This window comes from Dactylosporangium thailandense, from assembly GCF_059739745.1.
Genome location: NZ_AP029195.1, coordinates 1,079,577 through 1,137,247, shown reverse-complemented (window position 1 = coordinate 1,137,247; position 57,671 = coordinate 1,079,577). Strand labels below are relative to the sequence as shown.

Below are 57,671 nucleotides of genomic sequence, written 5' to 3'. Positions count from 1 at the left end.
TGCAACTGCTGCCAGACCCCGGCACGGTTCCACTCCTCCAGACGCCGCCAGCAGGTCATTCCGGAGCCGAAGCCAAGCTCTTGGGGCAGGAACTCCCACTGGATCCCGGTGTGCAGCACGAACAAGATCCCGGACAACACCTGCCGATCCGGGATCCGGTTCCGACCGGGACGCCGCGGATCGCGTGGGACATGTCTGGGCAGCAACGGCTCGATCCGCTGCCACAACCCATCAGGCACGATCCACGGCGGCTGTTCACCACGCCGCACAGCCCAGCATGATAGACGATCGTCCACAAAGGACACCAGCGGGTCATCCACCATCTTTGTTAGGAACTCTTAGACTCCGCCGCGGCGTGATGGCCCAGATCTCCTGCCATCCAGGCAAGCAGCGTGCAAAGGTAGCCGGCCCACGTGTAGAGCCCGCGGGTTTGGTCAGGATGCTGGTGGCCGGTTTGCAGCAGCCGGGAGACACGATCGGCAAGCAGGCCAGTCCGGGCGTCGATCGGCACCGGCGACTGCGTCGGGTAGTCGATGGCAATCCTGCGCGTAGTGGCGGCAACGTCGTCGATGGTCATCGGGCCGACGTTCGACGATTCGGCCCATGCCCCGAACTCAGCGGTCCGTTCCGCTACGGCGATGATCAACTCCGTTTCGTCCATCCTCCGCGAGCGCGGGGGCGCCATGGAGTCGTCGGCGGGGCTCCTGGTTGGGAAGCGGCTCGCGGCCGTGTGACGCCGCCGGCACCACCCGGGTACCCCAGGTGGGCGCGCGACGCCCACGGCACGGCACGCCCCAGACAGTTAGGTGTACCGCGGCCTCTCGGTGCTGCGCGTGGACGATGTGAGGCCACCGCGGGTGAAGGCGCAGACGCGCCGATGGTCGATTGCCGTGATACACAACGCCAGCAGGTACGTCGCATAGGTGCTGCGGTCAGGATCGTCCTGGGCGGGGATGTGACGGTCGGCGATATCAAGGTAGGGCTGGGCTTCGACGGCTCGGCCGCAGGCCAGCAGCATGCCACTCGCCTGCAGCGCGAGCAGCGCCGACAGGCGCCCGGCCGTGCCGAAGCGGGTCATCCACTCCTGCCAGATCTGCTCGGCGTCCCGGTGCGCGTCGGCGCACTGGCCCCTGCCGTGCCGCTGACAGGCCAGGTCGAGCCGCGCCCAGAAGGATGCGGACACGGCGCCGTGCTCGAGGTGGAGCGCAATCAGTTGTTGTCGCACCTCATCCGCCTCACGACTGCGCCCACGGCCCGCCAGGACCGACGCGAGCAGGTTGGTCACGTCGAGGGTGACCGGATGGTAGCGGCCGTGCAGGGTGCGGGCCGCCTGGACGGCGTACCGTGCCCAGGCAACCTCGTCGGGCCTCCCGGTGGGGGCATCCGGGTGGGGCCCGGCCACCCGGGCGTAGAGCGCCGCGACGTCGAGCAGCAGATGATCCGGCATGGTGGTGGCCGGATCGTGTCCCCGCAACATGCGGGCCAGCAGCTGCGTCGCTTGGCGAACGTTGCCGCGTTCCGCGTGTTCGCGGGCGTCTGCGAGGACGCCGTCCCACAGCGTGGGGTCGACTGTCGTCATCGGGAATCTCCAGGGGTGTGGCGTGGTGGTGCCGGGGTGAGCTCGGCGACGGCGGTGAGCAGGTGGGGGCCGGGAAATGGCGGTTCGTCATCCCGGTCGGGTCGCCATTGGTCGGCTGAGACGAAGCCGGGCTCGACGAGGGTCAGGGCTGGCAGGCGCGGATCGCGCAGCAGGGCGGCGACGTGGGCGGGGTGGCGTAGGTACAGCGGGGTGGGGGTGGCGGCCAGCAGGCCGGCGGCCCGGCGTTGCGCGGCGCCGCCGGCGCGATTCGGGTCTGTCGTGAGGTGGGAGACCGCGAGGTGGCTGCCGTAGGACAGGGCCTCGGCGAGGCGGCGCACGGCGGGACCAGGTCCGGGCCGGTGCGGCAGGTGGTGCAGCACGCCGAGCAGCAGCACCCCGACCGGCCGGCCGAAGTCGAGCAGGTCGTTGACGACCGGGTCGTTGAGGAACGTCGCCGGGTGCTGCAGATCGCCGGCGACCGCGGCCGCCCACGGGAACTCCTCGAGGATGGTGCTGTTGACCGAGGTGGCAATCGGGTCGCTGTCAACGGACACGACCCGGGCCGGCCAGCCGCCGTGTTCCCGGTGGCTCATGGCGGTGGCGATGATCTCGTGGGTCGCGCCGTGCCGGGCGATCCCGGCGCCGACGTGGAGGAACTGTCGGACGCCGGCGTCGAGGAGATGCCGCACGATCCGGCCCAGGACGGCGCGCCCGGCCAGCATGTGTTCGCGGAACGGTGGCCACGCCTGCTCGAGGTCTGTGGCGAGTTGCCGGTCCACGGCCCGGTTGTGGAACCCGCCGTAGAGCCAGTTGGCGATCCCGGCCATGGTCGGCGGCACGGTGAGGTCGTCGTGGACCCAGGTCCCGGGCTGTACCGCACGGCGGTTCCCGGAAGCCGCAACGGGGTGGCCCATGACGGCTCCTGTTCCAACGGCCTGCGCCGACGTGCCCCCGTCATCTGGGCCGTCGGCCTGGTAGGGCAGTGTCATCGCTGCCCTCCCGGTGTCACGACGAGGGTGTGGCCGGGGCGCGGCTGGAGCCGCGGCGTGGCGAGGTCACGATGCATGACAGGGCTCCGGACGGTGGCGGGGTCCGGGCGCGCCGGCGTCGTCGGTCAGGCAGTGCAGCGCCTCGTCGAGGTCGGTGATGATGCTGGTGACGGTCCCCGCGTGCAGTGTGGTGGCGTGCGCGGCGGTTTCGGCCAGGGTTCGGGTGGCGGTCAGGAGGCGGTGCCAGCCGACGGCCCACCGCTGGACGGCAATGCCGCCCCGGTCTCCAGTGACACGTTGCGCGCGAGGTGCCTGGTCGGCGCCGTAGCTGGTGAGCAGGGTGGTCCAGTCGGGGCGTGGTGTGAGGCCGGTGTGGATCGCGGCGAGGTCGAGCACGAGCGGTCCGCGGTGTGCTCGTGACCAGCCGAGGACGGCCCAGCCTGCGGTGCCGCGGTGCAGCCGCGTGGGGTGCAGCTGCCCGTGGCAGAGCCCGCTCGGCAGGTGGCCGGCGCGCGGGGCGTGATGGTGCGCCGGTTCGACCAGGCGATCCAGCCGGTAGCGGATCTGCTGCGCGGCGGGCCGGTTGTTGCCCGGGAGGCGGCCGAGCAGCCGCAACCCGCGAGCCGGAAGGCCAGCAAGCGTCCAGGCGTCGAGGACCGGCACAGCCGGGGGCACGTCGAGGGCGTGGATCCATCCCGCGACCGCCGTCACCTCCTCCAGCGTCGCCGGTGGATACCGCGGGTGTGCCGGGCCGAGGTCGTAGATGAGGGCGGCGCGCCACGGGCCGAACCGGGTCGCCGCGATGCGCTGCGGCACGGGCAGACCGGCGCGCCGCAGCTCGTGGACGAGGGCGGCTTCGTCCACGTCGTCGATGTCAGTGTGCAGGGTCCGTTTGAGGATCAGACTGTCGCCGCCGGGGATCTGGTAGCGGCGGGTGACGCTGCGGCCGCCGGCCGGGCCGAGCGTCTGAGGTGCGACGGTGCGCAGGTGGGCGGCGTCGTCTCCGGCGAGTTGGTCGAGGATCGCATCGTCGAGCAAGTCGACGGCCAGTGTGGCGGTCATCGCGGGTCCCGTGACGCCGCGACGGCAGATGCTCGGCGGGTGCGGAACCGCCGCCGGAGCCGGGCGGTGGCCAGGCACCACAGGCTGGCGCGGAACGACGGCAGCTGCAGCGCGGTATGCCACTCGGGTTCCCCGACCTCTGCGAAGCCGTGCTCCGCGAGGCCTGCGGCGAAGCCGGGCAGGTGGGTGGCGCCCCAGACGAGCACCACGTCCTGCTCGGCGGCGAGGGCCTGCTGCAGCGCGTGGGCCGTGCGGCCGTTCACGACGACGGCGAACACCGGGTGGCGTCCGAGCCGGCGCAGCGTCTTGTCGGTGTAGGCGGTGGCGGAACGCAGCCCGATCGCCATCCGGGCCCGGTGCCGCTCCAGCCCGGTGGTATCGGTCTCGGGCCAGTCGACGGCCCGGCGCTGCCGCGCCGCGAACCGTGCCATCACCGGCACGCCGACCCGCCGCAGCATCTCCAGCCCGGGCAGGTCGTGCCGGTGCCAGTGGGGTGGGTAGCCGAGCGCGTCGACCTGACTGGCCCAGCCGAGCTCGCCGGCCCAGCGCCGTCCGAGCGCGGCCGCCCGGTCCATGTCGGCCAGCACAGCCAGCTCCTGCTCCGTGGCGCCGACGTGGTCGCCGTCGACCCGCCCCGACGCCTCGATGTGCACCACAGCCCCGGCCTCGCACAGGGCGTCGATACGCTCACGGAGCCCGGCGAAGTACGCGTCCCGGCCGAAGTGGAGTGTGCCGACCAGGGTGATCGCATGGCCGGTGCCCGGATGGGCGAACCGCCGGATCGGGGTCTGCAGCTCGTCGCCGTCGGCCAGGCGCAGGTGGATGGCCATGCAGGTGTACTCCTCGAAGATAGTGGTGGTCGGGCCGCCGCATCGCGGACGGCTGTGCCTGTGGCTCGCGCCGCCGGGTGCCCGGCGGCTGGGGCCGCGATCTCGGGTGATGCCGCCGGCTGCGACCGTGAGCGGATGGCGGCTGGGTGTATCAGCCGGCCAGACCAGAAACCCGTCGTCGGGGTCGCGGTCTCCCCCGCCTGCGCACCACGGCAAGGTCCGCAGGCGGGAGACCCGCGAGCTGGCGGCACCGTGTGGCGTCATCGGACGGGCTCGCTGTTCGCCGTGCCTGTGTGCCCGGCCCGCGGGGCGCGGCGGTGGCGCCGCGATGTGGGCCGGGGCTGGCGGTGGACGGGCCACCAGGGCAGGCCGCCGGGTAGGGTGCGCGGCGGTTCCGGCGTCCAGCCGCAGGTGCGCAGCAGCTGGACCAGCGCGGGGTCGAACGCCGCGGTGTGCGCGGCGACTGCTGCGGCGTCGAGCGTCTGCTGGTAGGCAGCGAGCAGGGCCACGACGCGTCGGGCGGACGCCAGCCCGGCGCCGGCGGCGGCGAGCAGCACGAGCAGATGGTCGGGCGCGCCGACGGGCACGGTGCTGTGCAGCGCGTCCTCGAGGATCGTCCAGCGGGCGGCGTAGCCGTCGTCGACGACCACCCGCCGGGTCGTCGCGACGCGAGGCAGCCGGGCCGGGGTGCTGCTCCAGACCAGCACACCGCCACGGTCGTCGAGGATCAGCGCCCCGCCACCAGCGGTCGCCGCCTGCACCACCAGCGACACGTCCCCGACCAGCGGCTGGACAGATTGGCCCGGAGCGAGCCAGGCCGTGACGAGCGGGTGCGCGGCGAGGGTGTCGGTCAGGCTCTCGGCCGCCATCCGAGCCCAGGTCGGCCCGTCCGGCACGCCCATGACCGCAGCCGGAACGGCGGCCATCATGCCGTACCGTCCTGGCCGCTGGTGCGCGGCGGGCGGCGCATCCACTGCAGTGCCAGGCGGGCCGCAGGCTGGTCCACCCGGTGCGGGTGGTATCCGGTCGCGGTCAGCAGGCGATGCCCGATGGCGTCGATGGCGAGCGCGTGCGCGGTGACGAGCGTCGCGTCGAGCTGCTGATGGTGGGCGTCAAGGAGCTGCCGGGCGACGCCCTGGCGGCGCCCGTCGGGGTCGGCGCCGACGGCGATCAGGTACGCCGGCGCGGTCGTGGCCTCGGGCACGACTGCGCTGGGGTAGAGCATCGTGGCCAGGGTGTCGAGTCCGGACGCGTCGGCGGTGGCAGCGCCCAGCTCGAGCAGTGCCGTGTCGATCACATCGTCCGCGGTGTACAGCCCGTCGGGCGCACGGTGCGGGCCGTTCTGGGGCAGGCCGGGCTGTTGCTGGTCGGCGGGCAGCCAGATGGCTGCCCCCGCACCAGCGGCGTGGACGTACACCGCCCCGTGCACGGACGCCCAGCCGGCCAGGTCGGTGAAGGATCGGCGCAGCGCCGTTGTGCGGGCGGCGCGGTCTCCGCCCAGCAGCACGCGCAGGCGCGTGTCGGCGAACGCGGTCGCGAGGACGTCGGCGACGGCGGTGATGTCGGTGGCGTCGGCTGCGGCGACGCGGCGGACGCACGCAGCAGCGGCGGGCACGCGCGGGTGTGGGCTGGTCATGGCAGGAGCTCCCGCCAGGTGCCGGCCCGGCGCGGCGGATGGTCCGCAGCACGGCCGCCGCGTCGAACGGTGCGAGCCAGTGCCCGCAACCGGTCGAGGGAACCAGCCAGGCGCATCGGCGGGCCTGCACTGCGGCAGAGCTCGACGTGGCGCTGATCCGGTGTCTTGCACCATTCGGCGGTGAGCCGCGCAGGCACGCGGCGGCCGGATGCGGCCGGAGTGCGGTAGGCGCGCCAGGCCTGCACGGTGCGGCGGCCCGCCGCGTGGTGCCGACCGCAGGCGTCGAGCATCGCGGCCAGTTGCAGCAGCATGGCGATGCTGTCGAGGTCGGCGCCGCCGTACTGTCGCCGCCACTGCCGCCACGTCCGGGTGAGCCCGGCGATGGCGGCCGGGCAGTGCCCGGCGGCATGCTGGGCGATCGCCAGATCCACACGGGCGGCAAGCACATTGGGGCTGGCGGGGCCGTCGCGGTCGGTGAGCTGCGCGACGATCTGCCGTCGCAGCGTGATCGCGGCGTCGTCGAGGCGGTACGCGACCAGGGCCCGGGCCAGGGTCCGGGCGGCGTGGACCGTGCGCTCATCGTGCTCGCCGAACACGTCGGTGCTGGCCCGGTGGGCGTAGCGGGCCCAGCGCAGACTCTGCCAGTGCCCGTGCTCGTGCGCGAAGAGCGTGTCGGCGTACAGCTGGGCTGCCGCGGCCAGGTCGGCCTGTGGTGGGGCGGTGTCCGGGGCGGTGCCGAGCAGCGCGGCCCGCAGGATGGCCAGGGCCGCCAGCCGGTGGCCCTGCGCCAGTTCGGCCTGGGCCAGGATGGTCAGCGATCGTGTCGCGCATGCCGGCATCCGCTCGACCGCACGACCCGGCGTCGCCGGCGGCTGACCGTCGATCATCGTCCGTCTCCGTCCTGCTGCTGCGCCGGCGTGTGCGGTGCGAGGCCGGCCAGCGCTGCGAGCCGCTCGCGGAGGTGCGGTTCGTCGCGTTCGGCCGCGGTCACGCTCAGCGCCGCCCGGCCGTGGTCGAGGACCACGATCCGGTCGGCGACCTGCGCGACGAGGTGCAGGTGCTGCTCGGCCAGCAGCACGCCCATCCCGGCCTCAGCGAGCGCACCGACGGTCGCCGTGAGCTCGGCGACGATGGCGGGGGCGAGGCCCTCGCTGGGTTCGTCGAGCAGCAGCAGCCGCGGGTTGGTCAGCAGCGCACGGGCCAGGGCGAGCATCTGTTGTTCGCCCCCGGACAGTTCCGCGGGCTGGTGCCGCAGCCGGTCCCGCAGCCGCGGGAACCGCGTGAGCACGTCCCCGACCGTCCACCGGGGCAGGGTCCCCGGCGGGCGGGCGACGGCGGCCGCGGCGCGCAGGTGGTCCTGGACGGTGAGGCCGGTGAACAGGCGGCGGGTCTGCGGCACGATGCCGATACTGAGGGCGGCGGCGCGGTGTGGGTCGGCGGGCACCGCCACCCCGTCGAGGAACACCGAGCGCGCGGTGACCGATGGGTGCAGCCCGGCGATCGCGGACAGCAGAGTCGACTTGCCGGCGCCGTTGCGGCCCAGGATCGCGACGGCCTCCCCCGCGTCGACGTGCAGGTCGATGCCGCGCAGCACGGGCGCGCCGTCGTATACGGCGTGCAGCCCGTTGACGTGCAGCAGCCGGGCCGGGGCGGCTGTCCGCCCGGGGCAGGCAGTGCGTGGAGGTGGTGGTGTCGTGCCGCCGGTCAGGTAGGCGCGTTGGACGGCCTCGTCCGCGCGGACCTGTGCAGGGGTGCCAGTGGTGAGATGCCGGCCTTGGTCGAGGGCGGTGACGGTGGCCGCGACGTGCCAGACGAGGTCGAGGCGGTGGTCGATGAGCAGCACGGTGACCTGCTCGGGCAGGGTGCTGATCAGGTCGGCGAGGCGGTCGACGTCGTGCGGGTCGAGTCCGGCGGAGGGTTCGTCGAGCAGCAGCAGCCGCGGGTTGGCGGCGAGGACGATCCCGATCTCCAGGAAGCGTTGCCGGCCGTAGGACAGCTCCCCGGCGGGGCGGTCGGCGTCGGCGAGGAGCCCGACCCGGTCCAGGGCTACGGCGATGCGGTCCCGCAGCAGCTGCCGCCGGCGCCGCCCGGCGGCCAGCCACGGCCGCGTCGGCGAGCTGCCCTGACCGAACGGGCGAGGCCAGCCGGGCAGGCCGCGCTTGCCAGCCGAGCCGGGCAGGATCGTCGGGGTCAGGGCAAGGGCGACGTTCTCGGCGGCGGTGAGCGGGCGCAGGACGGCGGGGTGCTGCCACGTCCGGCCGATCCCGAGCCGGGCGCGGGCGGTGACACCGGTGTGGGTGATGGTGCGGCCGTCCAGGACGATCCGCCCGCCGGTGGGCCGGACCGTGCCGGCGATGAGGTTGACCACGGTGGTCTTCCCCGCGCCGTTGGTGCCGATCAGCGCGTGCCGCGCCCCGGCCTCGACGGTGAGGGTGAGGTCGTGCAGGGCGGTCAGCGCGCCGTAGCGGCGGGTGAGGCCGTGCAGCTCCAGCGTGCTCACGCCTCCTCCCTGCGGGTACGGCCGCTGCGGCGGCGGGTGAGCCGGGCGACGACCGGGCGGGCGTAGGCGACGGCAAGGAACAGGCCGCCGAGCAGGGCGACGCCGTGCCCGTCGGTGAGGGCGGTCCCGGCCACGTCGCGGGTGGCGATCACCGCGACCGCGCCGAGGACGGCACCGCGCATCCGCCCCGCACCCAAGGCGGCGGCGAGCAACGCCATGGCGGCGGCGTCGAATCCGAAGTCGGCGGGGCTGACGTAACGGTGCGCGGCGTTCAGGACCGCCCCGGCCGCCCCGGCCACCGCGCCGGCGACGGTGTAGACGGCGGTGAGCTCGACGTCGACCGGGTGGCCGAGCGCGGCCATCCGCGGCTCGTGCACCGCGCAGCCGCGCAACGCCAGCCCGAGCCGGGACCGCAGCAGCCACCACACCGCGGCGCCGGCGACGGCGAACACTGCCAGGGCGTACCAGTACAGGAAGCCGTCGTTCGATACCCCAGCGCCATCCGATGCTCCGGGGACGTCGACCGGCAGGGTGATCGGCGGGACGGTCAGGCCCTGGTCGCCGCCGGTCAGCGAACTCCATTTGCTGGCGGTGATGACCGCGAGCTCGGCGACGGCGAAGGTGACCATCATGAACACCGGACCGCGGGTGCGCAGCGCGAGCGGCGCGGTGACAGCCGCCGCAGCTGCGGCGGCTGCGGTGGCGGCGAGAAGTTGCAGCGGGCCGGAGGTGACGCCGGCCTGGGCGAGCAGCGCGGCGGTGTAGGCGCCGACGGCCAGGTAGGCGGTCTGGCCGAAGGTGGGCAGCCCGGCCACGCCGGCGAGGAGCTGGGTGCTCAGCGCCAGCAGCGCCAGGATGATGGCGTTGGTGGCGAGGCTGACCATGTAGGCGTTGAACAGCAGCGGCAGCATGACGGCCAGAAGCCCGGCGGCTCCCGTCGCGGTGTGCCGGACCACCGCGGCGTGCGCCCGCGACGCGGGTCGTGGTGTGGTGTCCGTACGGGCGGGCGGCGCGGTCGTGGCGGTCATGCGGTGCTCACCGCCGTCCGGCGGCGCAGGACCAGCACGGCGAGCATCAGCACGCCGAGGGTGAACGGCGCGACGAGCGGTGCCACGGCGACGCCGAGGGCGTGGACCATCCCGACGAGCAGCGCCGCGCCGAGCGTGCCCGGGATCGACCCGGTCCCGCCGATCACCACGACCGTCAGGCACAGCACCAGGACCGTGCTGTCCACGCCCGGGGCGGGGCCGAGGAACGGCGCGCCGAGGACCCCGCCAGCCACGGCCAGAGCTCCGGCGGCCGCGAACGCGGCGACCGACACCCGGCGGGTGCTGATCCCGGTCGCGGCGGCCATACCGGGATCGGCGACGGTGGCCCGCAGCAGGATCCCGGCCGTCGTGCGGCGCAGCAGCACATGCAGGCCGGCGGCTACGAGCGCGGCGACGGCGATGAACGTCAGCTGGTACACCGGATACACCCGGTCCCCGACCGGGATGGTCCCGGCCAGGACGGTCGGGGTGGTGGCCGGCAGGGGGGCGCCGCCGGTCCAGGTGCTGTGCAGGTCGGCGAGCAGCAGCGCCACGCCGAGGGTGACGAGGACCTCGGCGAGATGCCCGAACCGGCGCACCGGCCGCAACGCCATGTGCAGGGCCGCACCGGCGCCGGCCCCGACCGCGAGGCCGGCGGCGAGCGTGAACGCGAGGGAGAACAGGCTGCCGGTGGACAGCAGGCAGGCCAGCGTCGCGCCGGCCAGGTAGAGGCTGCCGTGCGCCAGGTTGAGCACGCCCATGACGCCGTAGATCAGCGTCAGCCCGGCGGCCACGACGAACAGCAGCATCCCGTACGACAGCCCGTCCAGGATGTACACCAGCCACTCCCCCACAGCCTGTTCTCCTTCCGTTGCGGTATCGCTGCCCGGCGCTGCACGGCGCCGGGCAGCGGGGTTAGGCGGGGCGCTGCCCGACGGTGGTGAACATCAGGTACGCGTAGCCGGCCGTGGCCGGGTCCTGCATGCCGTCGCGGAGCGTCTGCAGCTGGGCGGCGGTCATCCCCGCGGCGAGGAGGGCGTCCTCACGCTGGCGGGAGTTGCTGGCGTGCAGCAGCAGGCCCGGTTCGCCGCCGCGGAACAGCCGGGTGTGCGCTACCGAGGTCACCGCGGTCAGGCCGGCCGCCTCCACGTCGAGGGGTGCGGTGCGGGCCCAGGCGGCGTCGACGCCGTGGGCTTCGGCGAACTCGGCGAGCCGGTCCTGAAACGTCTCGAACGCGGCCTGCACGGCGGGTATGGCGGCGATGAGCATCGGCCGCCAGGTGCAGTCCCAGTCCGACAGCACCAGCCACCCACCCGGCCGCAGCATCCCGGCCAGGCGCTTGATCAGGCCGGCGCGTTCCGGCAGGTGCATCAGAACGAGGCGGGCATGGATCAGGTCGAACGCCCCGGCGGGCAAATCCACGGTGCGGATGTCGCCGGTCACGACCTCGATGCACGGGTGGGTGGGGACGTGCTGCGGGGCGATGTCGACCGCGGTCACTCGCCCGGACGGCGCCACCCGCCCGGCGAGGAGGGTGGTGACGCTGCCCGCGCCGGGACCGATGTCCAGGACCCGCCAGCCGGGCTGGACACCGATGCCGTCGACGACGTCGGTGGTGTGCGGGTCGAGGATCTGGCTGAGGTAGTCGACCTGGGTGGTGCCCTGCGTGGAGGCGTTGTCGAACATGTACGTCGACCGGCCGCCCCGGTCCGTGTCGGTGAGTGTGTCGGGCCCGGGCCCGCTGCCGGTTGCGCTGCTGGTGGTCATCGAGGGTCTCCCCAGGGTCAGGTGGTGCCGAGGGTGGCGAGGGGCTGGACGTTGACGTTGGCGCGGCCGCGGCCGTCGTTGCGCACCACGCGCAGGTAGTACGTCTGCACCGGCGAGTGGTCCTTGCTCCACCGCCATGGGCCGCGCGGGCTGTCGATCTGGCCGAGCTTGCCGATCTGCTCGTTGATCTGCGCCGCGGTCGCGGTCGGGCCGGCGGCGGTGACGGCGGCGTCGATGACCGCGGCGGCGTCGTAGGCGGTGACGTTGAGCAGCCGCGGGCTGGTGCTGTATGCCTTGGTGAACGCGGTGGAGAACGCCCGGTTGGCCGGGTTGTCCAGGTCCGCGGCGTAGTTCAGCGACGTGTAGATCCCGTCGGCCGCTGGGCCTTCGGCGTCCAGGATCGACTCGTCGGTCAGGAACCCGGCCGCATACAACGGGACCTTCCCGCCGAGGACCTTGGCGTACTGCTGTACGAACGCCACGGCCGGAGCCCCGGCGTAGAACGTGAAGACGCCCTTGACCTTGGCCGGGTCGATCTTGTTCAGGAACGGCAGGAAGTCCGTGGTGGCCGGCCACGGCGTCCACGCCGGTTTCCCGCTCTCGTTCGCGATCACCCCGCCCGCGGCCTTGAACGCGTCGGCGAACCCTCCGACGTTGTCGTAGCCGCCGGTGTAGTCCGGGCCGAGCAGATACACCGGGCCGCCCGCGGTGCGCTGCACGTACTCGGCGATCGCCGCGCCGACCTCCCGCGACAGCCACGACGTGTGCCAGATGTAGGGCAGGTCCTCCGGTTTGACGGTGCTGGGCCGGCCGCCGGTGCCGACGAACGGGATCTTCGCCCGGGCCACCATGTCCTGGATGCTCAACGTGGTGTCGGCGGTCGCCCCGCCGACCAGGATCGTGGCCTTGTCTTGCTCGAGGAGTTTCTTCGCCGCGTTTGCGGCCGCTTGCCTGCCGTCGGCTTCGTCCTCGACCTTCAGCTGCACGCTCCGGCCGCCGAGCTTGCCGCCATGCGTGTCCAGATACAGCTGGAACCCGCGGACCAAATCCTCGCCGCTTGCCTTGTACGGGCCGGTCTTCGGGGTCAGGAACCCCACGACGAGGGGCCCGCCGGCCGCCGGGTTGTCGGAGCTGTGCACGGCGGCGCCGGAACACCCGGCCAGGGCCAGCGCGGCGACGGTGGTCACCGTGGCCAGGGATCGTCGGAGTCGGGGTCGGAACATGTCGGAGGGCTCCCTCAGGGTTGGGTCAGGACAGCCGCCGGGGTCCGGCGGGCGGACAGGGCGTGCTGCAGCAGCAGCGCGAGCACGTCACGCACGTCGTGACGGCGGCGCGCGTCCACGTGCAGCAGCGGGACGTCGTCGCGGATCTGCAGCGACTCCCGCAGTTCGGCGTCGGTGTAGATCCGGCCGTGGTCAAAGGCGTTGACCGCCACCACGTACGGCAGGCGGCGCTGCTCGAAGCAGTCGACGACGGTGAAGCAGTCGCCGATCCGGGCCGGGTCGGCGAGCACCACGCCGCCCGACGCCCCCGGCACGAGCTCGTCGCGCAGGAGCAGGAACCGTTGCAGGCCAGGCGTGCCGAACACGTACACGACCAAGCCGGCGGTCAGGGTCAACCGGCCGAAGTCCATCGCGGCCGTGGTCGTCGCCTTCACCCACACCGCCGCCGGATCAACGGTCCCTGTCGCCGACGGAGTCAGCGGCACCTCGGTTGTCAGCGGAGTGGTGTCAGCGATCGCGGCGACGAACGTGGTCTTGCCGACCCCGAACCCCCCAAGCGACCACGACCTTCACCGCGGCGGCACGCCGGGCTGTCATGCCGTGGCCCGGCTGGTCCAGGCCCGTGCTCATGCACGCGCCGCCGCGTGCGCCGGGGCCGGTCCCAGCGTGTCTTTCACCGCGTTCGCGAGCGAGTCGATCTCGAAGCCGATCTGTCCGAGATCGCTGGAGGCTGCGGCGACGACGGCGAGAATCCAATACGCGTTCACGGTGGCGACCACGAGGTAGCCGCCTTCTGTCTCGATGAGGTTGCGGGTCACCGCGCCGCTGCGCATCACCCGGGCTGCGCCCTCGGCAAGCGACGACATCCCCGACGTGACCGCGGCCAGCCGCTCGGCGTCATCTCGGTCCAGACCTTCGCTGCGGGCTTGCAAGATCCCATCGGAGGACACCGCGATGGCACCGTCGATGCCTGGCGTCCGGCACAGCTGTTCCAGCAGGAAGTTCCACTCGTCGACTGGATTGCCTACGGTCATCGCGGTGCCTCCATCAGGTGAGCGGTCTGGGGTGTGCGGGGGCTCCCCGCGCGGTTGTGCTGCCACCCGGACAGTTGCAGCCGGGTCTGTCGCGGATCGCGGACGCCAGGAGCCGTCAGTCCGGCACGGTGCTGGCCGTCCTTCGGGTCTGCCTGGTAGCGCCGGCCGGACCGGCGTTGCGGCAGACCGGCGCCGGTTTCCTCGAAATCGGTGAGCTCGTCCGGCGGGCCGGTCGTGAACGGTGCAGGCTCCAAATTCCGGAGCTCTTCATAGATCAAGGACGGCGGCGGTTCGGCCACCATGGCGCGAGCGTCCGCATCTGCCGCGGGGATCGGCGCCCACGTCTGACCAGCCATCCCGGATGACACCGCAGGCAGCTCCTGGGTCGCCGCGTTCGCCGGCGACGGCGCGGCAACGGCCGGGCGCAGCGCGGGCGGCACCGCCGGCTGGGGTTCGACCAGGAACAGCTCCTGCGGGATCGTCACATCCACGCGGGTGCCCGGGCTGCCGCCGGACTGGAAGGTGACCGTGATGCCCAGCCGGCGGGCGATCGCGGCGGCGACGGGGATGCCCATGTGCCGGGTCATCGCCTCGTGAAGACCGGCCCGGTCGAAGCTGCTGCGCACCTGCCGCAGCTGCTCCTCGCTCATGCCGATCCCCCGGTCGGCGATGTGGATGTGGACGTGAGTGCCGACGCGTGCCGCTTCGAGCATCACCGGCTCATGCTTCGGCGAGAACTTGGTGGCGTTGTCCAGCAGCTCCGTCAGCAGATGCATGAGCTCCTCGGCGACCACACCCACGATCCGCACATCAGCGTCGGCGACGCGGGTCTCGACGCGGGTGTAGTGCTCCAGGCCCTGCGCCGACGCGCGCAGCACGTCCGCCAGCGCAACCGGCTGCTGCCGGCGGCCGGCGTGCTCACCCGTCAGCACCAGCAGACTGGTGATGAACCGCCGGAACCCGGTCGCCTCATGATCGATGTGGAACAGACCCTGCAGCACGTCCGGGTCGGTCTGCCTAGCCTGCAGCTTGTCCAGGGCGACGGTCAGTCCGTCGGAACGTCGTTTCAACCGGAACGCCAGCGCCGCCACGATCGCCGACACCGACGCCCGCGCCGCCGCCTGACCGGACGCCAGCCGGGCCGCCGCATCCGCGACCGCGTTGAACGCCGCCGCGACCTGCCCCACCTCGTCGGTGCCGTCCACCGCGATCGGCGATGCAGCCCGCGTGACGAGCGTGGCGACCGCCGCCGGGTCCGCATGATGCACATCGATCTGCGCGACCAGGTCCGGCAGCCGCACCGTCGCCACATCCGCCGCCGCGTCCCGAAGGCGGGTCAACGACCGGCTCAACGACACCGCGAACACCGCACCGACCAGCACGGTCAGCAGCAGACCCGCCAGGACCAGCCCCGCCACCACAGCCGCGGACCGGCGGGCAGCATCCCGCTGCGCGGTGACCTCGGCCAAGATCTGCCGGTCCGCGGACGCCTCGACCTCGTGCAGCAGATCCATCCGGGCACCGACCGCCGCCGACCAGCCGGGCACATCAGTCGTCAGCCGCAGCCGCTCACCCGGCGGCGTCCGGGACACGATGCCCTGCGTCCGTTCCGCCTGCAGCACCGCTGCACCGTTGAGCCGCGCGCTCAACGACGTGCGCCACTCCGCCGGCGCCAACAACTGGAAGTCCACCACGGCATCGGCGTATCCGCTCGAGGCGCTCACGATCTCCTGCTGCGCCGCCGGGGTCAGCTCCCCGGCACCAGCAGCCCGGACCACCGCGACCTGCAGCAGGCCCTGCGCCTCGATCGCCTGCGACAGTGCGGCCACCGCGCGCAGCGCATTGCCCGTCGCCGCCGGGACACCGATCTGGCTCAACGCCTGCCGGAAGGTCAGCAGATCCGCGATCAGCGCCCGGTACCGGAACAACACCACACTCGACACGGCCTTCGGATCGGCCTGGACCTGCTGGCGCAGCGCCGCCACGTCACCCAGCCCGTCAGCGACCCGGTCCAGGACCAACCGCACATCCGCCGACACCCGCACCGACCGGCTGCGCTGCTCAAACGCGGCCGCCGCGTTGTCCGTCGCCAACACACGGCGCCGGAACGCGGTCATGACGGGCTCGTCAGCAAGCCCCGACGCGAACACCAGCGCCGCGCCGGCCCGCTCGTGATGCAGCTGCGCCACCAGCACAGCCGCGTCCCCACCAAGGGACACGACCTGCCGAGCCTGCTCCGCACGCTGCCCCTGAGCGACACCGTCGTAACCGACCACACCAGCCAGCACCAGAATCGCCGCGACCGGTGTCAACAGAATCATCGCCAGCTTCGTACGGATCCGCCGACTCCGCAGCCAGCTACCGCGGCGTTGGACCTCGACGGCGGCCCGCACACCCGAGTCCGACGGGCGCGAACGTCCCGGCTTCGCTTGACGTGTCGTCATCGCGCCCCGCCCCTGCCGGTGGCGCCGGGACACGCGAGCCCTCGGCTTGCGGCTGCGCGGCGGTAAGCGCCGGACCCGGCCCCCGCTGGTTCACGCCTGCCGCTGGTAGCCCTCGCACGGTGTGCCATTCGCACACCCGTGCGGGCCAGCGGCCCCGCCCCCTCGCTGTTGTGTGCCTCGATGGCGGCTCCGGACCGCACGACCCGATCGGATGCCCGCTCGTCCAGTGGTGGCTGCCGCGATAGTGGACACGTCATGGTTGTCCCGCTTCTCGCCGGTTGCGCGCCGCAGCCAGTGGTCGACGAACGTCGAGATACCAGCGCCCGGCGCCCCTGCTGGCGCGCCACGATGTGAGACCCGGTCATGACCCGCCGCCCACACGCCACGTCGTCAACCTGACCCCGCCGCAACCCGCGCAGATCCGGTACCAACCGCCCGTCGGCCGGTGGGTCAAGCCACACCGCGACCGCCGAACGGTCATCCGCCAGATGGACCATGCCCCGCTCGACCGCGCAGCGCACCAACACCCGCAGGTCACCACGAAGCCGCAGGACGTCGACCGGGTCCGGTGCCAGCCACCCCACCATGCCAGCCCGGTCCACCACCCCGAGCACCGTGTCCGCAGCCGCCTCGGCCTCCGCCACCCCAGCCATCCACACCTGGTCCGCCATCACTGCCGAGCCCCGGACACCGAGCCGTCCCAGCGCTCCGCGTCGTCAGCCACTGCGGGCGCCGACCGGTCGGCCGTTACCAGAACATCGAGCACCGGCAGGCCACACGAGCGCGCGTCGTGGCGAGCCGTCCACCGCTGCACCCACGCCCCGCTGCTCGCCACCATCAGCCGTCGGGCAAACGGCCGGACCCAGCACGTACCCTGCCCGCCCGTCCGGCACGCAGCCTCCACGCAGCCGCTGCCGGTCACCGGATCAGCGCGATGCAGCTCAACCAGGAACGCGCCGTGCAACCACAACGCTGTATCCACGACATCGGCGGACGGACCTGCAAATGGTGCGTCGGACACGGCCGTGCGCATCAGAACAACCTCTTCCGGATCGACATGAACGTTCGTTGAGGCGGCGACGTGCCGGATGGCGGCGGCTGCAGCACCGTTCAACTGACGCCGCCGGCGACGGCGCCGAACGACGGGACCGCACGGCACACGCGCCACGGCGCCGGACCCGAGCGTGTGCAGCCCGCCTTGCCCGCCGATGTCGGCCGCCCGTCGGCCGGTTCCGGCCGGCGTGATGGTGGAGCCGCCCACCGCATGCCTCCTGTGCTGAGTCTGTGGTGACGTCCCGGCCGGGACGCCACAACGTGCTGGTACTGCTGTCTCAGGCCACTTGCCGGACCGCTCGCGTGCGGCCTGGCCCGTGACGACTGCGAGCTGATGCCCGGGCCGTCGGTGCGGTGCTCGGGCAGCGCCTGTTGCTCGCCGCAGCGCCCACCATGGGGCGCGCACGGTGGGCGATCCACCACAACGTCAGGCCCGAGCAGGCCACGAACCGGCGGCGCCCGTGCGCACTCGCCGACGTCTATTTGGTCGGCGTGGCCGCCGATACGCCAGAGGTCGGCGCGGTACAAGCGGCGGGGCGCGTGGTTGTGCCACGCGCGAGCGCCTGACGCGGTGCGCCTGGACGGTGGCCGACGCATCGGCGTCGTGGCAGGTCGCAAGGCTTGCGGCCGGCGCAGACGGCGACGACCGGCGCGGCGGTCTGCGATCCGGTCGAGCCGGGCGGCGACAGCACTGTCCGGGTGTTGCCCGGCACAAGTGCCGGCGACGGGGACGTCCAGCTCCTGGCGCTGCCTCGTCGGGACCGTCGGCACGTGACCGGCTGCAGTGGCCGTGGTTCGTACGGCATGCAATTGCCCGCCCGCGTCGAGCGCCGTGTCAGCTGCACGAGCAAACGCCTCGGTGGCCCGCCGATAGCCGTTCTCGACCAGATTGACCAACGACCGGGAGTACATGATCTGTGCCGCCAGCGCCGCCTGCGACAGCCCGCGGGTCAACCGCCACGTTCGCAGCGCCGCGGCGAACGTCGCCGCTCCCGGCTCGGGCAGCGCCGTGGACGACGCACCGGACGTGCTGACGCATCCCGTCGAGTCCACCGCATCCACCTCCTCACGGCCGTGAACCGCAGGGCCGGCCAGCGGCGGTCGGCCGGTGGCGTCGCGGAACATGGGCAACCGTATGCACGGCGGTGGATGGGCGCAGGCACGGTGAGGGAGGGACACTGCCAGTGCCCCTCGGCCGCCGACGGGCGGGTTACGGTGTCAGACCGGCTGCTTCGAGCAGGGGGTCGAGGTCGGCGCGGATCGACGGTGTGCAACGTGCGCCGAGCTGACGCAGGGTCTCGCGGGCGATCGGGTTGTAGCGCAGTTCGTCCCGCGAGTCGCGCAGCACGCGGCTCATCATGTGCACGGCGGCGACGGGGTTGTCGCGGCGGGTGTAGCAGCGGGCGGCTTCGATGTGGAAGGTGAGGCGGCGTTCGACCGAGGCCGCATTGCGGGCGTCGGTGCGCTCGATGAGGTCGAGGGCTTCGCGGGTACGACCGAGCTCGATCGCGGTGGAGATGCGGTGCAGGGCCACGTTCGTCGGACCAAACACCATCCTGTGATGGTTCGTCTCACCGGTGCGGGCAGCGATCGCCGCCGCGGTGTCCAGCAGATTCCAGGCGTCCTGCGCGTCGTCCTCGCGGGCGGCCTCGGTCGCCCCGAGCAGATGCAGACCGCCGAAGACGGCGAGCCGCGCCGGGGTGGGAGTGTCGCCGAGCTGGGCGTCGAGGTCGGTAATCGCGTGCCGTACGACGCTGCGTGCTTGCTCGGTCTTGCCCTGCGCGGACAGGATCATGGCGAGGTTCCACGCCGCCGCGCCGGCCAGATCGGGGTCGCCTACGTCGAGCGCGCAGGTGACGGCCCGGTCGGCGACGACCCAGGACAAGTCGTACTCGCCGACCCGTTTGGTCCACGTGCGGGCCAGCTGGTAGACGGTGCCGGCCAGCGCGAGCGCCTCCTGCCGCCGCTCCCCAGCCGACATCTTGACCTGTGCCTGAGCGAGACCGATCACCTCGGTGAGGTACTGCCCGACCGCGTCGTAGCGGAAGCTCGACGGCTCCTGCCAGGTACCCCATGCCCGGCCGACGAGGTGGCGCAACCGCTCCAGACCCACCGGTTCGGTACCGTGGCCGCGTCCGAGGACGGCGGTGCGGACCGTGTCGGCCGCTGGATGCCCGCGCCGGCCGTCCGGCAGCATCGACATCGGCACTCCGGTCAAATCCCGCAGGTCCGCGACCCGCAGGATCTGCGCGAACAACACCAGCTGCGCGAAGCGGGTCACGGTCCGGGCGCCGGACTCGATCTTCTTCATCATCGACAGCGAGATGCCAGCCAGCCCGGCGAGTTCCTCCTGGGTGAGGCCACGGCGCATGCGGTGATGGGCGATGCGGTGCCCGATCGCCCACTCGTCGATCCCCATACCGCCACCCCACCGCACGTCGTCCGGACCGGCTGTGCCTCTGCAAGGTCAGCGCGGTCTGGCAGACTTGAAGGATGATCGCTTCTCGGTCCGGCCGTCGGCTGATCCTCTGGGATATCGACCATACGCTCATCGAGACCCGTGGAGTGGGCGGCGAGCTGTACGCGAATGCGTTCCACACCGCCACCGGTACGCCAATGGTGCACAAGGCCGACGTAACCGGGCAAACGGAGCCGTCGATCCTCACCGCGTCCCTGCGCCTGCATGGCATCTCCGAAGACGAACCCCACCTGTCTCGGTACATGGCAGAGCTGCCGGCCGAATACGACCGGCACCGGACCGAGCTGGCCGGGCGCGGCCGGGTCCTGCCCGGCGCACAGCAGACCCTCGCCGCACTCGCCGACCGGCCGGAGCTGGTGCAGTCGGTGCTGACCGGAAACCTTCGCGAGGTCGCCCGGATCAAGCTCGAGGTGTTCGGCCTGGACCGCTACGTCGACCTCGATGCCGGCGCCTACGGCGACGACGACACCGACCGGCCCAAACTCGTCGCCATCGCCCAGCGCCGGGCGACGGCCAAGTACGGCACGGTCTTCGACCGCGACAACACGGTCGTGATCGGCGACAGCAGCCACGACATCAACACCGGCCTGCACGGTGGCGCTCACGCCGTCGGGGTCGCCGCAGGCGGCGAGTCCGTCGAGCAGCTGCTCGCCGCCGGTGCCGTCGCCGCGTGGCCGGACCTTACCGACACCGCCGCGATCGAGGCATTCCTGCTGTCCTCACCGGTATGACGCAGCAGCACCACTTGACGAACGCCAGCCACATGCCAGACCCGGCCGAAGCACCTGACGGCACCGCCTGGACTGCAGCATCTGGCGTATCGAGTCGCTGACCGGGAAGCCGTCGACGCCGCGTACCGGGCGGTGGTCGATGCGGGAGCAACGATCGTGCACCCGCCGCGTGACTTCCCGGAGTACGCCGGGTACTACGCCACGTTCGTCGAGGATCCGAACGGGTCACGGCTCGAAGTCGCGTACATCCCGCAATCCTGATCTGGTGGTGCCCGGCCGATACCGCCCTCCCACCTGCGCCGATGACGCCGGTACACCGACGGTCGCTGACTCGCGGGCCGCCCGCTGCACGCTTCCATGCGGCGGGCGGCCCGCACCGTGTACCGGCCGGGTGGTGCGCAACGACGTGGCGATTCGGCATGCACCGCGGATTCCGCCGCATCAGGACTTGCGGGTTCTGCTCCCAGCTTCGGCCGCATTGCACGATGACCGACAGTGTCTGCCAACTGCTGCCAGGCGCATGCCGAGCCAGGACGGCCCAACATCATCAACGCGTCGCCGGCCAGCCTCCCGAAAGCCCGCGCGATGGTTACGAGCCGTGCGACGTGGTCGCCGTGCAGCGACCGTTGCAGCAGCGCGCCGGCTCCGGCCATCCCCAACGCGGCCTCAGTTGCGATGTCGGCCCATGGCGTCTCGCCGTCGGATCGAGCAGCTAGGGTCGTCCAACGGCGTTCAAGATCGACAACCTCGGCCTCGGCGTCGTGCGGCTCGATCTCGTCCTGGAGCACGTGCTGCAGCACGTCCAAGGCCGTCCACCAGGCCGCCGAGGGCTCACTTGCCGTCGTAGCACCATGGACGGTGCACAGGGCGTCGGCGGCAGACATGATCTTGCTGCGGCGGCGTGGTACGCGGGGGGCTGTAGCACGCCGCTGCGCTTCCCGCTCGCGGGCCTGTTCGACGTATGCGAACTCTCGTTGAAGTTCACCGCCGGCGTGCAGCGCGGTCTCAGCCCGGGTAACGAAGGTGGCAGTCGGTGGGCGCAGGCCGCGCTCGACGAGCGCAACGTATTCGCGGCTGTAGAAGATCTCCCGACCGAGCGTGTGCTGGCTGTGGCCGCGGCGCTGCCGCAGGGCACGCAGTCGCACGCCGAAGGCCATCGCAGCCGATGCCCGTGGACTTGCCTGCATGTTCGCGGCCAGGTCTTGGATCATCGCTGCTGGCCCGGTTGCGGTTGGGAAGCGCGGGTCCGGTCGGCCAGCACGGTGTCGGCGAGTTCGGTCAGGTTGTGCACGACGTACTCGGCTGTTGATCGGACAGCCGGCTCGTGGTGCCAGAGGTGGCCCCAGGGTCCTCGGCGGACCAGCGCGGCTCGGATGCCGGCGTGGTGGCCGGCGAGGATGTCATGGTCCCGGTGGTCGCCGACGTAGAGCAGCTCGCCGGGGCAGCTCGGCGGCATCGCCGCGACCCGGTCGAAGAAGCGGCGATCCGGTTTGCCGACGCCCCATTCGGCCGAGGTCGCGATAGCGTCGGCGGGCAGGTGCAGGTCGCGGAGCATCTGCCCGACCCGCGCCGTCTGGTTACCGGCGATGCCGACCCATACATCACCGGCACGCAGCGCCGACAGCGCGCTCCGGACGTCGGGGTAGAGGTCGGAGTCGTCGATGATCTGTCCACGGCCTGCAGCCTCGCGGGCGGCGCGTTCTGCTTCCACGTCGAAGTCGTCGCGGAAGTAGGTGAACGCTTCCCGGTTGTCGCGGCCGGCTGCCACCACAGCCCCGACTATCGCCGAGAGCGTGTGCCGCGGGACGCCGAGCCAGTCCGCCCAGGCTGCCCATTCCCTGGTGTCGTCGAGCAGGGTCTCGCCGATGTCGAACACTACCGCTGTGATCATGGCACTGCGGTTTCGACTGGTGCAGGGTCAGGGAATCCGGCCGGCATGGCGAAGCCGTCGCGCGGGTCGCCCAGCACCCGGTACATGACCCGCTCGCCGGCGAACGCGGCGCGACCGTGCAGCCATCGTGTGTTGGACAGCAGGTACGCCGTGCCGGGTTGCAGCTGCACCGTGACCACGAGGTCAGCCAGGACGCGACGGAGGTCCGGCACACGCCGAGCCAACAGCGGCGAGTATTGCACCAGACCGTCCAGACGAAGTCGGACGCTCATCCGCGTGCCGTCCATCGTCAGGACCGCGCCCAGGTGGCCCGCCGCGCCGCCGAATAGTGCACTGCGAGGGGTCTTGAGTAGCTGGAGAAGTTCGGGGTCGCGGTGGGCGAGCTCGCGTACCAGGACTGCGGCGTCGACGAGGTGGCAGGCTCCGCCGGTCGCTGCTGCCTGCTGGCAGTACAGCACCATCAGCGCTGGCGGGCGCGGCAAGGCCGATGACTCCGTATGCAGGTCCAGCTCGTGCCGGCCGAACCCAGCACACCCGGGCTGCCGGGCGAGAACACGACGATCGTGGATCACGGTGATGCCGTCGGGGTCACTGTCGCGGTGCCGGTGCATCGTCAGCGCCGTGTGGGCGAACCGCAGCAGGCCGCTGCGATCGGCGATGCCCTCGATGGTGGCGATGCCATCGACGGACGCCGTCGCCATGAGCTGGCGGATGTCGTCCAGATCGTCCAGGTCAATGTGGCAGTGCGAAATCATGGTCCACCTCGTGTGCGGCAGAACTCCACCCTGCTCGGCGGGCTGCGCAGCCAGCAAGTGACTGGTTGTCAACCTCGAACGCGCGTGCTGCCCGCGTCGTGCGTGCTACGGTCCGGGGCACCCGGTCTGTGTCGGAGGACGAGATGTTTCGACCGCACGCGTTCCCTGTGTCGATCAAGGGTGTCTGTGTCCGCGACGGCCTCGTGCTGCTACTGCGCAATGAACGCGACGAATGGGAACTGCCCGGCGGCAAACTGGAGCTGGGCGAGGATCCGATCGCGTGTGTGGCACGGGAGATCGCCGAAGAAACCGGCTGGACCGTCACGGTCGGTCCGATCCTCGACGCGTGGCAGTACCACATCCGTGACGGTGTCGATGTATTGATCGTAACGTACGGATGCACCGTCGACACCGACTCTCCGGCACAGGTCAGCAGCGAGCACAAGGAAGCGGGGCTGTTCCGGCTGGCGGACGTTGACGGCCTGCCCATGCCGACGGGCTACCGGCGCTCGATCCACGACTGGTACGAGCGGCTCGCGACCCCAGCGCACGACTAGGACAACGGCATGCGCTGCACCGTGTGTGGGGCCGACGTGGCGGAGACTGCACCGGGGCGGCCATGTCCGGCGTGCCGGGCCGCAGCCGGCAGCTCGCTCGATTTGCGACCGGTCCCGGCGTCGGCGCTGTGGCTCTGGACCAGCGACAACGCACAGGCCGCGCTGTCCACCGGCAACCTCGGGATCATCATGCGCGCTTGGCGGCGGGCCACCGGCACCAGCCAGCACTCCCTCGCTGAGCAGCTCGGCTACGACACCTCCTACATCTCCCTCATCGAGACCGGCCGACGCGATGTCACCGACGTCGACAGTCGGCTGCGCATCGCGCGCCACCTGGGCGTCCCACCACACCACGTCGGGGTAGCGGATACCGGCAGCGCCGACTTCATGGCCATGATCCAGTTCGCGCACGCCACCGTCCGGCTCGCCGTGCTCGCCCGGCAAGCCGGCCAGGCCCCCGCCGCCGTCAACGAGCTCTGGCCGCTCGTGGCCCGCCTGGAGGCCCGCGCCGCCGAAGGGATGATCGATCGGCAGACGCTGCACATCCTGGCACGGGCCCGTGCCGAGCTTGGCGTCTCCCTCGGCTATGTGCTCACCGAGCAGCGCCTCGGCTTCGCCGTCCGCTGGACGGGACGGGCGTTGCGCATCGCGGCGCACCTCGACGACACCGACCTGCACGCCTACTGCCTGCGCACGCACGGCAACGAGCTGCGCAAGGCCGGCCGGCACGCCGCTGCCACCGTACGCATCGCCCAGGCCGTCGCCCTCGACGCGCCTCGGCAACGCAGCGCTGCCCTGCTGCAGCTGGCGCGGATCGCCCGGGATCCCACGACGTTCGACGCGACCTTCGACTTGCTGCAACGCGCCCGCGACACCGAACCGGTCAACGACCCGATAGTCTCCGACGCTGCTCTGCTGGAGGTCCAGCTCAGGGGCCTACAGGCCACGGGCCGAGCAGCCACCGCAGCAGGCATCGTGGACACGACCGGCTGGTCGCCCGCCGGGACAGCACCGCAGTGGGTCGTCATCGGCGACATCACTGTCGCAGACGTCCTGTTCGCCGCCGGCAGCGAGCAGGACGCGACTGCGCTCATGGAGCGAGCAGTCGATACAGCTGTCCGCCTGCGGTTGCCACACCAGATCCAGCGCGCACACCGCGTCGCACTCCGCCAGAGCCCTGACTTGGCCGCATACGCGCTCGAGGCACTCAACCGGCTCGCCGGCGACCAGGTCCATCTCCCTTGACGCGCGCCTAAGTACCGCCGGTCGGCGTCGCCGGCGCTGGTACAAGGTCCCGCTACCGGTGGTGTACCCATCCACATCGGCCATTTCTCGCGCCGTCGAACCTACCGTCGGTATGAGCAGCAACCGCAGCGGATCGGAAGGAGGAGGCGGAATGTATGAGGCGATCGTGAGTCCGCAGGAGGACCTCTTCATGGCAGTCCGGCCGGGACACAGCAGGGGTATGAGTCTCCCCGCCGCCTACTACGCCGAGCTGCAGGACCGAAACGACGCCGGACGGCCTGTGCCCGAATGGTTCATCGACGGGGCACGCCGCCAGTGGAACATCGACCTCACGGGGCAACGCGTCGACGACGCGCTCGCCGTGCGCGCCCCATCAACCGCCGCCGTGTCGTACAGCCGAGCGACGTACGAGATCAACAAGGGCTGCAACTTCTCCTGCGAACACTGCTACCTGGAACTCCGTCCGTTCGAAGGGCTGCCACTGCCGGACAAACTGCGCCTGATCGACATGCTGGTGCAGATGGGCGTGTTCTGGTTCCAGATCACCGGCGGGGAGCCGCTTATCGACCCCGACTTCCCGGCCGTCTACGAACGAGCACACCAGGCCGGGATGATGATCGAAATCCTCACCAACGGCTCCCGTCTCGCCCGGCCACACCTGATGAACCTGTTCCGGAACCGGCCACCTCACAAGATCGTCGTCTCGCTATACGGCGCGACTCCAGCAACAGCCGACCGGCTGACCCGCACCAGGGGCGCGTTCACGAACATGCACGCTGGCGTCCAGACCGCCCGGGCCGCCGAGCTCCCCGTGGAACTGACCATCATCATCACCCGGCACAACGTCGACGAGGTCGACGCCATGCGGGCCCTCGCCGACTCCCTGGGCGTCCCGACCAAGGAATACGGGCTGATGTCGCCGACCTACACCGGCACCGCAGGACCGCTCGAAGCCCAGGCACCGGACTTCCTCGGCTCGAACTTCCTCGAGTCCGCGGCTCCCGGCCAACTCGGCGGCCCGGCCGAGTTCGACAGCTGCCCCGCAGGCCATACCTTCTTCCACGTCGACCCCCACGGCCTGGCCACGATGTGCAAGATCGGCCGCGACAACCCGGTGCACCTCATGGCCGAAGGCCCTGACGGCCTCCTGCGCCTGCCCGCCATCGCAGACGCGCAAATGCTTCGCACCGGTGGATGCACAGGCTGCACCCTGACCAGCACCTGCCGGGTCTGCCGGCCGCTGGCCCGCATCTACCAGGAGGCGAAGGCACCACTGCACAGCTACTGCCAGCACGGAGAAAGGACCCGCGCATGACCGCCGTACCCGTCACCCTCACCCGCCGGCCGCGCAGCACCGGCCGGCCCATCGCCAGCCGCACCCCGGCCCCGACCACCCTGGTCTTCGTCGACGACGTCGAGGCGATGGCCTCGGCCAACAGCGGCAAGTGCAACGACAGCAACCCGTACAACTGACACCACACCCAGCCCAGCGCCCTGCACGGCCACCCGCGAGTCGGCCGCCCAGGGCGCTGCGGCGCGAAAGGCAAACGACACCATGCCGACCACCCGAATCGACTTCCACGACCTGCCACCGCGGACCCGCGCCGCGATCGCGGCGACGACCGGACCGATCGAGTCGGCGACCTCCGCCGCCACCGGACTCAACAGCTCCGTCGCGGCCCGCCTGCACACCGCCACCGGCGACTACTTCTGCAAAGCACTCCCCGCCGACCACCGCTGGGTATGGACCCAGCGGCGCGAAGCCGACATCGCCCCGCACCTGCACGGCGTGGCACCCGCGTTGGTCGCCAGACTCGACGTCGACGGCTGGGACATCCTGCTGTTCGAAGCCCTCGACGGCCACACCGCCGACTACAGCCCAGACTCACCCGACCTGCCGGCCGTCGTGACACTGCTCGACGCCATCGCCCAGACCCCGTGTCCGCCGATCGAGCTCCGCGACGCCGGCGACCGGCTCCGCAACTACGCCCGCACCCCCGCCGATCTGCGCCACATCACCGGCTCAGCGCTGCTGCACACCGACCTCAACAACGCCAACATCATCATCGACGCCGGCCGGGCCCGCATCGTCGACTGGGGCTGGGCATCCCGCGGCGCGCCCTGGCTCGACGCCGCCTACTGGGTCATATGGCTCGTCTCGGCCGGACACGATCCGGCCACCGCTGAACGATGGGCCGCCAAGACCACGACATGGAGCACAGCCTCGAGGGCCGCGCTCCAGGCGTTCAGCGAGACACAAGCAGCACTCTGGACCGAGATCCACGACCGCAATCCAGCCGACGCATGGACCGCCCGCCTTGCCGCCGCATCGCAACGATGGACGACCTACCGCAGCCGAACGCCTCCACGTTCCGCCCCGTAACCCGGTCTCGCCGCGTCGACGACGTCGCCCACTCCGGTACAGCCGACGGACTGTGGGGTCGTACCCCCGGAACGTCCAGCCGTCGGCAGCTTCGCCCGATACGGTCGGTCGCGGTCGCAAACCCAACCAGGCCCCTGTGCCTGGTACGGCCGCCAGCATCACCGCAAACGCTCAGCCGTAGGCCCAGCCAGACGGAGCCGGTGCCCACGATCGGAAGGGAAACCCTTTGGTAGCCGACGTCGCCCCAACCGCACAACCTGCGACCGACCTGCGTCGCCACCTCACCGACGAGCTGACCGCGGAAGGCGCGATCACCACGGAGGCGGTCACCCGCGCGGTGCTGTCGGTGCCGCGGGAGCTGTTCGCACCACCCGGGACGGACATGGCCGCGGTGTACGCAGCGCACGGCGTGCTCGTCACGAAGCGTGGAGCCGACGGCCAGGCGATGAGCTCGGTGACCGCGCCCTGGCTGCAAACCCGAATGATCGAGCAGGCCCGCATCGGCCCCGGCAGCCGAGTCCTGGAGATCGGCTCCGGCGGCTACAACGCCGCGCTCATCGCCGAGATCGTCGGCCCCGACGGCTGCGTCACCTCGATCGACATCGACGCCGACGTCATCGACCGAGCCCGCGCCGGCCTGGCCGCCACCGGCCACCCAGTTACCGTCGCCGTCACCGACGGCGCGAACGGCTACCCGACGCACGCGCCGTACGACGCGATCATCGTCACGGTCGAGGCGGCGGACATCCCACCGGCGTGGATCGACCAGCTCGCGCCAGGCGGCGTACTGGTCGTGCCGCTGCGGATGCGGGGCAACACCCGCAGCATCGCCTTCACCCGCCGCGGTGACCACCTCGCCGCCACGTCCATGATCCTGTGCGGGTTCGTCCCGATGCAGGGCGACGACGCTCAGCCCGAACAGCACCTCCCGCTCGGCGACGACACGATCGTGCTCCGCCTCGACGACCCCACCACCCGGGTCGACCCCGCCGCGCTCACCGCCGCCCTGACCGGCCCCCGGCTCGAGGCATGGGCGCCGGTCACCATGCCCCCACGCACGTCGTTCGAGACGCTGCTGCTGTGGCTGGCCAGCCAACCAGTCCCCTACGGCCGCCTGATCCTCGACCGCGACCGCACCGCAGACCGGATCGCCGCGTTCGCCGCCATCATCCCCGCGTTCCTCACCGCGGACAGCCTGGCCTACCTGGCCCTGCGCCGGCTTGACGAGCACACCTGGCAGTTCGGCGGGCACGGCTTCGGACCCGACGCCGACCGCGTCACCGAGCAACTGCTCGACGCCATCGCGGTATGGAACCGCGCCCACCGGCACGGTCCCGACCCGCAGATCACCGTGCACCCGGCCGGCACCACCCAACCTGCGACCGCGCCCGGCCAGTTCGTCTTACCACGCCGGCACACCACGATCGCACTCACCTGGCCGGGCACCGGAGCGGCGGCATGACCCAGCCCGTGCTGGTCGTGATTCGCGGGAACTCCAGCAGTGGCAAGACCAGCGTCGCGCGGGAGATTCGCGGCCGGTACGGGCGCGGCTGCGCGTTGATCGAGCAGGACGAGCACCGCCGGATCGTGCTCCGCGAACACGAGACGACCGGCCTCGAGCCAGCGGCGCCACGGTTCATCGCCGACACCGTCCGCAGCGCGCTGCGCGCCGGCTACCACGTCGTGCTCGAAGGCATCCTCTACGCCGAGTTTTATGCGCCGGTGCTGCGGCAGCTGATCGCCGAGCACCGAGGGCCGAGCCACGTCTTCTACTTCGACATCCCGTTGACCGAGACGCTGCGCCGGCACCAGGCCCGCGCCGCATCCGTGAAGTTCACTGCCGAGGAAATGACCGGCTGGTACCGCGAACGCGACCTGCTCGGCGTCGACGGCGAACACGTCATCGGCGCCGACGCGACGCTCGAGGACACCGTGGCCACGATCCTGCACCACAGCGGCCTCGCCCACGCCGCACCTCAAGCACCGTGCCCGACGACATGCCCCCGCTGCGCCGAGAAGGCCTCGATGCTGGCGCCGCGCCCGCCCGCCACCGGCAAGCTGGCCGATCAACTGCCGCCAGGCGCAGGCGCGGCGGCGCCGCTCGTCGTGGCCGCGCTGGCGATCGTGCCGACCGAGCACGGCCAGGTGTTGTTCGTCCGCCAGCAGCGGGGCCCGTATGCCGGAGAGCTGCTGCTGCCGGGCGGGACGATCAAGGCCGGAGAGGCGTTCGAGGATGCCGCCCGGCGGGAAACGTTGGAAGAGGCCAATGTCGAGGCCGGTGCGCTGACGCCGGTCGGTGTCTACGACATCACCGCGACGACCCCGGCCGGTGGCTACCGGTTCGTGATGTTCGTGTTCCGCGCCGGTTCGGACTCCGTGCGCGTTCGCGACGGCGGGCACCATGTCGACGCGGTCGTGGTCGCCGACCCGGCCGACGTGCGGCCGTATCCGACGGTGCGACGCATCCTCACCGATGCCGGCGTGGCCGGCTACGACCAGGCCGCCATCGACCGGGACCTGCATCAGGACGGGATCACCATGCGGTCGTACCCGATCGGGGCGGCACAGTGCTGATCATCACGCTGCGCGTTGACTAGGTCGGTGGCGGCTGCACCGCCCGCCCCCTCGGCCACGGCGCCGAGCCCGAACCGTGCCGCGGCCTCCGCGGCGGCAGCGTCAGCCGTCGACACCGGCAATGGCGGCACGCACCAGCCGGCCAGGCCCGTCGTCGCCGTCGGCAGCCCGATCGAGCGCCAGGCTCAGCACCCGCCCATATTCAGCCGGCGGCGCGCCGTGCTGCAACCCCAGCGTGATCGCCGTGGCCAGCGCGTCCGCGAGCCCAGCTATCGCCGACCCGTGCACACCAGCCCGCAGATCCACCCGGCACAACGCGCCATCCGGCGCGTATCCCGTCGTCATCACCCCGGCTTCGCCACCGACCACGATCTCCACCGTGGAACCGGCCGTCCACTGCTGCCGCGGACCAGGCACCTTGCCCGACATCTCGCACCCCCGAGTCCGAAGCGCCGACCACCAATCCGGTCAACGTCACCGCACCCTAAGCCGGTGCACCGAACTCGAACAGCACCAACACGGCCGGATGTCGAACATGCGTGCGACACGCCGGAATGCGGCGCCGACACGCCCGGCGTACTGGTCAGGGCGCGGACGGCCGTGGGCTGGCTGCTGAGTCGGCGACGATGTCGAAGACCCGGTCGAGGGCCGCCATCCGGAAGATTCGTAGCAACCGCTCGTGTGGGGCGACCAAGACCAAGTGGCTACCGAGGTCATGCAGGCGTTTGTGCACGCCGACGAGGACGCTGAGGGCGGTGGAGTCGAGGAGCCACCTCGGTCAAGTCGATGGTCAACGCGGTGGCGCCGTCGTCAAGGAGGGCGTGCAGCACCTGCCGCAGCCGCGGCGTGGTGGCGAGGTCGAGCTCGCCGGACACTCTCACCAGCGGGCCGGGCCCGGGCATGACAGAGATCTCCACCGCAGCTCCCGACGACCCGCGGCCAGACACCGCGTCGGCACATCGTAGCCTCGCAGACCTGGTGTGCCCGATGCGACCAGGAGACGCCAGCCACGACGCCTGAGAACCCCAAGCGCGTGTTGTCTCGACGGAGTTCGTCTCCGGCCGCCGGGTCTCGGGCGTATACGGCGACGTCCTCGCCCGCGCGCACACGCGCCCGCTAGAGCCCATCGCTCACAACGAATGCCAGGTGCGCGAGCGTGCCGCCAGCGTCGACCGAAGAAGAGAATCGAACCGTCGTGACAGCGCTCCCATTTTCACCGCGTACGGGCACCACCGCACGGGCGCGGAAGCTCGACCGAGCCTCTATCGAGTAATGGCCACATGGCTCTATTATGCGTCTATGAATGTTCACCTCTCCCGTCCGCTGGGCTACCTGGCCGTCGCTGCGTGTCTCCGCAGCAAGATCCTCAGCGGCGAATACCCGTCAGGAAGCCGCCTGCCTGCGGAACGCGACCTGTGCCACCTGCTGTCCTGCGGCCTGGACACCGTCCGGCAAGCGCTCACCGTCCTGCGCCGCGAGCTGCTGATCACCACGGTTCGCGGGTACCGGTCTGAGGTCGTTGCGCCGCCGGAGCGGGTGGCGATCATGTTGACGCCCGGGGACGTTGTGACGGCGTGGATGCCGATGCTGCCAGAAGCGCTTGACGACGGCATCCCGCCGGAGATGCCGGTGCTGACCGCGGTTGGCGCCGACGGCAATTCCACGCGTTACCCGGCCAGCTACGCGAACCTCATCGCCCCGCCCGCGACGCGCAGCGGCGCGGCCACCTGACCGGCCATTGCCGACCGCTCACGCAGCAGCCAAGCCCAGCATGATCGGGCGCATGCGCTGCCCGCACCGTTGCTGCGGTACACCGAGATCGGCACCTCGCAGGTCCTTCGCACTGTACCGCGTCGAACTCCGCTCACTCCGCGCTGTGAGGCTCATCCATCGGCCCAGCGCAGAAAGCCGTCCTCGACGACGGCGGTGCGGTCCTCGAGCGCGCCGGCGTCCATCGCGGCGCGGAGCCGCCCGGCGAGCGCGGCCGATGCCGGTGATGTTCGTGAACCCGCTCGCGGCGATGATCGCCGTGCTCGGCCTTGTACACGCGGGTCAGTACCGGGTACACCTCGCCCGGGTTCCACTGCCCGTAGTACAGGTAGCCGCCGACGGATAGCAGCGTGGTGGGCGTGTGCCCACCTGTCGGCACCGTGCTGGAGATGGGCAGCGCGGTGCCCGTGGTGTGGTCGACGGCCAACAGGGTCGTGCCGGACAGCACGTAGATCGTGCTGGTGTGCTGGGGATCGGTGACGTCAGGCGGGCTGCCATTCGGGTGTACCGGAGGCTGCTGTGATTCGGCCGGTGACGGTGACGTCGATGGTGTCGGTGGCGTCGGTCCAGGTGCGTGGTTCGGCGAGGTGGTCGGTCCATCGGTATCGGATGGTGGCCTGGCCGGGTGTGGTGGTGGTGACGGTGATGGTGCCGTCGTCTGCTGGTTCGAGGTGGAGTTGTGGGTAGGTGTTGATGGTCCAGGTGGGGTCGTTGGTGATGGTGTAGCGCTCTGGGTAGGTGATGGGGCAGCTGTTCCAGGTGTGTCCGGGTGCTCCGACGGTCGGGGCGAATGCCGGTTTGGCGGCGCAGGCGTCGATGCGGTCGTGGATGATCTGTTGGGCTGTGTCGACAGCGGCGGGCTTGAGGACGTTCGGGATGGTGATGGTGGGTGGTGGGCCGCTGGTGACGGTGATGCTGGCTTGGCCGGCTTCCAGGACTGGGGTTGCGGGGCGAGTGAGGGTGTATTGGCCTGGTGGCGCCCACAGGGTTGCTTGTTCGCCGAGTTTGGGGGTGGGGAGCCGGGCGGCGGCGATGGTGATCGGGGCGGGGGTGTGGTCGGGGATGGTGAGCTGTGCGCCGGGCGGGTTGATGATGGTCCAGGTCCGGTTGGTGAACATGCCGGTGCGGGTGCCGCGCAGGTCGATGACGGTGGTGTCGGGCTGGCCGGCGATGGTGTAGGTGACGGGGACGTGGCGTAGGTCGTTGGTGCCGGTGTCGTCGCCGATGGTGACGTCGTGTGGGGGTTGGTAGCCGGCGTCGAGGGCTGCGGGTGCGCACAGCGGGTTGTTGTCGCACCGGCCTGGCGGGAGGTTGGTGGAGTCGCGTGCGGTGAGCGTGGCGAAGTAGTCGGCGACGACGTCGCGTGGACTTGGCCCGGATGTGGTCCGGGCGATCGTGATCGCGGCGATGGCGAGTACCGCCACGACCGCCACGGCCCCAGCAAGCAGGACCCGCCGCCGGTTCTGCACCGGTGGGCGGCGCGCCGCGGTGCTTGGGGGCCGCAATGCGGGTGGCAGGTGCGGGATCTCGACCCGCTGCCCGGCCGGCATGCGCCGCTGGTGCCCGACGTCGAATGGGACAAGGACTGCGGTTGGTCCGGCGGGAAGGATCGGCAGTGCATTGGCGGCGGACGGGCCGTCTGGCGGTATCGGTGGTGCGGGTCGCGCGGTGGGTGAGGGGCCCGGTATGGCGTTGCCCGGTGTTGGCTGGCGGTCAGGGGTGGGATGCGTCATGGCGGGTTTCCTTCTGGTGTGGCTGGCATGACGCGCCCGGTGCCGGGAGGTCGTGCGGTTGGCTGGGGCGAGCCGGTGAACAGGGTGGTGAGCAGCGTGACGGTGGCCGGTTCGGGCTGCAGGCTGTGCGCGGTGAGGTGTTCGGTGAGGGTGGCGGCGGCGCGGCGGAGCCCGTCGTGGTCGCCGGCGGCGGCGTGACGTTGCAGGACTCGCTGGTGCAGGTGTTCGTTGGTCGGCGCCAGTTGCAGGGCTTGGTGCAGCAGCCGTAGGGCGGCGTGGTGGTCGGGTTCGCTGTCGGCAAGGTGGGTGGCGACGTCCAGCAGGTGCCGCACGAGGCGTTCGCGGTCCTCGAGGAGCCATGCGTACGTCCAGCCCGCGGCGAGCTCGCCGCCGCTGACGCCGGCTGCTGCGGCCAGCAGCAGGCGCCGGTACGTGGGGTCGTCGGTGGTCGCTGCCGTGTCGAGGAGGCCTTGGAGCCGCCAGATGTCGACCTGGACCGCGGCTGGGTCGAGCCGGTGTGGGTGCCGGCGACGGACGGGGTCGGCTGGGTCTTGGACGAGGACTGGCCGGCCGGCGGCAGTGTGCAGGGTGCGGCGCAGTTCGGACATGGTGGTCGCGTAGCGGCGTTGGGCGGCGCTGCTGGGTACGTCGGGCCAGAGCGCTTGTCTGAGCTCGCTGTCGGTGAGCCCGTCGCGGTGCAGGGCGAGCAGCACGAGGATCTGCTGGCCGGCGCTGCGCCGGATCGATACCGGGCTGTGCGAGCCGTCCGGGTGGGGTCGCAGCACCGTCACCTCGCCCAAGACCCGGATGAGGAGCCGGCGGACCTGCCCGGCTGTGCCGGGTGGTGGGTCCGGCCATCCTTCGATGCTGTTCGCCGCGGCGATGTCGTGATCGACCTGGTGGTGGCTGGGGGCCGGTTGGCTGGTGTCGGCTGCTGGTGGTGGGAGGGCGCCGAGGCTGGTGAGGATGTCGCGTGTGGTGCGCCGGTCCAGGATCGGCAACCGGCCGGCGGTCGGGGCGGGTCCGGTGAGCGCGTGGACGGTGCCGTCACGTGCGATGTGCCAGCACACGCCGCTGCCCGGTGTGGCGGCGACCCGGATCGTGCACCGGACGGCGTGGACCGTACTTGGGTCCGGATCGGCCGGGGCGGGTCTGTCGTCGACCGGTGCGGCGGCACCGGGTTCCGGGCCGGCGGCGAACACGACCACATCGGTGGTGGGCTGCTTGTGCTGGCCGGTGGTGTGCCCTGGTGGCGGCCCGGAGCAGGTGGGGGCGTGCGGCACACCGAGGACCGCGGCAGCGAACCCGGCGGTGCGTACGATGCGGGGCCGACCGTTCGGCAGGGCGCTGAGCGCGACGAGGATGCCCCGCGCGGCGTCGTGCCCGCCCGGGCCGGTCAGTCGCAGCTCGCCGGCCGGGAGCAGGTCCAGTAATGCCGGCGCCCGGTCGGGGTCCGTGGCTGCGGCCGGGGAGCCGCCGTCGGCGCCGGGATCCGCGGCTGGCCCGGCGGCGTCCGGCTGGGCTGGGTCGCCGAGCTCGGCGGTGCCGATGTCTGGCAGTCCGTCGTCGGCGGCGTGGGCCGCTCGGAGCAGGTGGCGGACCGACGCAGCTGGCGCGACCAGGTCCGGGTCGTTGCGGCGCCAGCCGGTCGGCGGCCCCGGCACATAGTCGCGCCGCCGCTGCGCCCATGCCAGTGCCACTGCCGCGCCGACCGCAGTGGCAACCGGGAGCGGCAGCCATCCGCCCGGCAGCTCCAGCCCCTGCGCGACAGCGGTCGCGGCGGCCCAGCCGGGCGGCGGTGGTAGTGGTGCTGTGGGCGGGCCGGTGGCCGCGTCGGGTGCCGTGGTGGCGGTGGCCGGTACGGTGCCAGCGGTGGCCGGGGTGGTGGCAGTTCCGCCCCGCACCGCATACACCGCGAGGAGCACGCCGCTGGCCGCGGCGGTGACCGCGGCGTGCAGCGACACGGGTAGCCAGGTCACCCGCCGCAGGCCGCGGACCGCGGCGACCGCGTCGGTGATGACGGCGATCAGCAGCGCCAGCCAGAGCAGCCACCCCGCACCCAGCCCGAGGGCGAGCAGGGTCGCCGGGGACTGCGGGTCGCCGAGCAGGGCACGCCAGTCCCAGGCCACTGTGGACTGCACCACGATCAGCAACGCGGGCAGCACCGCCAGACCGAGCAGCAGTGCCACGGCAGCGGCGGCCGCCCGCAGTGCCCGTCCGAGCGTCCTCATCGCATGGCCTCACCGCTGCCCCACCCGCCGGGATCCGTGTCCCGGCTCGCCGCCGGCCACCCGGACCCGCCGTGCGGCACGTGGCCATCGCCGCCCCATCCGCCGCCCGGCTCGGTCGGCACCGGGGTCGTTGCGGCCGGCAGGACGGGCGGTTCGCGGCCGGTCGTGCCGGGTGGGCGCAGCAGCAGCGGGCGCAGCACCAACCACGCCGCCCGGGCCGCCCACCAGCCGGCCACAGCCAACGCGAACCCGACCGCGACCGTGCCGGTGACCCGCCACGCCAGCGACACACCGACCACCACCGCCAGCGCCGCCCCCAGCAGCAGCCGGGCCAACGGGCGCCGCACAATCAGCAGCGCCACCGCGACACCGACACACACCCCGCCGAGCCGCCCGACCGGCCCGATGATCGTCATGTGGCCGGACGGCGCCCATTGATACAGCTGCCAGGCCAGGGCTTGCAGCAGCCGGGGCTGGCCGGTTTCGTCGAAACTGATCAACAGCGCCCCGGCGCCGGCGACCAGGACGGTCAGCGGCGGGAACCGCAGCCACGCCGGCCAGGACCCGCCCGGCGGGTGCGGCCGCTGCCACACCACCACCGCCAACCCCACCACGGCGACCGCTGCCGGCAGCACCGGCAGCACCGACCAGCGCAGCAGCGGCCCCAGCTCCAGATCGAAGTATCCGGCCGCCACGAGACTGTAGATCGCCGCCAGCGCCAGCCCGCCCAGTGCGCCGCCGGCCAGCGCCAAGGCCTGCAGGCGGTGCCGCACCCACCCCAACCCGGCCATGCCGGGGCCGTCCTCACCGTCGTCGGCTGCGTCGTGACGGAGCTCCGTCGCCAGCAGGAGCCCACCGACCAGCGCGACCAGCCCGAACACGGCGGCGAACGCCAGCCCGCCCCACGAGGCCAGCAGCATCCCGGGGGTGAACAGCTTCTCCCGCGGCCCGTAGCGCTGCGACCCGGCCAGGAACTGCCCGAAGAGCGCCATCGACCACACGGCGGGCAGCAGCACCGCCGCACCGTCCCGCCACCCCGCTCGCCGCACCGCCGAGGCCGGCCCGCCACCACCGGCGGGGCCGCGCTGCACCGCCCCCAGCAGCGCCGCGAACCGCGGCTCGGCCACCAGCCACGGCTCGACCCCACACACCACGGCCAGATCCCGCCCGACCGCCGCGTCCGCGTTCTCGCCGACCGCGCACACCAGATCGACCATCCCCGGCGCCAGTTGCGCACCCGCCAACGCCCGGCGCAGCACCTCCCGCACCATCCCGTCCGCCGGCGCCACCGCATGCATGCCCGGGGCGGGCATGTCCGCCGCGACCGTCGTCTCCGTCACGCTCGAGAGCACCGCGAACCCTTCGGGTGTGCGGTGCAGCACCGTGGCGGCGCACTCGGCGTCGACCGTGCACACCAGCAGCACTGCCCCCGGCTCCAGCCGCACCCCACCAGCCAGCAGATGCCAGCCCACCGCGACCGCCGCCGGCAGCACCTCCACCACCCCGAACCCCGCCGCCGCTGCGGCCCGCCGCACCACCGGCAGCTGCAGCGCCCCCGACTCCGCCGGCACGACCACCGTCACCGCGCCGGGCACCGCCCCGGCTACTGCTGCTGCGCGGCGCGCCACCTGCCGCAGCTGCTGCGCCAGCACCCGACCCATCGCATCTGCGCCAGACGCCGCGCGGCCCAACCCGGCCTCCGGCCACTGCGCACCCACTCTGGTCGGCGCAGGATCGTCGACGTCGGCACGGTCGTTCTCGGGCAGCGCCATGGCCGTGCCGTCCGGCCACGCCACCATCGCCGTTACATCGCTGCGGCGCAGCTCGACACCGAGCCACGCATCGGCAGAAATCGACACATCGACATTCTGCACTGTCAGATCAACGACACGTAACCCCGACATCACGCCCCGCAAAGATCCGCGTCGGTATCGTCGCCACGCTGACCAAAGCACGGCAGCGGCACCCACAGGTCGTCGCACAGGCCGGCGATGCCAACCGGGCGCCCCGGCCCAGACAAGCGAGTCCACAGCCCCAGCCCCGGCAAGTCGGCTGTCCACCCTCGCGGCACATGAGTTCGGGATTCACAACGCATCGAGCCACCTCCCAGGCACCGGACCTCATCTTGGTGGCCACCCGCGCCGCAGCGGCGACGTTGCCGGGCAGTGATCGCCCGCGCAGCGTGACTGACGCTGCTAACCGGACGCTCGCTGTTCCTCCGCCGAGCGTGCATGGGGTCGTGCGGGGTCTGAGTCGAAAACGGTGCAACTCGATGTCTGTGATGGTTAGTTGCGGCCTGCGGTGAGACGGCCGTCGAAGGCTAGGTCGAAGGCGTTGAGGGCGGCTTTCCAGCGGGTGATCCAGCGGCGGCGGCCGGCACCGGTCGGGTCGAGGGCCATCACGGCGAGGTAGACGCATTTGAGAGCTGCCTGCTCGTTGGGGAAGTGCCCGCGAGCCCGGACGGTTCGGCGGATCCGGGCGTTGACGCTCTCGATCGAGTTGGTCGAGCACACGACCTTGCGGACCTCGGCGTCGAAGGCCAGGAACGGCACGAATTCGGCCCAGGCGTTCTCCCACAGCCTGACGATCGCGGGATACTTTTCGCCCCAGGTCTTGGCGAACTCCAGGAACCGCTGCTCGGCAGCGGCCTCGGTCGCCGCGGTGCAGACCGGCTTCAGCGCTTTCGCGATGGCGTCTCAGTGCTGACGGGATGCGTACTTGAACGAGTTGCGCAGCAGATGCACCACGCAGGTCTGCACCACGGTGCCGTGCGTCGGGCGCGTCGTCGACTTCGACCGACTGATCCAGGACGGGTTTGTGAGCCCCGAGGTGAACGATTTTCGGCGCTACGTTTGTGGCTGTTCGTGTCTGCCTGTGCCGCCTCACGGCTTCGTCCGCATCAGGGCGGGCCGCGCCGGAACTGCGGGCTCGTAACCGGCCGTCCCATTTCACCGCGCGTACGGATACCCGTGGTTTACATCACACCAGAGCACGTATTGCAGCAGCTCAGAGGCGTTTGGCTGGTGGGCAGTCTGCTGTACTTCATAGCTCTGAGTAGCGTTCGGCTGAGGGCTATTGCGCCTGCTGATTGTGGCTTTTAGATTTCCGCCTCGATCAACCCCGCATCGGGGTTCGTGATGGCTGCGGGGTGTCGTCATGTCGGTGGTGGATTCACGCTGGATTCTGCGTTGGGACCGGTCGCGTGTCCTTCGGATCGCAGGTTCGGTGGTCGCGGGAGCGGTAGTTGCGGCCAGCCTTGTGGTGGTTCCGCCGCCGGCGTCTGCGGCAGCTTGGGATGTGCCGGCCGCGCCTGTAGCAGGCAAGTCAACGCCCGTTCGGTCGGTGCCGGCCAAGCAGCCGACGAAGGTTGGCTCGGATGTCCATCCGTCGTGGAATGCGGGTGCTCAAGCGTGGCCGGCCGGCGGCGATGGAGTCATTGCCGTCGATGACACGTCGTCGGGGGCTGCCCGCGCGGCGGTGTCATCGGCAGGTGCTGGCAAGTCACAAGTCGGTGGTCTTGGCCTTGCAGTTCGAGGTCGAGGGGGCGACGCCACGAACGAGCTGGCCGCGGTCAAGGGCAAGGCGTCCACCGCTGGTTCCCCAACGTCGATTAAGTTGTCGGTAGCCGACCGTGACGTCACCGACAAAGCCGGCGTGCGTGGCGTGCTCTTCACCATGTCCCGCGCGGACGGCATCGAGCGGACCGGCCAGGTCGCGCTCGACCTGGACTACTCGAGTTTTGCGCACGCCTACGGCGCCGACTACGGCGGTCGACTCCGGCTCGTGCGCCTGCCATCGTGCGTGTTGACGACGCCCGACCGGCCGGAGTGCCAGATCCAGCAGCCGGTGTCCGGTGCATCGAACGTCGGCTCGGCGCAGGTCGTTTCGGCCGATGCCATCGACGTCGGATCGGCCGGCAGCACCACGACGTTCTCATCATCGACGGCCAAGACTGCGGCCACGTCCGTGCAGACCCCGGCCGTGGCCGGCCCGACGGAAGAGCAGATACGCGACGGCGACGGCGGAGCCGCTGACGCAAAGTCGACGCAGGGCAGCGCGAAGCTGGTCGCGGCCACGACCTCGGGCCAGCCGGTGTACGCGTTGACGGCCGGCCCGAGCTCGGCAGCCGGGAACTGGGCCGCGACGTCGTTGTCGCCCACCTACACGTGGGGTGCAGGCAACCAAGGCGCCGAGTTCGCGTATTCGGTGCCAGTGACCGTCCCGCCGGTGTCGGCCGGCCCGTCACCGGCCCTGACCCTGCGGTATTCCTCGAATCTCGTCGACGGCGAAACGTCCTCGACGAACAACCAGGCGTCGTGGGTGGGCGAGGGCTGGGATCTGCAGACCGGCTACGTCGAGCGGTCCTATGACTCGTGTTACCGCGAGGGCACCGGCACCGGCGACCTGTGCTGGTTCTCCGACAAGACGATCACGCTCGTGTTCGGCGGCAAGTCGACGCGGCTGGTCAAAGACGACAACACCGCGAACCTGTGGCGGCCGGAAGACGACGACGGTTCGCATGTCGAGCTCGTCACCGACGTCACCGTCGCGAACGGCGACTACCAGCACCAGTACTGGAAGATCACCCAACCCGACGGCACACAGTTCTTCTTCGGCAAGCACAAGCGCTACGCCGGCGACCCAGACGCGACCAACTCCGTGCAGAAGGTGCTTGTCTACGGCACAACTTCGGGCGAACCGTGCTACGTCGCGAACCAGCCGTACAACTCCGGCTGCGACCTGGCCTACCGCTGGAATCTCGACTACGTCATCGACCCCGCCGGCAACTCGATGACGTACTTCTACGAGCGCTATCAGGGCAAGTACGGCAACTGGAACGGTTCGAACAACTGGGTCTACGACCTGACCGCTCGCCTCAAGCGCATCGACTACGGCACCCGCGCCGGCAGCGAGGGCACCTCGGTACCCACCGCCCGGGTCAACCTGGTGGAGAATCCGCGCTGCGATCCGACGTCGGCGAACTGCACCGCGTACCCCGATGTGCCCTGGGACCAGTACTGCCCGGTCACCCAGACGACCCCGTGTTACCAGTACACCCCGACGTTCTGGACGCCATGGCAGCTCGCTCAGATCTACACCGAGGTCTGGGACGCCGCCGCCAGCGCCTACCACCAGGTCGACTCCTTCTACCTGAGCAAGACGTTCCCGGCGATGGGCGACGGCACGCCCGCCGCATTGTGGTTCAACGGCCTGCAACGCACCGGCAAGGCCGGCGGAGCCGCCAACAGCGCCGACATCACCCTGCCGACGATGTCGTTCGGCGGCGACGCCAAACCGAACCGGGTCAACAACGGCACCAGCAATCACTACCGGCTGACCAAGTTGCTCACCGGCACCGGCGAAGAGGTCGACGTCACGTACCTCAACAGTGACTGCACCCCGCAGATGCTCAGCAGCATCCCGCTGGACAACAACAGCCACCGTTGCTTTCCCGGCGACGGCTCCTGGTTCAACAAGTACGTCGTCAGCAAGGTCGTCGACAAGGACCTGACCGGCGGCAGCCCCGACCAGACGTACACCTTCGACTACTCCACCGCCGGGTCGAACACCGACGCCCTATGGCGCTTCGACAACAACGACACCGCCTACCAGCCCACCCGCAACTGGAACGACTTCGCCGGCTACGCAACTGTCACCACCACCCACGGCGACGCCCTTCCGATCTTCAACCACGGAACCAACACCGGCCAAACCGACACCAGCCAGCAGACAGTCACCAAACGTCTATACCTGCGCGGCATGGCCGGTGACCTGCTGCAGAACGGCACGGCCCGCTACGCGCAAATCACCGACTCCAACGGGCAGACCGTCTACGACTGGGGCCCGGTCCGCGGCTTCATCCGGGAAGAGCAGACGCTCGACAACGGCACGGCCGCCACCAAAACAATCCACAGTCCTCGATTTGTTGGGCCGAACGGCTACGACAACCCCACAGCCACCCGCACCGGGAACTGGACCTACGGCAAGGCCTACGCATACCACGTCGTCGAGAACGACACCAAGCACCAGACACTCATGCCCGACGGGACCTGGCGTACCAGCGAGACCAGCCGCGGCTACGACATCTACGGCAACACCACGACCGAGACCGACTACGGCGACATCAGCACCACCGCCGACGACACCTGCGACACCATCAGCTACACCACACCCAACACCACCACCTGGATGGTGGCCTACGAGTCGCAGCGTCTCACCACCAACTGCGCCGGCACCACGATCGACGGCTCACAAACCCAGTACGACGACCGCCCCGTCGGGTCCTCCCCGATCCGCGGCCTGCCCAGCCGTAGCAACGAACTCGACACAGCGTCCGGCACGACGCTCACCTGGACCCAGCTGGGCCACATCGACTACGACGACCTCGGCCGCGTCGTCGACAGCACCGACAAACTTGGCGCTATCACCAGGATTAGCTACACCCCCGTCGGCGCCGGCCCGCTGACCTCCACGACCGTGACCAATCCGGCCGGGCACATCACCAAGACCACGTACGACCCGTCCCGCGCCCAGACCACAATGGACATCGACCCGAACGGGAAGGTCACCAACGCTCAATACGACTCACTCGGCCGGCTGACCAACGTCTACGCCCCGCACTCGCCGGCGGGTGCAGTCGTCTACACGACATCCACCGCGACCCAGCCGTTCAAGGACCTCTCCGGGACCGGGACGCAGATCAACATCAGCGGCGACGAGGCGCACAAGCAGATCCAGCTGCCGTTCCCGTTCGCTTTCTATGGCCAGCGGTACTCGGCAGCAACACTGTCGACGAACGGCCTTCTGTCTTTCGCCGACACTGCTAGCGACAGCAGCCCCACCACACTGCCCAACGCAGCGGCGCCGAACGCCGCCGTCTACCCGTTCTGGCAGGATTTGACCCTCGACGCAACCTCCCGCGTCTGGACCGCCACCACCGGAACGGCACCGAACCGGCAGTTCACCATCGAATGGTCCCAGGCCAGCCTCAACCTCCAAAACACCCGCGTGACGTTCGAAGTCACCCTCAACGAGGCCAACGGCGCGATCACCTTCAACTACGACGGCATCGACGCCCGTGACGACGACCGAGGCAACGGCGCCACCGTCGGCATCGAAAACCCGACCGGGACCGCCGCCACCCAATATGCCTACCACCAGACGCTGCTCGCCAACGGCAAAGCCATCACCTTCCAGCCGACCGCCAGCCAGCCCACACAGACACCCGACATCCACTACGAGTACACCGTCAGCAGCACAGCACCCAACACCGTTTCCACCAAGACCCTGACAGCATCAAACACGCAGCTCGAGACCATCGACATCCTCGACGGCCTGCTTCGTCAGCGACAGTTCCAGGAGCCGTCCAGCGGGAGCGCGGGCGGCCGCATCATCACCGACCAGCAGTACGACGCCCGCGGGCTCGCCGCGAAGGCCGCCACGTTCTGGAACTCCGCAGCACCGTCCGGCGCCCTGGCCGGCTACGTCGACAACGACATCGACGCATTCGAAGTCACCACCTTCGACCGCCGTGCCAGGCCAACCAGCGTCGCGCTCTGGTCGCACGCCGTCACCAAATTCACCACCACCGCGGCATACGGGCCCGACCGAACAACGATCGTGGCGTCGAACACCGGCGCCACCGTCACCGTGTTCGACATCGACGGCCAACCCGTCACGATCAGCAAGTACCCGACAGCAACGGTGACCGGCACAGCAGAAACCACCACCTACACCTACGACCGGCTCGGCCGCCTTACCGGCATCAAAGACGCGGCGAACAACCAAAGTCAGTACACCTACGACCTGCACGGCCGGCGCAAGACCACGACCGAACCAGACACCGGCACCACCACGAACACCTATGACGCCGCCGACCGGCTCACCTCGACGCTCGACAGCCGCGGCCAGAAAATCTCGTACCAATACGACAGCCTCGGCCGTGAAACCACCCGCTGGAGCGGCGACGTCAGCACCGGCACCAAAATCGCCTCGTACCTCTACGACACCAAAGCCAAGGGCGAACTGACCTCCGCCACTCGCTGGGTCGGCGCCGACCAGTACACGACCTCGATCGACGGCTACAACGACCAGTACGAGCCGACTGGCACCACCTGGACAATTCCCATGATCCAGGGCCCGCTCGCCGGCACCTACCAGAACACCTACGGCTACGACCTCGTCGGGCAGCAGACCTCCGTCAGCTATCCCGTCGGCGGCGGGCTGCCAGCCGAGACGGTCACCCACACCTACGACACCCTCGGCGCCGCGAAAACCACCACCGGCCTGTCGCCATACATCACGTCCACCACCTACAACAACGACAACCAACCCATCCAACAGGTCTACGGCGCCTCAGGATCAGGGCAACTCACGCGCAACTACACCTACGAAGCAGCAACTCACCGCCTGACCAACATCACATCGAAGCTCCCCGACCCGGCACACAGCGGCCAGTTCCTCACCCCCCAGAACGACACCTACGGCTACGACGACGCCGGTGACGTCCTGTCGATCACCGACGGCACCGACAACCAGGCCCAATGCTTCCGCTACGACAGTCAGCACCGCCTCACCGAAGCCTGGACAGCTGTCGACGCCTGCTCCGCGAACCCCACCACCGCCGCCATCGCCGGGTCCGGCAAGTACCCATACTGGGACAGCTTCACTTTCGACAGCACCAGCCGCCGCACGCAGGACATCCACCGCACCAGCGCGTCGGCAACCACCACCCGGACCTATACGTATCCGACGTCCGGAACCCGGCCCCACGGTGCCATCGCCGTGCAGTACACCGGCACCGCCAGCCGAGCCGACAGCATGACGTACGACGTCGCCGGCAACACCGCAACCCGCACCATCAACGGCGTCAGCACCGACTTCACTTACGACAGCGAAGGCCAATTCAGCCAAGCCGCCGTCCACGCCACCGGCGGCAACCAGGTCACCAACCACCTCTATGACGCCGACGGCACGCTGCTCATCCGCAAAGACCCGACCGGTACCACCCTCTACGCCGCCGGCCAGGAATACAAAGCTGCCGGCAGCACCGTCACCGCCACCCGCGTGTACACCCACGACGACCAGCCCATCGGCGTGCGCACCAGCGCTGGCACGGCCTGGCTCGCCGCCGACCACCAGGGCAGCGCCGACCTGGCCGTCAACACCACCACCGGAGCCGTCCAACGCCGCTGGTACACCCCCTACGGTGCCGACCGCTCAACCCAAGGAACCTGGCCCAACGACCACGGCTTCCTCGACAAGCAATCCAATACCTCAACCGGGCTCACCGACCTCGGCGCCCGCGAATACGACCCAAACCTCGGCACATTCCTCAGCCCCGACCCAGTCCTCAACCCCGGCGACCCCACCAACCTGAACCCATATAGCTACGCCAGCCACAACCCGATCACCATCAGTGATTCGACGGGCCTTTACAACGACGGCCACGAACGGGCCGCGTCCGGGCCGTGTCTGATCTACTGCGCCATCCAGATCGCCACCACCGCCGCCATCAGAGCGGCCACTCCAGGAGTCCAAAACGCCTGGCGCACCTACAACGACGTCTCCTGGGCTTTCCAGAAGAAAGTTATCGGAGCAGTGGCGAAGTTCATGTCACGCTCCCACATCCACGGCCCAGCAAAACCAATCGGCGGCGGCGCGGCCAGCAAACCCAACATCGACCTGCGGTGGAACGCTGTTATCGGTGCCGCAGCCGCGGCTGCGGCCGGAGCCATGTCAGCGTCGGCCGACAGCAGTGGCGCGTCTTCAGGCGCTCAGGCCGGCAGCGCAGGTGGAGGCGCCGGTGCAAGTGATCCCAATAAGCCACCTAAAAAGCGCGGCACGACGAAAAACCTGAAGTCCGGAAATAGCCAAGAAGCCCAGCAGGGTCGTGCTGCTCAGCAATCTCAGGAATGGAAAGACTTAGCTGCGCGAAACGGGTGGGACAAGTATGAAGGAAACGGCTGGAAGATCAACAACGAGGATATTGCTGACGCCCGCGGGGCGGACGGCAGGCCTATCGAGCTCAAGCCAAATACTAAAACTGGAATTAGAGCTGGCACTCGGGCGTTGCGCCGTTACATGAAGGCGACCGGATCCCAGCAAGGCGAACTTTGGGTGTGGGATTTAACCGAAGACGGATTCCAGTTTACACTGAAGGCCGTGCCCCGAACTGCCCGGTTCTGGACGTACTTCTAGGAGCCTACATGCCTGCGCCACTCTCAATACCAGCGATCCTGCGCTACCTGCACGCAGAACGAGTAATTCCAGCTACAGCGGACGCGGTACGGCATGGGATGCTCTGGTCCGATGGAGTCGGTCTTGAGCATCTCCTGTGGATTAGCAAGGCCAGCGACGGTGGACTGCAATTGTTGCTGAACACGGGGGACGCGAAGTTTGGACCGTTGTTTCCAAAGCACGGTCGATTCTCGGTCCGTTTACGATGGCACGAGGAACGACTCATTGAATGGCCTTCCAGGAAAGATGAAGTTGACCTCAGGATTTTGAAGATAAATGCGCTCGAAGCGCTCGGGTTCATTGCTGGACGCGAGGACCTGTGCCGCGTTTTGATGCAGCAGGAGAACGTCCTGCATCGTGGAAAATGGTACGCCGAACTGGGGCTATCTTCTTATGCAAACAGGCTAGTTATGGCCCTGATAATTGCGAACGACCTCGGGAACAACCAACTGATTGACGAATTGCGTGACCGGATTCACGCGGGTCCGGAAAAGGCGTCAGATGGCACATGGGTTGACGTATTGGCATGGTCGAGGGCGGCGGCCAAAGAATACGGCAAAATCCTCGGCAGTTCGATTGATATTGGGTAAGTCGGCGACGATAAAATGTCGCATGCACCTGAACTCCCGCAACCCGTTTGCTGGGTCGATTCAGGCCGCGTGCATCGACCGTGTCGGCCTCCATTGCACGCCGGTAGTTGTCTAGGGTTACCCAGCTTTCACGGAAGGCTGTCTGACTCGTTGCGACGGGCGCCGAGTTCACGAAGTACAGGCGCCCCGCACGCAGCCACAATCAGCGCGGTGGATGCTCGACCGCCCTGGTGGTCACCGCTCGACCGCGGCCGCAAAGACCGCGACCGCAACTCCGAGTCATGACGCCCACATCGCCGACACAACTGAACGAAAATATCGACCGTCGCCGAGTCCGATAGCGACGGTCCTGCCTGGGCGGCCAGGCGTTGGGTGATACGCGCCCTTGAAGTGGCGGCGCCGGCGGAGCCGTCCCCCCACGTCATTCACCCGGCAAGCGATCGCTGGCGGTGCGCCCGATCAGCCTCGGCCCGGCGCAGAAGCGCCTGTCCGAGCACCCGGTCCGTTTCGACCATACGGCGGTCACCGGGCACGAACGACGCGCCGCACTGCGCGCAAAACTCCGCTTGCTGCCATGCAGCTGCAGCGTTCATTCCTTTTGGTTCCAGTATGTTTGAGATAAGGGAAATGGCTGACATGCCGGAACGAGTGGTGTGCCCTTTGCGTCTGGGTCAAGCGGCCGCCACGCTTCTCCCCACAGCAGGTTGCCGGCGGTGGACTGGCCTCGGATTGCGGTTCGGTCATGGCTCGCCCCCCGGAAGCGCATTGTGCTGCGGTAACGGCGCATCCGGTCCGCTGGGCGGTGGTGGTGCATCGCTGCGCGAGGAGCGGCGATGCGGATCTCCGTTCCGGCTCGCTGGGTACGACGCGGCCGTCGACCGGCTCGCCGGAATCGCTGCGGGGCGCTCGGCCGCCTGGCAGCGTGAGCCCGAATCCCTCGTACCGGTCACGCTCGCACGGCGGCCGCCACAACACCAGCGGCGCGTCGGACGTGATAAACCGGGGCTTGCGCGTCACCTCGAGTCTCCAGTGCCGCTGCTGCAGCACCGCCGCGCAGGGCTCCACGGTGGACATGCTGAGCCGGATCGCCGCGTCCTTCGACAGCGCCTCCGGGTCCTGCAGCGCGAACACCGCGGAATCCCAAGCCGCTTGCACTTCGCCCGCCTCGGGGCGGAACCCCAAATGGACCTGGTGCAGGTACCCGGCCATCAGCTCCCGGGTGCGTTCCTGGTCGCCGGCATACTCGGCGAACCGGACGGGGAACATCACTCGCTCCCGGTGCATCGCGGTTCGCGTGTACTGCACCGCGAGGAAGATCGCCAACGTAGTCCTGTCCTGCGACAGCAGCGACGGCAGCTGATGGCTGGCGTCGATGTCCCGCAGGACGCCGAGCGCCGCACCTTCAAGCTCCGACAGGATCTGCTCGAGCGCGTCAGTCGGTCTCCCGTCCTGGTCGGTGAGCTCCTAGAAGCCGCGGCCAGCCTGCTCAACCCCGCACCCCCGGCGCTGAACCCCGTCGACCTTGAGGTGGTGCTCAAGGTCGCGACGATCCCGATGCGCGCCGACCGGACCCAGCAGTTCGCCAAAACGGTCAATACGATCCGGACCGGACTGGCCCAAACCTCCGCCGGGCCATTCGAGCTGGCGTTGGTCGCGCTTGGGGAACTCGCCGGCGCCAGCGTGCTGCCTCGCCACGGCTCCGACGCCGAACCCGACGCGGTGTGGTGCTTCGGCGATGAGCTCTGGGTCGCCTGGAAGGCCAAGTCCCGAGCCGACCCCCGCAGGTCAAAGCATCTCGCGTACGCGAAGCCGGCGGCCACCTCAACTACGCGGCCGCCCGACAGGGGGTTCCGGCGCCGGAGGGTTCTGTCAGCATTTTGGTCACACCGCAGACCGCGCTGCACTCGGCGGCGATCCGGGTGGCGGATCCCCCACTTTCATGGTGACCCCCGCGCAGGTCATCGACCTTGCCGAACGGCTGATCCAGGCGTGGAAGGCGATCCGGTCGCAGACCGGAGGCTTGGAACCGATCGACGCCGAGCAGATCGTCGCCGAGCTGCTACGGCGCCGCCGGGTGTTGCCGTCGCAGTGGCTGCCGGAGTGCACCGAGCGGGCCGTCACCGACAGGTGATGCGCGCGCTCCCGACAGCGGGACGGCCGCCACATAATGTGCTGACACAAACGCGACTGTTGACCTGGCGACCGAGGGCTGCCGGCATCACCGCCAGCGCCGTCGCCTGAATCGACATCACCCCATGGCGAATCCGCTACGCACCCCATCGCCAAGCACCCGGCGCCAAAGCCGGAACCACCCGAGACCCCGGCCTATCCATCGACAGCGCCTGGTGGCGCCTCCGCAACGGCAAACCGGCCAGCACTACCGGGGCCTCCGTGCCGCCCTCATACCGCAAGTCCGCGACCTTGCCGCCGCCGTCAACAGCGGTTCGGTCTCCGCCAACAAGCGTGGACAACTTCCGCCAACTAACGCGGACAGTCACAGGCACTGCCGGACGCCATCCCGCTGCAGCCTCAAACTCGCCCCCAACGTCGCCGACGATCTCTCGTGCGCCACCTCGCCTGCATCTCCGGCGTCGTAACCAGCGGTGTTACCGGTGTGATTGCTGTGATCGCGGCAACGACCCGCTATCGGCCCGTGGCCGCCTACGGTCGGGATGGTTCTGCATCGATCGCTGCCGACGGAGTGCTGATGACCATGAAGTCCCCCGCACCAGATGCCCACACCGGCTCCGCCGCGCCTCAGCAGACGCTCGAATGCAGGGGCCGGACCATCAGCATCGAGCCTGCGGCACAGCGCACCATCCACCGACAGCACGGCTGCGCCGACCCCGCCGGCGGCGCTCGCGTGGTCGCAGGTCCGCGGAGGCCGCGGTGAGGTCCGCCGGGATTGCGCACGCTGCCGGCGGTGCATGGCCGGGACGACACCACACGCGGGATCGATATCGATGGGGTTGGCTGCTGCTGCGGCATCGAGCTGCGGCCGCGCTGCGGGCGCTTGGTTACCTCGCGATGTCGCTGGTCGGGCTGGTTGGGCTGCCGGGCGTGCTGTGGTGGTTGCAGACGCTGCTGTGGACCCAGACGGACTGGCGCGCATTGATTGCTGAGCCGCTCACGGTGGCCACCGTCCTGTATCTCATGGTGGGGTTCGGCTGGGCTGGCTGGCTGTGGCTGCTGACCGCAACCGCGCACGACGTCACTGCGTCACTGCGGCACAAGCCGGTCCGGCCGAGGCTGCCGGCCTCGCTCGGCGGGCTGGCCGGTAGCCTCGCCGGGCTCGTCGCGGTGCTCGGCCAGCCGTCACTCGCCGCCGCCAACGCCACGCTGACAGCGCCGCCGGTAGTCGCCGGCCCCGACCCGACCGGATCGGGCCATCCGACCCCAACTGATACCACCGCCGGGCACACGACCTCGCCGGCAGCCGCAGCCCCGGCGCTGACGCCCACGTCGACAGCCACGGTGATGCCCGGCGCCGCTCAGGTCAGCTACCAGGTACGCCGCGGTGACTGGCTCGGCGTGATCGCCGACCGATACCTCGGCGACTTCGACCGATACCCGGACCTGCAACGCCTCAACCCTGGCCGCATCCCCGACAGCACGGGTCGGCGCGGCCCGGACCACATCGAAGCCGGATGGCGGCTGATCCTGCCGGCCGACGCCGTCGACCGCGGGCCGCGCCGACACGCCACCGGCACCAGCGATCCCGACGCCGTCGCCCCCAGCGCCCCCGCGACGACAGCTGAGCCCGCCCCGAGCGCGCCGAGCTCGGTGGCGACCCCAACGCCGACGGGTCCGAACCAATCCGCTCAAGCCGATGCCAGCACATCTCCCAAGCCCGGCAGCGAACCGCTCGGACACGCCGACCACGACTGGGGCGTCGGCGTGCCGCTGCCCGGCGGCTGGATCAGTCTGCCCTTCGCCGCTGCGTTGGCCGGTGCCGCCGCCATGGTGTGGCTGCGCCGCCGTCACCGCTACGTCGCCACACCCGGCACAACCACATCGAGCGACAACCCGGATGACCCCAACCTGCGCCCGTTGCCGCCAGTGCTGAACCGAATCCGCCGTGCGGCCCGCCAACAGCGCCCGGAACCGCTCAACCCGCCAGCCTCGCCGCCGCCCACCGTCGCCGAATACAACGCTGCCAGCGCCGACCAGCGCCCAGAACTGCCGCCTGTCGGGCCCAGCGGCCCGCACTTGGCCGGCGTCGGCGAGCGGATACCCCCGAGCGGGCTGGGCCTGGTCGGACCCGGCGCCGAACCGGCCCTCCGCGCTCTCCTCGCGGCCACCCTGTCCTCGGGCACGCCAGCCGACCCGGACGCCGAAGGCCAAGTCATTGCACCCGCCGACGCGCTGAGCACCCTGCTGGGCGCCGACGCCGTCCACGCCAGTGAGATCCCGCGGCTGCAGGTCACCACGAACCTGTCCGAGGCGCTGATCCGCGCCGACGAGCTGCTCATCGAGCGGCGGCGGCTCCTGCACGAATACGACGTAGCCGACCTGGCTGAACTGCGCGCCGCTGACCCGTACCACCCACCCTTGCCACCGGTCCTGCTGCTGGCCGAAACCCCACCCAGCCAGCTGCAGCCCCGGCTGACCACCACCCTGCAGCTGGGCGCCTCGCTGCAGATCAGCGCGGTCCTGCTCGGCGAATGGCCCCACGGGGACACCCTCACCGTCGGCACCGACGGGCACACCAGCGGCAGCGACGGCGACCGGCTCGCCGTGCTCGATATCCCCGCCACCCGGCAACTGCTGGACGTCCTCCGCGAGGCGCACACCGGCCAACCCAGCCCCGCGCCGCCGCTGTCACCCAGTGCCAGCAACATCGACCCGGCCACACCCGAACCTGCCACGGCAGACCCGGAAAGCCCGCAGAGCCCGGTCACGCCACCGCACGCCGCGCCCAGCGCGACGACGACCGTAGGCAGCCGCGACGATACGACGTCTCCTGACGTGCCCGCCGCCACCCAGCCCGGTACCTGCACCGGCGAAACCCGCACAGACCCCGAACCCGCACAGACCCCTTCGCCCGTCGCACCCGCAACCGGCACCACAGCAGCCGTCCCCGAGCCGCGGCGTGCAGTGCGCATCCGGCTGCTCGGCGAGCCGACCATCCTCGACCGCGACGGCAACCCGGTAACCGGGCTGCGCCACCACGCCCGGGAGCTACTTGTCTACCTGGCCGTCCACCGCAGCGGCGCCAAGCTCTCCGACATCATGGAGGCGTTCTGGCCCACCGCCACCGTCCGCCGCGCCGGCGAACGACTCTCCACCGAAGCCGGCGACCTGCGCCGGCGGATCCGGCAAGCCGCCGCCGACAAGACCATCCAGCCCGTCATCAACACCGGCGGCCGCTACCACCTCGACCCCAACCTCGTCGACCTCGACGTGTGGCACCTCATCGACGTGCTGCGCCAGGCCAGCACCACCACCGACCCGAGCAGCCGGGCCACCCTGCTGCGCCAGGCCATCGACGCGCACACCGGCCCACTCGCCCAAGGCCACGACTACGACTGGATCGAACAACCCCGCGAGCAACTCCGCCGTCACGGCATCCGAGCCCGGCTCAGCCTCGCCGAGATCGTCGCTACCGACGACCCTCGCGGCGCCGCCGAACTCGTCCAGGGCGCAGCCGCCCTGGACCCGATCAACGAAGACCTGGCCCGGCAAGCCATGCGCGCGTCCGCCCGCCTCGGCGACGCCGCCGCCGTACGCGGCGTGCTGCAACGCCTGCATGCCGCACTGAACGACATCGACGAGCAACCCTCCCCCGACACCACCACCCTCGCCGCCCAACTGCAACACGACATCGCCACCAACAGCGGCGTTCCCGACGACGAACCCGACGCCGACGCCCCGAACCCATGAACCACAGTGACCACCAGCCGGCCAGACCGGTCGACGTCGCCGAAAGTGCCGCGCACGCCCACCACAGCCCCAGATACGGAAGCTGCCGACCGTTGCCGGGCACCCACTCCGGCTCGCCCCGCTCCCCCACTGCCTGCACCCTGCGGGCCACTCACGGCCTTCACCGACAGCCGTGCCTCACCGAGCCAACAACGGCCAACCGGCGCCACGCCATCCGGAGGACGCCATGACGAACACACCAGCCGACGACCTGGCCAAACCCCGGATCGGCCACCAGAACGCCATCGCGGACCTCGACGCCGACCTGCAACGCACAGTCAAACGCACCGCGCACATGCGGCAACTCTTCTACCTTGTAGTACTGCTCGTCGCCCTCGCCGGCCAAGTGTCCGGCGCGGTCGAGGCACTCGGCATCCCGCTCATCTGGGCGATCCCAGCGGTCGGCGCGCTGGAGCTCGGCGGCATCGTCGTGCTCGCCAACGCCGACGTGCGCCGCCGCCTCGGCGAGCGGGCAATCGCGTCGCGGCTCCTGTCCGCGACCATCGCCGCGTTCGCCGTCGCGTTCAACTGGATGGCCCACACCAACAAGCTGCTCGCCGGCTTCTTCGCGGGCATGTCCGCGCTGGGCTACCTGGTCTGGCTGATGCACACCGAGAACCAACGCCGCGACCGGCTCCGCGCCAGCGGTCACCTGCCGCCAACCACCCCCGCCTACGAGGTAATCGGCCACTGGGTCCGCCAACCCTGGCTGACACTGCGCGCCAAGAACCTCGCCAAGGCCGACCCACGGCTCGGGCTCTACAGCTCACTCGCCGCCGCTAAGGCCGAGAAGCGTATGGAGCAGCGCACCAACGCCATCGCCAAAGTGCTGCACCGCAAGATCCGCGCCGCCGTCGACCCGACCGCGGCCGACATCGCGATCAACGTCTACGACCTCGACGAGATCGCGGTGCGCCTCGCCGACGGCGCCGACTACGACGGGCTGACCAAGCTCATCGCCGCGGATTTGGCACCCACCCGGCTCACCAGCGAAACGAGCACACAGCTCGACCAGCCAGCCATCACCGCCGCACGTCCGGCGAACGGCAGCCGCCCGGATCCCCACGGGTCGCTGACTGTCGACTCCTTCGACGGCCCAGCAGCGGCCACCCCGGGGCTCTCGGCCAAGACCAAACCCGCCGCGCCAGCTCCCGGCATCGAACCGCCCCGACCAGCCAACGCGCCGCCACGGCGCACCGATCAGCGGCTATACCAACCGACCAGCCAAGAGGACGCGGCCATGTACCAGGCATGGCAGCGCGGCATCGCCACCGGCCACGAACCCACCGGCGCCGACCTCGCCCGAGCCGCCGGCCGCACCGACGACACCACCGGCACCGGCCGCCGCGCCGCACGCCGCTACCGCGACGCCCACGCCAACCACCACCAGACCGGAGGCCGACAACCGCGAGAGCCACTTCGATGAGGTGTTTAAGATCGCCTTCAAGTGGGGACATTCAGCCGATCGCCCTGGCCCCGCGTCCGTCGCGGAACTCACGGCCACGGGCGCAACGACATGCACACTGCAGCGCACCCGGCCGCCGTGCGCGCGAGCCCAGCCGCCGCACCGTCTGATGCGGGCGAGCGGTCCGGCACTTTCATGCCTTCTTCGGCAGTGGTGACGGTCGGGCGTCGAGGTGGTAGCGCTGGAGGTCGGTGGCATAGCTGGCCCCGCTGGCGTCGAGCGTTCACCGGCCCGTGATCACTCTCCGTATTCACGGACGCGTTGTTCTCACGTACGAACTCCGTCAGCGGCATGTCCGTAAACGTGATCATTGGACGACGGGAGGATGTCCTGCTTCGCGAGACGGCGATCGCCTTCGCGTCCGGGGAAGCGTCGTCAAAACTTGTGCGGACTCTCGTCGCGACATACTTCGTCGGCCGGCCCGTGAACCAGCGAGGAGCGCGCCACAGACTGGTGAAGCAGAGCATCGATATGACCGCACGGTTGGAGGTTTCGTTGGAGCTGGCGCTGGCGCTGAACCGGCTGGCACAGGGACTTGATCCGGTGGAGGGCGGAGTCTCCTGGTTCAACGGGATGGCAGTTGACGATCGCAGGACGGTCCTGCGGAAGCTAGGAAACTTTGTCTCGCAAGCACGGGCGACCGTCGAGGACGGCAGGCTCGCCGTTATCCGGTCCGGAGTACGGCCGACGGTCACTCCAGCGGTGCTCCTGGTGAGGAGTGAACTCAGCGCGTCACTGAGCAAGCTGAGTGGCCTCCCGGAGGCGGAATTGGAAAGGGCCTTTCGACTACTCGTGCTGACCCTCGGCATCGCCGACCAGCGGCGGCGGGCCCTCTTCTGCGCTGACGGCTGCTCGCATTGGTGGCACCATTTGCCGCCAGGGCTACAAGCCGATTAGGCGCTCGCGGGCTGAGAAGTCGCCTTCGATCACCCGTGTGGTGCCATGAGGCACAACGCGCTCGTCTTCGGCGGCAGCAGCACCCGGTACGGCAACGGCCGGGAGTACAACCAGGCCGCCAGCCTGGCCTTGGGCATCGCCACGGGGTTGCGCAAGGCGTCGACCCAGAAACCGGCGGATCCAGGCATCATCGGTGGTGTTGCCGCCTGTTCCCGGCCGGTAGCGACGCCTCGCCGACGACCTCGTGCTTGGGTTGGTGCTCGGCGGCCTGAGCCTCGACGACGCCGTCGACCAGATCCACACCATGCTGCCTGATCTCGTCGTCTACGCGTGATGCTCACAGGATCGGACACCCCGGCCTCGCAGTACCTGCTACCCACTGTGACGGGCTCGGTTCTGCCTCTACGCAACATCCGCGGCATGTGCGGAAATGTGATCGAGGTGCTCGGTGGCACGGTTGTGTGCCCGGGTAGTGAGGGGCATTCGTCGTGTGGGGGTTCATCCGGCAATGCGCGTGCGGGCGGTCATGGTCGCGGCGAGGAGCCTTTCGTCGGCGCGCATTTCGGTGTCGTCGTCACCGATATGGAACCGGGCTCGGCGCGGCGAGGTGATGAACCGATCCAGGCGGTCCAGGATCGGCCGCGCGTGCGAGCCCATCGCGGTGAACACGAGCAGTGCCTTGGATCCGTGCACGTCATCGGACAGGTACGGCGGCAGGACCGCCAGCAGTTCGTCGGCGGCTGCGGGACCTTCCTGCAGCCACAGCGCGCCGGCCGATTCCACTTGCACGCATCCCGGGGTCTTGAACAGGCTTCGCAGTTGGCGGTGCTGGCGCGCGGTCAGCCCGCCATGCTCGGCGAGCCAGGTCAGCGCCTGCGCTGCCAGCCGGTCACGGCGGAGTTCCTCCGGGCGTCGGGCGGGGTACCGTTCGGCCACGCCCCGGTCCGATGTGATCTTGAGTGGGGCTGACGTGGCGCCTCGTGTGGAGTACTGCCGCAGGTGCGGGACCGCGCCCGCGGCGGCGGGACCGATCGCGCCCAGCACGTGGAACGCCCAGTCCGGCGTGTCGTTCACGGCCCCTTCCAGCCTGACGATGAGTTCCGGCACGGCCGGGGCCGCGCCTCTTCTCCCCCGTGAGACACGTCGCTTGGGTCGATGGTCGTGCGCGGATCGATTTCCGGCTGCCCCGTCATTGTGTGCGGCGCACGCCGGTGCGCGCTAGAGAACGTGTTCTGCAAGGATGGCGCCGTGTCGAAGCGCCTGCGGACCCGGGTCTGCGCCGTCCTGCTGTCCGTCCTGCCGCCGCTCGTGACCGGGTGCGGCGCCTCGTCGTCGTCATCGCCGTCGTCGCCAGCGACGACGGCGGGCAGCGCGTCGCCGGCGCCGCCGCCCATCGGGCTCGAGGAGGTGCAGACGCGGCTGCTCGGGGTGGAGCGGCTGGGGGCCGGGTGGAGCGACCAGACCGCGACGAACATCGACGCCGACACCAGGCACGGGGCGCACGTGCCGCGGCTGTGCGCGGAGAAGGAGACGGCGCCGGCCGCCGGGTCCACCTACAAAACCGGACCCGCGATCGGCGACGCGCAGGTGGCGGCCATGAGCGCATCGAAGGACATGGGGCCGCCGGTCGGCCGGCAGCCGCAGTCCCTGACCCAGTTGGCGGCGGCGTTCCCGGGCGAGCAGCCGGCTGAGGCCTTCGTGACCCGGGTGCGCGGCGTCGCCGAGGCGTGCCCGAAGCAGCTGTCGGTGCCGGCCGAGCCGGTCGACGGGGGGCAGCGCACGGCGCCCTATGTCGAGACTGTCGCCGTCGAGAACAAGACCGAGGGCGCGTGGTCCGGGTTCGCGGTGGTGCGCGAGCAGCGCTACGCGTCCAGCGCCGACGCCAACGTCGGGCACATCGCGGTCGCGGTCCTGCGCCAGCGCAACGCCGTCATCATCGTAGAGTTTAGGCTGTACGCCGAGCCGGCCGTCGGCGGCACCTTCGCGCAGCTGTGGCCGCGCTACCTTGGCGAGCTGACGGCGGCCGCCTTCCCGGCGCCCTCCCGCTAGGCGCCGAGCCGGGTCAGCTCGCGGTAGGCGGCGGTGTGGTCGGCGAGCTCTTCGCTGGCGTCGGTGGTCGTGGTCGGCCGGCCACGCCGTTCGTCGACATCCCGGATCGCCGCGCGAGCTCGCGCCAAGGCCTCTTGCTCCGCGACGAACGTGCTCACCTCGTCGGCCCGTCGCCGCAGGCTCGCCCGAATCGGCACGTCCGTTCGGGTATCAGCGCATCCGCCCATCGGCATGGTCGGACGCGGCCGACCATGCCGAAATCCGCTCACGGTCGGTGAAAATCTTTGGGCGACTGTCGAGCGCCAGCAGCGGCAGATGTGCGAACTGGCGCACTGCGAACGATATTGCCGGCGACCGCCCGGCGGTGGATCTGGCGAGCGCCGACCAAGCTAACGTGGAGGCGTGGACGCGCTGCGAGAGGGCCCGCTGCACATCGCCGCCCAGGGCGGCGATGTGCAGCACGTCGCTCGGTTGATAGCCGAGGGCACTGTCGTCGACGCCCGGAACTACCGCATGTACACGCCGTTGCACCTCGCCGCCGGGATAGGGGCTTCCGAGGTCGTCGCGGCGCTGCTGACCGCCGGCGCGGACGCCGGGGCCCTTACGACATTTCAGAGCACGCCGCTGCATGAAGTCGCCCGTGGTCGAGTCGGCACTGGCGATGCTCGCGTGGAGATCATCGACAGGCTTCTCGAAGCCGGCTGCCCACTCAACGCGGTCGACAGCACCGGACGCACCGCGCTGTGGTACGCGGCGGCCACCGGTACCACGCCATGGTCTCCCGAACAGCAGGCCACCTGCTTCCGCGTCCTGCAACACCTGCTGCATCGAGGCGCTGATCCCAGCATCGCAGCACGCGGCATGCAGGGCCGGCCGATCGACGCGGCCCGGGGAGTGCACCAAGCCAAGAAGTACCGAATCGAATGGGCTGAGGGCGCCACGTTGCTGGAGCAGCACGGCCAGTGAACCGCTCAATTCCCGATCGGTGAAACTCAGGCGCCCGACGCGCGCTCAT

The 57,671-nt window shown here is 70.4% G+C and carries 49 protein-coding genes and 4 pseudogenes (1 of these 53 only partly in view); 19 read left to right on the top strand and 34 right to left on the bottom strand.

Annotated features, from left to right (window positions below; genetic code table 11):
* The 19 genes and pseudogenes from AC6JBM_RS04905 to AC6JBM_RS04815 form a co-directional block, all read right to left on the bottom strand.
* Window positions 1-242, bottom strand: a protein-coding gene (locus AC6JBM_RS04905; RefSeq protein WP_497986413.1) for an IS5 family transposase (it extends 555 nt beyond the left edge of the window). Within the gene, window positions 1-242 belong to an annotated coding region that runs on past the window's edge; the region does not span the whole gene.
* An 86-nt stretch (window positions 243-328) separates the two neighbouring features.
* Window positions 329-661, bottom strand: a complete 333-nt coding sequence (locus AC6JBM_RS04900) for a hypothetical protein (RefSeq protein ID WP_497982428.1) — start codon at window positions 659-661, stop codon at window positions 329-331.
* A gap of 141 nt (window positions 662-802) precedes the next feature.
* Window positions 803-1,579 carry a hypothetical protein gene (locus AC6JBM_RS04895; protein ID WP_497982427.1) on the bottom strand — a complete coding sequence of 259 codons (777 nt, stop codon included), beginning with the start codon at window positions 1,577-1,579 and terminating at the stop codon, window positions 803-805.
* Complete coding sequence (locus AC6JBM_RS04890) at window positions 1,576-2,493, bottom strand: SAM-dependent methyltransferase (RefSeq protein ID WP_497982426.1); 918 nt, start codon at window positions 2,491-2,493, stop codon at window positions 1,576-1,578. Before AC6JBM_RS04890 ends, AC6JBM_RS04895 begins: the two co-directional genes overlap by 4 nt.
* Window positions 2,494-2,634: 141 nt before the next feature.
* A complete protein-coding gene (locus AC6JBM_RS04885; RefSeq protein WP_497982425.1) occupies window positions 2,635-3,630 on the bottom strand; it encodes a phosphotransferase in 996 nt (331 codons plus the stop codon).
* On the bottom strand, window positions 3,627-4,460 hold the full coding sequence (locus AC6JBM_RS04880; protein WP_497982424.1) for a hypothetical protein: 834 nt from the start codon (window positions 4,458-4,460) through the stop codon (window positions 3,627-3,629). Before AC6JBM_RS04880 ends, AC6JBM_RS04885 begins: the two co-directional genes overlap by 4 nt.
* Window positions 4,461-4,720: 260 nt before the next feature.
* Window positions 4,721-5,389 carry a hypothetical protein gene (locus AC6JBM_RS04875; protein WP_497982423.1) on the bottom strand — a complete coding sequence of 223 codons (669 nt, stop codon included), beginning with the start codon at window positions 5,387-5,389 and terminating at the stop codon, window positions 4,721-4,723.
* Window positions 5,386-6,096: an N-acetyltransferase gene (locus AC6JBM_RS04870; protein WP_497982422.1), complete on the bottom strand. Its 711-nt coding sequence runs from the start codon at window positions 6,094-6,096 to the stop codon at window positions 5,386-5,388. Before AC6JBM_RS04870 ends, AC6JBM_RS04875 begins: the two co-directional genes overlap by 4 nt.
* A complete protein-coding gene (locus tag AC6JBM_RS04865; RefSeq protein ID WP_497982421.1) occupies window positions 6,093-6,983 on the bottom strand; it encodes a hypothetical protein in 891 nt (296 codons plus the stop codon). Before AC6JBM_RS04865 ends, AC6JBM_RS04870 begins: the two co-directional genes overlap by 4 nt.
* Window positions 6,980-8,596 carry an ATP-binding cassette domain-containing protein gene (locus AC6JBM_RS04860; protein WP_497982420.1) on the bottom strand — a complete coding sequence of 539 codons (1,617 nt, stop codon included), beginning with the start codon at window positions 8,594-8,596 and terminating at the stop codon, window positions 6,980-6,982. Before AC6JBM_RS04860 ends, AC6JBM_RS04865 begins: the two co-directional genes overlap by 4 nt.
* On the bottom strand, window positions 8,593-9,624 hold the full coding sequence (locus AC6JBM_RS04855; RefSeq protein ID WP_497982419.1) for a branched-chain amino acid ABC transporter permease: 1,032 nt from the start codon (window positions 9,622-9,624) through the stop codon (window positions 8,593-8,595). Before AC6JBM_RS04855 ends, AC6JBM_RS04860 begins: the two co-directional genes overlap by 4 nt.
* Window positions 9,621-10,478 (bottom strand): branched-chain amino acid ABC transporter permease, encoded by an 858-nt coding sequence (locus AC6JBM_RS04850; RefSeq protein ID WP_497982418.1) that lies wholly within the window; start codon window positions 10,476-10,478, stop codon window positions 9,621-9,623. Before AC6JBM_RS04850 ends, AC6JBM_RS04855 begins: the two co-directional genes overlap by 4 nt.
* A gap of 61 nt (window positions 10,479-10,539) precedes the next feature.
* On the bottom strand, window positions 10,540-11,391 hold the full coding sequence (locus AC6JBM_RS04845; RefSeq protein WP_497982417.1) for a class I SAM-dependent methyltransferase: 852 nt from the start codon (window positions 11,389-11,391) through the stop codon (window positions 10,540-10,542).
* Window positions 11,392-11,408: 17 nt separating this feature from the next.
* Complete coding sequence (locus AC6JBM_RS04840; protein WP_497982416.1) at window positions 11,409-12,614, bottom strand: ABC transporter substrate-binding protein; 1,206 nt, start codon at window positions 12,612-12,614, stop codon at window positions 11,409-11,411.
* Between the two features lie 14 nt (window positions 12,615-12,628).
* Window positions 12,629-13,111, bottom strand: coding sequence for a GTP-binding protein (locus AC6JBM_RS04835; protein ID WP_497986412.1), 483 nt, complete (start codon window positions 13,109-13,111; stop codon window positions 12,629-12,631).
* Window positions 13,112-13,240: 129 nt separating this feature from the next.
* Complete coding sequence (locus AC6JBM_RS04830) at window positions 13,241-13,648, bottom strand: roadblock/LC7 domain-containing protein (RefSeq protein ID WP_497982415.1); 408 nt, start codon at window positions 13,646-13,648, stop codon at window positions 13,241-13,243.
* Complete coding sequence (locus tag AC6JBM_RS04825; RefSeq protein ID WP_497982414.1) at window positions 13,645-15,969, bottom strand: sensor histidine kinase; 2,325 nt, start codon at window positions 15,967-15,969, stop codon at window positions 13,645-13,647. The genes AC6JBM_RS04830 and AC6JBM_RS04825 overlap by 4 nt, the downstream gene beginning before the upstream one ends.
* Before the next feature lie 793 nt (window positions 15,970-16,762).
* Complete coding sequence (locus tag AC6JBM_RS04820) at window positions 16,763-17,353, bottom strand: hypothetical protein (protein WP_497986773.1); 591 nt, start codon at window positions 17,351-17,353, stop codon at window positions 16,763-16,765.
* Between the two features lie 656 nt (window positions 17,354-18,009).
* A pseudogene (locus AC6JBM_RS04815) lies at window positions 18,010-18,099 on the bottom strand (helix-turn-helix domain-containing protein); the annotation flags it as partial.
* On the opposite strand from AC6JBM_RS04815, the gene AC6JBM_RS04810 reads away from it, so the two are divergent.
* A complete protein-coding gene (locus tag AC6JBM_RS04810) occupies window positions 18,056-18,223 on the top strand; it encodes a hypothetical protein (protein ID WP_497986772.1) in 168 nt (55 codons plus the stop codon). The pseudogene AC6JBM_RS04815 and the gene AC6JBM_RS04810 overlap by 44 nt on opposite strands.
* Before the next feature lie 132 nt (window positions 18,224-18,355).
* Here the strand turns inward: AC6JBM_RS04810 and AC6JBM_RS04805 are convergent, their stop codons facing one another.
* Window positions 18,356-19,564 (bottom strand): helix-turn-helix domain-containing protein, encoded by a 1,209-nt coding sequence (locus AC6JBM_RS04805; RefSeq protein ID WP_497982413.1) that lies wholly within the window; start codon window positions 19,562-19,564, stop codon window positions 18,356-18,358.
* A 74-nt stretch (window positions 19,565-19,638) separates the two neighbouring features.
* Here AC6JBM_RS04805 and AC6JBM_RS04800 point away from each other — a divergent pair, with 74 nt between their 5' ends.
* Window positions 19,639-20,355: an HAD family hydrolase gene (locus tag AC6JBM_RS04800; RefSeq protein WP_497982412.1), complete on the top strand. Its 717-nt coding sequence runs from the start codon at window positions 19,639-19,641 to the stop codon at window positions 20,353-20,355.
* Window positions 20,356-20,409: 54 nt separating this feature from the next.
* Window positions 20,410-20,616: a VOC family protein gene (locus AC6JBM_RS04795; protein WP_497986411.1), complete on the top strand. Its 207-nt coding sequence runs from the start codon at window positions 20,410-20,412 to the stop codon at window positions 20,614-20,616.
* On the opposite strand, the gene AC6JBM_RS04790 is transcribed toward AC6JBM_RS04795, so the two are convergent.
* The 3 genes from AC6JBM_RS04790 to AC6JBM_RS04780 are packed head-to-tail and all read right to left on the bottom strand — an operon-like array spanning window position 20,550 to window position 23,001.
* Window positions 20,550-21,566 (bottom strand): helix-turn-helix domain-containing protein, encoded by a 1,017-nt coding sequence (locus AC6JBM_RS04790; RefSeq protein WP_497982411.1) that lies wholly within the window; start codon window positions 21,564-21,566, stop codon window positions 20,550-20,552. The genes AC6JBM_RS04795 and AC6JBM_RS04790 overlap by 67 nt on opposite strands.
* The gene (locus AC6JBM_RS04785; protein WP_497982410.1) at window positions 21,563-22,231 is read right to left on the bottom strand and encodes an HAD family hydrolase; all 669 of its coding nucleotides are present in this window, start codon (window positions 22,229-22,231) and stop codon (window positions 21,563-21,565) included. Before AC6JBM_RS04785 ends, AC6JBM_RS04790 begins: the two co-directional genes overlap by 4 nt.
* Before the next feature lie 11 nt (window positions 22,232-22,242).
* Complete coding sequence (locus tag AC6JBM_RS04780) at window positions 22,243-23,001, bottom strand: TauD/TfdA family dioxygenase (protein WP_497982409.1); 759 nt, start codon at window positions 22,999-23,001, stop codon at window positions 22,243-22,245.
* Window positions 23,002-23,144: 143 nt separating this feature from the next.
* Between AC6JBM_RS04780 and AC6JBM_RS04775 the strand changes: the two genes are divergently transcribed.
* The 7 genes from AC6JBM_RS04775 (at window position 23,145) to AC6JBM_RS04745 (ending at window position 29,760) form a co-directional block, all read left to right on the top strand.
* On the top strand, window positions 23,145-23,558 hold the full coding sequence (locus AC6JBM_RS04775) for an NUDIX hydrolase (RefSeq protein WP_497986410.1): 414 nt from the start codon (window positions 23,145-23,147) through the stop codon (window positions 23,556-23,558).
* Between the two features lie 9 nt (window positions 23,559-23,567).
* Window positions 23,568-24,803 carry a helix-turn-helix domain-containing protein gene (locus AC6JBM_RS04770; protein ID WP_497982408.1) on the top strand — a complete coding sequence of 412 codons (1,236 nt, stop codon included), beginning with the start codon at window positions 23,568-23,570 and terminating at the stop codon, window positions 24,801-24,803.
* 151 nt (window positions 24,804-24,954) lie between these two features.
* Window positions 24,955-26,118 (top strand): radical SAM protein, encoded by a 1,164-nt coding sequence (locus tag AC6JBM_RS04765; RefSeq protein ID WP_497982407.1) that lies wholly within the window; start codon window positions 24,955-24,957, stop codon window positions 26,116-26,118.
* The gene (locus AC6JBM_RS04760; RefSeq protein ID WP_497982406.1) at window positions 26,115-26,276 is read left to right on the top strand and encodes a hypothetical protein; all 162 of its coding nucleotides are present in this window, start codon (window positions 26,115-26,117) and stop codon (window positions 26,274-26,276) included. The genes AC6JBM_RS04765 and AC6JBM_RS04760 overlap by 4 nt, the downstream gene beginning before the upstream one ends.
* 82 nt (window positions 26,277-26,358) lie before the next feature.
* On the top strand, window positions 26,359-27,186 hold the full coding sequence (locus AC6JBM_RS04755; protein ID WP_497982405.1) for a protein kinase family protein: 828 nt from the start codon (window positions 26,359-26,361) through the stop codon (window positions 27,184-27,186).
* A gap of 226 nt (window positions 27,187-27,412) precedes the next feature.
* Window positions 27,413-28,648 (top strand): methyltransferase, FxLD system, encoded by a 1,236-nt coding sequence (gene fxlM, locus AC6JBM_RS04750; RefSeq protein ID WP_497982404.1) that lies wholly within the window; start codon window positions 27,413-27,415, stop codon window positions 28,646-28,648.
* Entirely contained in the window at window positions 28,645-29,760 is a 1,116-nt protein-coding gene (locus AC6JBM_RS04745) for an NUDIX domain-containing protein (protein WP_497982403.1), read from the top strand. Before fxlM ends, AC6JBM_RS04745 begins: the two co-directional genes overlap by 4 nt.
* 102 nt (window positions 29,761-29,862) lie before the next feature.
* Here the strand turns inward: AC6JBM_RS04745 and AC6JBM_RS04740 are convergent, their stop codons facing one another.
* Both AC6JBM_RS04740 and AC6JBM_RS04735 read right to left on the bottom strand, forming a co-directional pair.
* Entirely contained in the window at window positions 29,863-30,138 is a 276-nt protein-coding gene (locus AC6JBM_RS04740; RefSeq protein WP_497982402.1) for a hypothetical protein, read from the bottom strand.
* Window positions 30,139-30,343: 205 nt separating this feature from the next.
* A pseudogene (locus AC6JBM_RS04735) lies at window positions 30,344-30,514 on the bottom strand (STAS domain-containing protein); the annotation flags it as partial.
* A 545-nt stretch (window positions 30,515-31,059) separates the two neighbouring features.
* On the opposite strand from AC6JBM_RS04735, the gene AC6JBM_RS04730 reads away from it, so the two are divergent.
* Window positions 31,060-31,491 (top strand): winged helix-turn-helix domain-containing protein, encoded by a 432-nt coding sequence (locus AC6JBM_RS04730; RefSeq protein WP_497982401.1) that lies wholly within the window; start codon window positions 31,060-31,062, stop codon window positions 31,489-31,491.
* A gap of 133 nt (window positions 31,492-31,624) precedes the next feature.
* Here the strand turns inward: AC6JBM_RS04730 and AC6JBM_RS04725 are convergent, their stop codons facing one another.
* From AC6JBM_RS04725 to AC6JBM_RS04705, 5 genes and pseudogenes are all read right to left on the bottom strand, one after another.
* Window positions 31,625-31,978 carry a hypothetical protein gene (locus AC6JBM_RS04725; protein ID WP_497982400.1) on the bottom strand — a complete coding sequence of 118 codons (354 nt, stop codon included), beginning with the start codon at window positions 31,976-31,978 and terminating at the stop codon, window positions 31,625-31,627.
* Between the two features lie 34 nt (window positions 31,979-32,012).
* Window positions 32,013-32,963 carry a hypothetical protein gene (locus tag AC6JBM_RS04720; protein ID WP_497982399.1) on the bottom strand — a complete coding sequence of 317 codons (951 nt, stop codon included), beginning with the start codon at window positions 32,961-32,963 and terminating at the stop codon, window positions 32,013-32,015.
* 296 nt (window positions 32,964-33,259) lie between these two features.
* Window positions 33,260-35,494, bottom strand: coding sequence for an AfsR/SARP family transcriptional regulator (locus AC6JBM_RS04715; RefSeq protein WP_497982398.1), 2,235 nt, complete (start codon window positions 35,492-35,494; stop codon window positions 33,260-33,262).
* Window positions 35,491-37,401, bottom strand: coding sequence for a hypothetical protein (locus AC6JBM_RS04710; RefSeq protein ID WP_497982397.1), 1,911 nt, complete (start codon window positions 37,399-37,401; stop codon window positions 35,491-35,493). Before AC6JBM_RS04710 ends, AC6JBM_RS04715 begins: the two co-directional genes overlap by 4 nt.
* A gap of 378 nt (window positions 37,402-37,779) precedes the next feature.
* Window positions 37,780-38,259: pseudogene (locus tag AC6JBM_RS04705) on the bottom strand (transposase); the annotation flags it as partial.
* Between the two features lie 391 nt (window positions 38,260-38,650).
* Between AC6JBM_RS04705 and AC6JBM_RS04700 the strand changes: the two are divergent.
* Both AC6JBM_RS04700 and AC6JBM_RS04695 read left to right on the top strand, forming a co-directional pair.
* The gene (locus AC6JBM_RS04700; RefSeq protein ID WP_497982396.1) at window positions 38,651-45,694 is read left to right on the top strand and encodes an NIDO-like domain-containing protein; all 7,044 of its coding nucleotides are present in this window, start codon (window positions 38,651-38,653) and stop codon (window positions 45,692-45,694) included.
* An 8-nt stretch (window positions 45,695-45,702) separates the two neighbouring features.
* Entirely contained in the window at window positions 45,703-46,323 is a 621-nt protein-coding gene (locus AC6JBM_RS04695) for a hypothetical protein (protein ID WP_497982395.1), read from the top strand.
* Window positions 46,324-46,845: 522 nt separating this feature from the next.
* Here AC6JBM_RS04695 and AC6JBM_RS04690 read toward each other — a convergent pair.
* A pseudogene (locus AC6JBM_RS04690) lies at window positions 46,846-47,766 on the bottom strand (DUF4238 domain-containing protein); the annotation flags it as partial.
* A 496-nt stretch (window positions 47,767-48,262) separates the two neighbouring features.
* Between AC6JBM_RS04690 and AC6JBM_RS04685 the strand changes: the two are divergent.
* The 4 genes from AC6JBM_RS04685 to AC6JBM_RS04670 all read left to right on the top strand — a co-directional run bounded on the left by AC6JBM_RS04685 (window position 48,263) and on the right by AC6JBM_RS04670 (window position 54,607).
* On the top strand, window positions 48,263-48,454 hold the full coding sequence (locus AC6JBM_RS04685) for a hypothetical protein (RefSeq protein WP_497982394.1): 192 nt from the start codon (window positions 48,263-48,265) through the stop codon (window positions 48,452-48,454).
* 896 nt (window positions 48,455-49,350) lie between these two features.
* Window positions 49,351-52,206, top strand: a complete 2,856-nt coding sequence (locus tag AC6JBM_RS04680) for a BTAD domain-containing putative transcriptional regulator (protein ID WP_497982393.1) — start codon at window positions 49,351-49,353, stop codon at window positions 52,204-52,206.
* Between the two features lie 172 nt (window positions 52,207-52,378).
* Window positions 52,379-53,671 (top strand): hypothetical protein, encoded by a 1,293-nt coding sequence (locus AC6JBM_RS04675; RefSeq protein ID WP_497982392.1) that lies wholly within the window; start codon window positions 52,379-52,381, stop codon window positions 53,669-53,671.
* 330 nt (window positions 53,672-54,001) lie between these two features.
* Complete coding sequence (locus AC6JBM_RS04670) at window positions 54,002-54,607, top strand: DUF5958 family protein (RefSeq protein ID WP_497982391.1); 606 nt, start codon at window positions 54,002-54,004, stop codon at window positions 54,605-54,607.
* Window positions 54,608-55,105: 498 nt separating this feature from the next.
* Here the strand turns inward: AC6JBM_RS04670 and AC6JBM_RS04665 are convergent, their stop codons facing one another.
* Window positions 55,106-55,714 carry a hypothetical protein gene (locus AC6JBM_RS04665; RefSeq protein WP_497982390.1) on the bottom strand — a complete coding sequence of 203 codons (609 nt, stop codon included), beginning with the start codon at window positions 55,712-55,714 and terminating at the stop codon, window positions 55,106-55,108.
* Window positions 55,715-55,855: 141 nt separating this feature from the next.
* Here AC6JBM_RS04665 and AC6JBM_RS04660 point away from each other — a divergent pair, with 141 nt between their 5' ends.
* The gene (locus AC6JBM_RS04660) at window positions 55,856-56,656 is read left to right on the top strand and encodes a hypothetical protein (protein WP_497982389.1); all 801 of its coding nucleotides are present in this window, start codon (window positions 55,856-55,858) and stop codon (window positions 56,654-56,656) included.
* Here AC6JBM_RS04660 and AC6JBM_RS04655 read toward each other — a convergent pair.
* Together AC6JBM_RS04655 and AC6JBM_RS04650 are read right to left on the bottom strand one after the other, a co-directional pair.
* The gene (locus tag AC6JBM_RS04655; RefSeq protein WP_497982388.1) at window positions 56,653-56,853 is read right to left on the bottom strand and encodes a hypothetical protein; all 201 of its coding nucleotides are present in this window, start codon (window positions 56,851-56,853) and stop codon (window positions 56,653-56,655) included. The two genes, AC6JBM_RS04660 and AC6JBM_RS04655, sit on opposite strands and share 4 nt — an antisense overlap.
* A 13-nt stretch (window positions 56,854-56,866) precedes the next feature.
* The gene (locus tag AC6JBM_RS04650; RefSeq protein ID WP_497982387.1) at window positions 56,867-56,989 is read right to left on the bottom strand and encodes a hypothetical protein; all 123 of its coding nucleotides are present in this window, start codon (window positions 56,987-56,989) and stop codon (window positions 56,867-56,869) included.
* 69 nt (window positions 56,990-57,058) lie between these two features.
* Here AC6JBM_RS04650 and AC6JBM_RS04645 point away from each other — a divergent pair, with 69 nt between their 5' ends.
* Entirely contained in the window at window positions 57,059-57,622 is a 564-nt protein-coding gene (locus AC6JBM_RS04645; RefSeq protein ID WP_497982386.1) for an ankyrin repeat domain-containing protein, read from the top strand.
* The last annotated feature ends 49 nt before the right edge of the window (window positions 57,623-57,671 follow it).

What these genes read in the sequence shown, in the direction of transcription:
- AC6JBM_RS04715 (WP_497982398.1), bottom strand. Translation starts at nt 35,494, where the DNA reads ATGAGGACGCTCGGACGGGCACTGCGGGCGGCCGCCGCTGCCGTGGCA.
- AC6JBM_RS04880 (WP_497982424.1), bottom strand. Translation starts at nt 4,460, where the DNA reads ATGGCCATCCACCTGCGCCTGGCCGACGGCGACGAGCTGCAGACCCCG.
- AC6JBM_RS04885 (WP_497982425.1), bottom strand. Translation starts at nt 3,630, where the DNA reads ATGACCGCCACACTGGCCGTCGACTTGCTCGACGATGCGATCCTCGAC.
- AC6JBM_RS04890 (WP_497982426.1), bottom strand. Translation starts at nt 2,493, where the DNA reads ATGGGCCACCCCGTTGCGGCTTCCGGGAACCGCCGTGCGGTACAGCCC.
- AC6JBM_RS04840 (WP_497982416.1), bottom strand. Translation starts at nt 12,614, where the DNA reads ATGTTCCGACCCCGACTCCGACGATCCCTGGCCACGGTGACCACCGTC.
- AC6JBM_RS04730 (WP_497982401.1), top strand. Translation starts at nt 31,060, where the DNA reads ATGAATGTTCACCTCTCCCGTCCGCTGGGCTACCTGGCCGTCGCTGCG.
- AC6JBM_RS04700 (WP_497982396.1), top strand. Translation starts at nt 38,651, where the DNA reads ATGTCGGTGGTGGATTCACGCTGGATTCTGCGTTGGGACCGGTCGCGT.
- AC6JBM_RS04745 (WP_497982403.1), top strand. Translation starts at nt 28,645, where the DNA reads ATGACCCAGCCCGTGCTGGTCGTGATTCGCGGGAACTCCAGCAGTGGC.
- AC6JBM_RS04810 (WP_497986772.1), top strand. Translation starts at nt 18,056, where the DNA reads ATGATCTGTGCCGCCAGCGCCGCCTGCGACAGCCCGCGGGTCAACCGC.
- AC6JBM_RS04805 (WP_497982413.1), bottom strand. Translation starts at nt 19,564, where the DNA reads ATGGGGATCGACGAGTGGGCGATCGGGCACCGCATCGCCCATCACCGC.
- AC6JBM_RS04870 (WP_497982422.1), bottom strand. Translation starts at nt 6,096, where the DNA reads ATGACCAGCCCACACCCGCGCGTGCCCGCCGCTGCTGCGTGCGTCCGC.
- AC6JBM_RS04780 (WP_497982409.1), bottom strand. Translation starts at nt 23,001, where the DNA reads ATGATTTCGCACTGCCACATTGACCTGGACGATCTGGACGACATCCGC.
- AC6JBM_RS04875 (WP_497982423.1), bottom strand. Translation starts at nt 5,389, where the DNA reads ATGATGGCCGCCGTTCCGGCTGCGGTCATGGGCGTGCCGGACGGGCCG.
- AC6JBM_RS04825 (WP_497982414.1), bottom strand. Translation starts at nt 15,969, where the DNA reads ATGATTCTGTTGACACCGGTCGCGGCGATTCTGGTGCTGGCTGGTGTG.
- AC6JBM_RS04775 (WP_497986410.1), top strand. Translation starts at nt 23,145, where the DNA reads ATGTTTCGACCGCACGCGTTCCCTGTGTCGATCAAGGGTGTCTGTGTC.
- AC6JBM_RS04755 (WP_497982405.1), top strand. Translation starts at nt 26,359, where the DNA reads ATGCCGACCACCCGAATCGACTTCCACGACCTGCCACCGCGGACCCGC.
- AC6JBM_RS04770 (WP_497982408.1), top strand. Translation starts at nt 23,568, where the DNA reads ATGCGCTGCACCGTGTGTGGGGCCGACGTGGCGGAGACTGCACCGGGG.
- AC6JBM_RS04855 (WP_497982419.1), bottom strand. Translation starts at nt 9,624, where the DNA reads ATGACCGCCACGACCGCGCCGCCCGCCCGTACGGACACCACACCACGA.
- AC6JBM_RS04900 (WP_497982428.1), bottom strand. Translation starts at nt 661, where the DNA reads ATGGACGAAACGGAGTTGATCATCGCCGTAGCGGAACGGACCGCTGAG.
- AC6JBM_RS04680 (WP_497982393.1), top strand. Translation starts at nt 49,351, where the DNA reads ATGTCGCTGGTCGGGCTGGTTGGGCTGCCGGGCGTGCTGTGGTGGTTG.
- AC6JBM_RS04830 (WP_497982415.1), bottom strand. Translation starts at nt 13,648, where the DNA reads ATGACCGTAGGCAATCCAGTCGACGAGTGGAACTTCCTGCTGGAACAG.
- AC6JBM_RS04800 (WP_497982412.1), top strand. Translation starts at nt 19,639, where the DNA reads ATGATCGCTTCTCGGTCCGGCCGTCGGCTGATCCTCTGGGATATCGAC.
- AC6JBM_RS04895 (WP_497982427.1), bottom strand. Translation starts at nt 1,579, where the DNA reads ATGACGACAGTCGACCCCACGCTGTGGGACGGCGTCCTCGCAGACGCC.
- AC6JBM_RS04760 (WP_497982406.1), top strand. Translation starts at nt 26,115, where the DNA reads ATGACCGCCGTACCCGTCACCCTCACCCGCCGGCCGCGCAGCACCGGC.
- AC6JBM_RS04865 (WP_497982421.1), bottom strand. Translation starts at nt 6,983, where the DNA reads ATGATCGACGGTCAGCCGCCGGCGACGCCGGGTCGTGCGGTCGAGCGG.
- AC6JBM_RS04670 (WP_497982391.1), top strand. Translation starts at nt 54,002, where the DNA reads ATGTCCGTAAACGTGATCATTGGACGACGGGAGGATGTCCTGCTTCGC.
- AC6JBM_RS04790 (WP_497982411.1), bottom strand. Translation starts at nt 21,566, where the DNA reads ATGATCCAAGACCTGGCCGCGAACATGCAGGCAAGTCCACGGGCATCG.
- AC6JBM_RS04845 (WP_497982417.1), bottom strand. Translation starts at nt 11,391, where the DNA reads ATGACCACCAGCAGCGCAACCGGCAGCGGGCCCGGGCCCGACACACTC.
- AC6JBM_RS04695 (WP_497982395.1), top strand. Translation starts at nt 45,703, where the DNA reads ATGCCTGCGCCACTCTCAATACCAGCGATCCTGCGCTACCTGCACGCA.
- AC6JBM_RS04765 (WP_497982407.1), top strand. Translation starts at nt 24,955, where the DNA reads ATGTATGAGGCGATCGTGAGTCCGCAGGAGGACCTCTTCATGGCAGTC.
- AC6JBM_RS04685 (WP_497982394.1), top strand. Translation starts at nt 48,263, where the DNA reads ATGGTGACCCCCGCGCAGGTCATCGACCTTGCCGAACGGCTGATCCAG.